This is a genomic window from Ensifer sp. Root31 (assembly GCF_001424825.1).
GTDB lineage: Bacteria > Pseudomonadota > Alphaproteobacteria > Rhizobiales > Rhizobiaceae > Ensifer > Ensifer canadensis.
The window spans coordinates 230,687-277,380 of record NZ_LMCO01000034.1 but is presented as its reverse complement, the minus strand read 5'-3'; the positions used below and the strand labels follow the sequence as shown (position 1 = coordinate 277,380).

Genomic DNA, 46,694 nt, shown 5'->3' with positions numbered 1-46,694 from the left:
GGCATCGACCGCGCCGACATCCCGAGCATTGCCCGCAATGCCTTCGGCCGCTAATCGCGCCTGAGACCATCAAAGATTTCATGAAGCGCCCGCTCGGATCCGAGCGGGCGTTTTTTGTGTTTTGACCGATCGTTGGACGGAGTTGATCGCGTTACATCGCGTCCTTGCCCTTGACCGCATTGTCCATATGCGACTTGCATTTCTCCATGTCATTGGCCGCCATGGCATCCTTGGCCATGCTGAGTTCCTTCGCCGATTCGATCTTCTTGGCGCCATCCGAGATCGTGTTTCATCAACGACGCCTCGTCGCAGACGCCGTCGGCCTGAGAAAAAGCAGGCGTCACCAGACCGAAGACCATTTGGCAGGGAATGTCCGCGTCCTGATGTAGGACTTCTGAGTCTTCGGAACCGGGTTGCCCCCCTCTCCAAGTAGATAGGCCCTACCCGCTCCAGCAGCGCTGAAGACGTCATTGTGTCTGCTGCGGCACCAGTCGTCGCCGAACCTTGGTCTTGTTGGGGGCTGCAAGCGGAACCGAGGGCCGCTTCGTCAGCGCCTCAATTGCCGCCGTCGTCATGTCTGACGCAGCGAAGTCGGCGCCTGGCACTTGCTCCGCACTTGTATCTGCCTTGCGCTGGCCCGCTGCACGGTCGGCAGAAGTGTCCCAAATGACGATGCCGACCCTTGCCCTGATGTTGACCCGCTTGAGGCGGCGGACGACAAATCGGGCGTGCTTGATCGAATCCCGGTTGAGAAAGCAGACGACGATCGCGTCGACGGCTTCGGTCTGGAGCTTGCGGATATTGGCCGGTTCGATCTGGCGAAAACTCAGCGCCGTTGCGGCGGCCCCTTCGGCACGCAGCACCTGGGCGAGCATCGCGGCGGAGACATCGTCGATCTCGCCCCGGCCGCCGACGCACAGGATGGTCATGCCTTCGCCATCCGGAATGGGCTGGCTTGCCGGTTCGCCTTCCGTGTCTGCCTTCTCATCCTCATCGTCCTGACTTTCCTCGATCGCAATGTCTTCGAGGTTGGAGACCAGCGACATGCCGCTTGCAGCCACGCGCAGCCGCTGCTCGTCGCTCATGACACCACGGGCGCGATCCTGTTCCGCCAAAGCCAGGGCGGGCATGGCGACCGCGCCGTAGTAGTCGACGAGGTATTCTTCTTCGAGGATCTCCTCGGCCTGATCGGTCGCTTCGTCCGGATCGCCGGCCAGAAGCCGCTGATAGAGACGCGCATGCGGCGCGAGCACCGGATCGCTGCCGAAAAGTACCTGCAGAAATTCGAATTGCGGTACATGTTTGCCGAGAACAACGAGACAGACCGTCAGCGGCGTCGACAGTATCAGTCCGACAGGCCCCCAGATCCAGGCCCAGAAAATCGCGGAAACGATGATCGCCAGCGGCGACAGACCGGTCTTGGAACCGTAGAGCATCGGCTCGACCACATTGTTGATCACCAGTTCCATCGCCACGAACAGGCTGGCCGTCCACAACAGCATGGACCAGCCGCTGTCGACCGCCACCGACAGAAACAGCGGCAGCACCATGGCGATGACCGGCCCGATATAGGGCACGAAGCGCAGGACGATCGCCAGCAACCCCCACAGCACCGCGTTGGGTATGCCGATAAACCAAAGACCGATGGCGACAGGCAGGCCATAGGCGGTGTTCACGATCAACTGCATCAGCAGGTAATGGCCGACTCGCTTACCGGCATCCTGCAGGCCCTCGGTGGTTCGATGCAGATCGCCGAAACCGGCGAGACGGATGAATCGGTCCCTCAGATCCTCCCGTTCCAGCAGCATGAAGATGACGACCACCACCACAAGACCGGCCATCGCCACCGGGCCGACCAGCGGCGCTATGATGTTGGTGAGAACCTGGATCGGATTGTCGCGAGAATAGATCTCGACCAGCAGCGGATCTCTTTTCGGGCTTTCGACGCTGGTCGGCGTCTCCGTGGTCGGGCGGTCAATTTCGCGGTTGATGCGTTCGACCACGTTTCCGATGCGATCGATGATGCCGCTTTCGGAGCCGGCTTCCTTCAGGTCCTTCACCTTCATGACGATGTTGGATTGATAGGCGGGCAGGTTCTTCGCAAGTTCGGCAACTTGCAGTGCGACGATGAGACTGAAAATGCCGATCAAGGTAAAGGTGATCAACGCGGTAGAGATCACCGCAAACGCCCGTGGCAGGCCGATCCGGCGCAGTGCCGCGACGACAGGCGCAAGTGCGAAGGTCAGGAGCAGCGCGACGGCGATCGGGAGGAAGACGTCGCGCGCGAGGTAAAGCACGGCCGCGGCGCCTACAAGCGTCAGCGACGTGGGCATGGCCGGGCGCACGCCCTGCATCGAGGGCGGCGCACCGAGATCCCGGATTTGATCGATTGCCTTGCCCATGCCTATTTCCCCAAGGATTTATCAGAAGCTATCACGAATGATCGGCCGGCAAATGCGGCGCTGTTTCCACGCCGACCGCTAGACGAACGGAAACAGCGAAGCGTCCGGGTCCGCATGCCCCAGGATGCTCGACGAAATGATCTCGGCGGCGATTTGGCTGAAGGTGATGCCGTTGCCGCCATAGCCCATGGTTGCGAAGGCGTTGCGCATACCGGGAACGCGGCCGATCATCGGCAGACCCTCAGCGGTAACACCGAAGGCGGCGGCCCAACGGTAGTCGGGCTCGCCGATCCTGATCCCGATCAGATCGGAGAGCTTTTCGCGCAGGATGTCGGACTTTCCCTTCAACTTTGCCGGATCCTCGAAGGCATCGTCGCTTTCCTCGTCCTCGCCGCCGACGAGGATGCGGCCGTCGGGCGTCGAGCGAAAATAGAGATACGGGTCGGCGCCCTCCCAGACGAGATAGTCGTCGAGCCATTCCGGCCGTGGATGACGAGGTCTGGTCGCCATCGCCCAGGTCGAGACTATGGCATGTTTCTTGTTCGCGACGGCTTTCAGAAACTCATAGCCCGTGCAGAAGACCACATGGGTCGCTAGGATGATCCGGCCGTCGGACGTCGCAACGGCATTCCGGCCCTCAACCTCCCTGATATCGGTGATCTCGATCGTCTCGACGATGGGGACGCCGTTTGCCTGTGCGTGGCGGAGGAAGCCGGCGGTCAACTGGGCCGGATTGGCCGATGCGGAGACATGCGTCTCGATCGCCGCGGTACGGTCGATACCGAACCTGGCGCGCAGTTTGTCTTGCGGCAGAAGCGTTGCGGCGAGGCTTGCAGCCTCGCGGGCACTCACTTCCGCTTGAAGTGCGCGCGAACCATAGCTTGCGCCCGAGAGATAAAGCGTGTTCTTCCGCTCGAAATGGCAATCGATCTGCAGGGCGTCGACGAGCGATGCGAGATGCTCGACCGCCTTCGCCGAGCGCTGCCAGACGCGCGCGGCGTCAGCGGTTCCGCGCAAGCGGTTCAACCGATGCAGCGGCACGTCGATTTCGTGCTGGATCATGGCGGTGCTGGCCATGCTGCTGCCGCCTATCGGCTTTCGGCGATCGACCATCAGCACTGACAGATTGTGGCCAATCAGAGCATTCGCCATCAGCGCACCGCTGATTCCGGCGCCGACGATCAGCACATCGACATCATGGGTGGTGAGCCGCCTTTGTGTCCTCACCGCATGGCGTGGGGTATCGGCCCAGAGCGGCTCGGACTTCCGAAGTGCCCGTTTTCGGGTCAGTGAATGCAAGTGCCCCTCCAGGTCTGCGCATTCGTGAATGCGCAGGAGCCGATTAAGTTCCTCTGGTTGATTGCGACCGTTGCGGTTGGCGGGTGGCTCAGGCAGTCGCCTGCTCAGGCGGTCGATGCCGCGAGGCGACGCAGGGCAAGATATTCCCAAAGCGCCACGATCAACAGCACTGCGGTCGATGCGGCCTGAACGATGTAGTTGGGGGCAATTGGCACGATGAGGATCGCGACGGCGAGAAGCACGAGCCCGGCGATGTGCGAGACCGGGAACTGGCGGGTCGCGACGGCCTTGATCCAGATGTTGCCGCCGAGGAAAAGCGCCGGGCCGCCGAGCATGGCGAGCGCATGCTTCAGCGAGCTCGATTCTTCGGCGTGAGACAAGCTGAAGTCCTCCCCGACTGCCGTCAGGATGATGCCGGCGACGACAGGCAGGTGGCCGTAGGTGAATAGATTGAGCGCCAGGGTCTCCGGCCGTGATGTCGCTTCGGCTTTGGATGCCGCCCTTTCCTGGCCGTGGTGGAAATAGATCCACCACATGAAGCCGGTGCTGAGGAATGCACTGCAGAACACGGCAAAGGTCATATCATCCGTCATGTGCTCCGTCGCATTGCGGCCGGTGGTCAAGATGGTCTCACCGAGGCAGATGATGACGAAGAGCGCGCAACGTTCCGCCATGTGCGCGCCGGATATATCCAAGGTCTCGTCGGGCGATTTGCCGAGAAAGGGCACGTAGTACCTGAGCGCCGGCGACGCGTATTCGACAAGGAGGGCGAGCGTCCATAGGAGAAGGCGCCCTTCGATCTCCATTAGCCCGCCGGACAGCCAGAAGGCGCTGGAGAGCAGCATCCAGATCGTGATGCGCAGGAAGGTCAGGAACGATCGCCTGTCGGCGTGGCGAAAGGCATAAAGCGTGAAAGCCGACCGACAGATCTGCATACCGCTGTAGATCGCCGCAAAAACCAGTCCTTGGTCGCCAAAGGCTTCGGGCAGGGCGATCGCCAGAAGTACGCCGGCAAACATCAGGCCGAACAGCAGCAGGCGGACCGGCTCCTTTTCGGTATCGAGCAGGTTCGTCACCCATGTCGTGTGGATCCAGACCCACCAGATCGCCAGGATCAGCAGGACGGCCTCGGTCGCGGCCGTGGCACTGAAGTCGGATGCGAGCTTGTGGGCGAGCTGAATGAGCGCGAAGACGAAAACGAGGTCGAAGAACAGTTCGGGAAAACTCGCCCGCGTCTGGTCGGCATCCGCCTTCCTGATCCAGTCACTTTTCTGTTTGCTAGCCATTCAGGTCGCCGATGCTGATCCGATCGAAACTCGAACGGCAACTAGGGCGCTGGCGAATTTCAACAACGGCTGTTTCTTGCTGGGCGCGAGGGACGGGGGTGCTGCGTGGAAGCTCATACCCGCTGCCGACAGTTTGACGGCTTTCCGCTCAGTGCCAGCGATTGCCGGCTCGTTTCTGAACCTTCCTGCGCGGCGTGCGTTTGGCTGGGCGCTGTCATTAAACCGGCGGGCTTCGTTGCGCCTGATCGCAGCCGTGCGATGCGTTTGTAACATATTAAGTTGATTGAATAATTTTCAATTTGTTCTGATGTGAGGCAGGAACCATCGCCAAGCACTCGCGTTGTCCCAGCATCGTTCAATGACTGGATCGAGGAGACAACAATGAAACGAGTAATTGTCGCGACAGCTTTTCTGGCCGCAAGCGCGCTTAGTGCTTACGCCCAGACGCCGACCCCTTCGCCGGAGGCTGAAACGCCAGCAGTGGCCACGCCTGACACCACCAACCCGACCGCACCTGTCGAGGGCGCCAACAGCTTCACCGAAGAGCAGGCGCGCGCACGACTTCAGGAGAACGGCTACACATCCGTGACCGGATTGAAGCTGGACGACAAGGGCATCTGGCAGGCCTCTGCCACCAAGGACGGAAAGCCCGTGACCGTCGCGCTCGATTACCAGGGCAACATCGTCGCCAACTGACGTTGGTCGAGAAACTTCAGCAGACCCATTCAAGGAAAATCGACATGAAAACTGTTTCCGGACTCTTCGATACCTATGAGCAGGCTTCCGAGGCCGTGCGTGCGCTGAAAGCGGCCGGCATTCCCGATGACGACGTCAGCATGGTCGCGAGCAATGCCGAAGGCCGTTACAAGGTTGACGACACAGAAGGTGCGGCCGAAGGGGCTGGCACTGGCGCCGGCCTCGGTGCTGCGGTCGGCGGCGCAAGCGGCCTTCTGACCGGCCTCGGGCTGATGGCGATCCCGGGCGTCGGCCCGGTGGTGGCGGCCGGTTGGCTGGCGGCAACAGCCGCGGGCGCGGCCGCCGGTGCCGTTGCCGGTGGTGCCGTGGGCGGCATTATCGGCGCGCTGACGGATTCCGGCGTGCCGGAAGAAGATGCCCATGTCTACGCCGAGGGCGTTCGCCGCGGCGGCACACTGGTTACTGCACGCGTCGCCGACAGCGATGTCGCCGAGGCCGAGGCGATCCTCACGCGCTCGAATTGGGTCGATGTCAACGCACGCCGCTCAGCCTACCGCGCGGAGGGCTGGAGCAGGTTCGATGAGAACCTCGATCCCTATAGCCCGACGCAGATCGAAGAGCAGCGCGCCCGATACGCCAACCGCTAAACCCGCGGATAGCATAGCAGACGCCGGCCGATCGGCCGGCGTCTGGTTTCGCGCCGGCTCGCGAAGGCCATCCCAAAAAGGTGGGCAACGTCGGCGCGTCGAACCGTCAAGGAGATACGGCAGTGGCAACTCCCGAAGAACTCAAGAAGAAACTCTGGAAGACGTTGAAATCGGACATGACGGTCATGCTTGGCTTGTCCGAAAAAGAGCATGGGCACACGCGCCCGATGACGGCGCAGATCGAGGGCGAGCAGGGTCCGATCTGGTTCTTCACCGTCAGGAGTGCCGTCGTGGCCCAGAATGTCGCCGCGAACACACCGGCCATGTTTGCTTTTGCATCCAAGGATCATGAACTGTTCGCGACCGTTCACGGGCGCCTTCGCCTCGACAATGACCGCACTGTTATCGATCGGCTGTGGAACCAGTATATCGCCGCCTGGTACGAGGGTGGAAAGGACGACCCCGAACTGGCCCTGCTGCGTTTCGAGCCGAGCGAAGCGGAAATCTGGCTCAACGAGACCAGCCTGTTTGCCGGTATCAAGCTGCTCCTGGGCAGCGATCCGAAGGAAGAGTACAGGGAGAAAACCGCGAAAGTGGAGCTCTCCTAGACTGCCTGTCCAAAACAAAACACCTGCAACGGGCAGATACCCACTGCAGGTGTTTTCATGATAGCCGAGCGCATTCCGCCGCGAAGGTTACTTGGCCTCGGTCAGCGTTTCGGTGCCGCTGCCATCCTTGCCGGTGATCGTCCAGGTGCCATCAAGCGAACCGTCTCCGTTGACCTTGTAGACGACAAGGCCAAGGGCATCGCCGAGCACATAGGCTGCGGCGAAGGCATTGCCGTTGAGCATGCAGACGCCGGTCGATTTTACGCCGGCCGTGTCCCATTCGATGACGCAGGTGGTTTCGCTTGCAAGCGTGATTTCGGCCGTGCCGGAATAGCTGGAACCATCCAGGTTCGTGCCTTCGACGATGTATTTTCCGGCGTTGACGGTCTGGGCGTTTCCGGCCGCGGCCGCGGCGAGAAACAGCGCTGCGGTGAGCAACAATCTTTTCATAAGTCCCCCAAGGAAGCCGCGCGCCCCTCGCGCGGTTCGCAATTGTTACGCACAAACCATGACGTTTGAAACGGCGCGCCAGGTCCGCTCGCATTCATTTTTGGTGGGGTCGCGCGCCTTGTGGCTGGGTGCCTGAAAACAGGCTGTGGCGGGCGGGGATGCTACGCGCCGCTTGTCGATGACAGCCTTGCCTGCTCGTCCCAGGCGGAGAGCAACGACATGATCTCGAGTGAATCGGCGAGCCGTGGTGCCGGGCGTGGCGCTTCCTTCAGTCCTGCCTTCAGGCAGTTCTCCACCAGTCGCACCTGATGGCCGAAGGCGTCATGGTCGGAAAGCACGACGATTTCTTCCGGAGCGCGGCCATATTCGCAAAGCTCCAGGCGATTTTCGCCAGCCACCGGCAGCCAGGGATTGGTGAGGAACCGCAAGGCGCCGCGCTCTCCATGGATGGAAAAGGCGAAGGACATGCCGAAGCTGTCGGTGGACTGAAGCGTGGCGAGAACGCCATTGTCGAAACGAGCCGACAGGCTTGCGTCGCAGATATTGCCGTCATGCGACGAGAGATTTCCGAAGGCGCTGGTCGACCGGCTGGAAAAGGCATGCTGCCCGCAGGCCGTCTGGATCACGTAATGTAAAAGCGAGGCCGGGTAGCAGCCGAGATTGAAAATCGTCCCCTTGCCCATCGGGTTCACGAACTTCCAGATATCGGCGGCGTAGAGACCTGAAACCGAGCGGATCACACCGAGCCGGCCGGACTGCAGGATTTCGCCGGCCTTGGCCATCAACGGATGGCAGAGATACATCAAGCCTTCGAGAAAGAAGATACCGCGGTCACGCACGGCCTGCGCCAGCGCCTCTGCCTCGGCCATCGTCGTGGTCAGCGACTTCTCCGACAGAACCGCCTTGCCCCTTTCCGCGGCGCGGATCACCGCCTCATGATGCATGTTGTTGGGCAGGCCGATATAGACGACATCGATATCAGGGTCATCGAGCAGCGTGTCGTAGCCGGAATAGTGCTTTGCGATGCCGTGTCGCCCGGCAAAATCCGAGAGCCGCTGCGGATCGCGCCCGGCCACCGCTTCGATGCGGGACCCGTCGCTCGCAGAGATGGCCCCGGCCATCGTGTCGGAGATGAAGCTCGTTCCAAGAATTCCCCAGCGCAGCATCTGTCAGTTCCCTCAGCGGTGCAGTTCGAGATAGGCGGATGCCACCATGGCGTCGATGTCTACGGGCACCGGCACGACGCACATCGAAGCGTCGAGCGTGTGGCCCGCCACCCGCTCCAGACAGCGGGCCTGGAGAGCAAAGCCGAGATCCATGGATTCGACCGAATTGCCAAGTGCCCTTGGTCCGGCAAGATTGGCCATGTGGCCTGCGCCGAGAATATGGATGCGCCGCCCATCGGCAAGGACGAGCGTCTCGATGCCCTCGTCGGCGTAGGTTTCCACCGCCACCACCGCGTCATCGGCGCGCATGCCGGCAACGTCGATCTCGTGCGGGAAGTGTCCGCCGTTGAGGAGGATCACGCCGTCCTTGAGGACCGCCAGATCGGACGTCCTCAAAATATCTGCGGAGCCCGTGACCGTGACGATGACGTCGGCCGAGCGTATGGCGTCATCGCGCCTGGGCGTCGAGAAGCCGTCGAGATGGGCCTCGAGTGCTGCGACCGGGTCGACATCTACGACGCTGACCGCGCTGTAGGCACTGCGAAAGCAGGCGGCCGTGCCTTGGCCGCAGGCGCCATAGCCGAAAACCGTCACGCGCTTGCCATTGGTCGAGCGGTTGGTGAAGCGCATGTAGCTTTCGAACAGGCTCTGGCCGACCGCATGGCGGTTCTCGGCAAACTGCTTGATGGGGCTGTCGTTGATCACCAGCACCGGCAGGCCGATGGCACCGCGCATCGGCTCCAACCGGGTCCGACCGGAGGTTGTCTCCTCCGTGCCGCCGAGCAGCTTGCGATAGGGCCGCTCGGCCACGCGGGCGAAAAGGTCGCCCCCGTTGTCGAGCAGCAGGTCGGGTTGATGACCTAGAAGGGCGTCGATGAAGCCGGAATGGGCAGTCGCATCGGCCGTCTGCCCACCGATGACGGTGATGCCCTGACGTTTCAGATAATCGACCGTCGCCGGCTGGGTGCTGTTCAGGTTGCCGGTCGCCACGAGCTGCGCGCCGCCGGCCCTGAGCGTCATCAGCAGCGCTATGGTCTTTGGCTCCAGATGGATTGCCGTTCCGATCGTCAAGCCCTTGAACGGGAGGGTTGTTTCAAACTCGGCAGCAATGGCGCGCAGAAGCACGCAGCTTTGCCCGACCCACTCGATACGGGACGGATGGCTGGAGGTGGTCATGGTGAGGGTCCTGGCTGTCTGTCGATGATGCCGGCAAAGATAGTCCGGGCAGCCTGTCCTATGGCAGAGACATTAAACTGCGGCGGAGGGCAGTTTTCCTTCCTGGCGCCGCCCCTCTGCGAGCAGCCAATTCCGCAGGGCAGCAATCGGCTTGCGGTCCCTGTCGGCAATGCGGCAGCAGAACCGATAGCCGGTCGGCCGGCTGACAAAACCAAACGGCGCTTCGAGCGCGCCGGAGGCAAGGTCCGTTTCGATCGAGGCCGCCGGCGCGATGGTGACGCCAAGCCCGCTGCGGGCGGCACTGAGGGCCAGCGTCAGATCGTCCACCTCGATCCGCTTGCGGAAGCGGACCGGAGCATTGCCGCTTTCGCGAAACCAGTCGTCCCAGAGATAGGGCACCGTGCGGGCGACCAGCGCGGTCATGTCCGCGAGATCGGGCGGCGTAAGGCCGGGGGACGGTTGCCCGACGGTGAGCACCGGGCCAAACCGGTCGTCCATGAAGGCGGTCGCGGCTATATCGGGCAGCGGTCGGTATTCACCGCCAACGATCAGGGCATCGATTTCAGGCATGTCAGTCAGCGACTGGTTGACGGCAACCGGGATGATATCGACCTCAAGGCCCGAGACGGCGCTTTGCAGCGTTGCCAGGCGCGGCATAAGCCATGCCGAGGCCATCGGCATCGGCACGCCGAGCCGCAGCCGGACGGTGCTGCCGCTCGACGAGATCTCTTCCGCCGCACGCGAGACGATGGCGAAGGCGACACCGACGGCATCGGCGAGCCGCCGTCCGGCCGGATTGAGGGTCACGCGGCCACCGTCGCGATCGAGCAGGGCAAAGCCGAAATGCTCCTCGAGGCTTGCAAGCTGCTGGCGCACGGCACCGGGCACGACGCCGAGCTCGATTGCGGCTGCGCGCAGGCTGCCGCACCGGGCCAGCGCATCGAAGGCGCGCAGGGCGTTCAGCGGCGGCAACGGACGCTGGGATTTCAGGTTCAGGTCGTCTGTCTGCATCATGCGCCTCGGCCAACGGCCCTTCTCGACCTCGTGCATAGCCTATCCGGGGATCGGCTGTCGAACATTGCGTTTGGGATGAACGAGCCGTCCTGCCCAACGGATTGATGGTCTCAAGGCTCCGCACCGCTGGCGGGAAAAGCCCGGAAAATGATTGTTGTGCCTCGCCTCAGTCTGGACCGTAACTGTTACGTACTTTGCGACGTTGGGGTCTAGCGCCATACATTGGGGCTGCTTCAAATTGTTCCCGATCGAAACAAGAGGTCATCCGATGCGCAGGCTTACTCTCGTGGTCGCGTTTGGCGCGATTGCCTGTCGATGACGCAACTCCAAGTAGCGCAACTGAGACCAAAACAGTCCTGCCACCGGATTGAGGGGAGACTGCCATGAACTTCAAACTGCTTCGCACCATTGCCCTGCAGACGGCGATCCTTGCAGCGGTGCCGAGTTTTGCGCTGGCGCAGTCGGTGCTGTCGAAGGCCGTGCGCACCAGCGAAAGCGCCGAGCCGGCGCTTGCCCATCCCGACCAGGCAACGGCGGCGCAGGCAAAGCTCGACGCGCTGCGCGAGCGCATCGGCAGGCGGCCAAACATCGTCTGGCTCGTGGTCGACGACATGGGCTATGGCGACCCCGGCGCCTTTGGCGGCGGGGCGGCGATCGGGGCGGCAACGCCGAACATGGACCGACTGGCGTCGGAAGGGCTGAAGCTCACTTCGACCTATTCCCAGCCGACCTGCACGCCCACCCGCTCGGCGATCCTCACCGGCCGTCTGCCGGTTCGAACCGGGCTGACGCGGCCGATCCTTGCCGGCGATACGATCACCAAGAACCCCTGGGCCGACGAGATCTCGCTGCCAAAGCTGCTCGGCGATGCCGGATACAAGACGGTCCTTTCAGGCAAGTGGCATGTGGGCGCGGCCGAAGACATGCGCCCGCACGACATCGGCTTTGACGAGTTCTACGGTTTCTACGAGGCCGAAAAGGAAATCAGCCAGAGCGTCGACAAACGCCGATACCCGGACCTTGTCCTCAACCCCGAGCGCCTGGAGATGCTGCGGAAAACCGGCTCGAGCGACAGCCTCGTCCATGGCTTCAAGGGCGGCAAGACATCCGACGTCGTCAAGATCGACAGCATCGAGACGATGGCGGAAGGCGATCGCATGACCAAGGAGTTCAGCGTCGAGAAGATCAAGGAACTCGCCAAGAGCGATGCGCCGTTCTTCCTGGAACATGCCTTCATGAAGGTCCATGCCGACAATTTTGCCTCCAAGGCCTTCGAAGGAAAGAGCGCCAGCAAGTATCCCTACAAGGACGACGTCGTCGAAGTGGACGCCTATATCGGCGAGATCGTCAAGACACTCGACGAGGCGGGGGTGCTGGAGAATACCTTCATTTTCGTCACCTCCGACAACGGACCCCAGCTCGATAGCTGGCCGGATGCCGGATACACGCCTTTCCGCGGCGCCAAGGCCTCGGCTTGGGAAGGCGGGGTGCGCGTGCCCGGCATCGCCTACTGGAAGGGCATGATCAAGCCCGGCCGGCAGAGCGATGACCTGTTCGATCTCATGGATCTCTTCAACACCTCGCTGCATCTGGCCGGCGCTGCCGGCAAGATACCGACCGACCGTTACATCGACGGCATCGACCAGACGTCATTCCTGCTGGCCGACGATGGAAAATCCAATCGTGAGAAGGTGTATATCTGGGCCGAGCACGACCTGATGGCGATGCGGATGTATGAATACAAGATCCACGTGAAGGTGGTCGAAGAGCATGCGCAATGGCTGAACATCGACATGACCACGATCAGCGACGTTGGACTGGCGCCCTGGCTCTTCAATCTCTACATCGATCCGAAGGAACAGTATCCGGTCGGTCACCGGATGAACGCGTTTCTTGCCTCGATGGCGGCCGAGATGAAGGGCCATGCCGGAACATTCAAGAAGTACCCGCCGAAGAACGTTGGCCTTGGGCAGTAGCGCGATCAGATCCCGGTATCAAAGACGGGGCTGACTTGAATCGTTGGCAACAGGGTGCGCAGACAAGAGCGCCTGTCCGCTCGGGAGCGATCCAGAAAGCGTGCGGGCGCTTGTCCTATGTTGTTGTCACACTGATGTGCTTTTTTCCGGGCATGGCTTGCGTTCCATGTCGCCTGAGCATCACTCCATGCTCGCTTATGGAGGCTGGTGGATGTAGCTTAGAAAAATTGAATATTTCGAAGGTTTTTTGCGACAGCATCGCTTTGAGCCAAGTCAACCGCCTGCTCTTTCGTTTATGGGCAGAGGAGACAAGGGAAGAAGAAGACAATGCCTGGATGTCATCGTCATGAGCGTATCGCCTCCTGCATGTTTCCTTAAATCCTATTCGATTTAAGGATAAAAACATGCAGCAATTCAAAGTGCTACAGCGACCTTTGCGCGTCTATAAGACGCGCGGCGCTGTAGTCGTGCCGCCGCGGATGCACCTGTGAGTAACGAGATGCGGTTTTCCCGCGATCAGCTCACTCTCATTCTTGCCGCCTTGCCCGACCCGGCGTTCATCCTGACGCGCAGCGGCCGTTATGCGGCCCTGTTCGGTGGGGCGGACCACCGCTACTATCACGATGGCAGCAGTCTTGTCGGTCAGAGCGTTTTTGACGTTCTTGCCTATGACAAGGCGCTGTGGTTTGCGCTGGAAATCCAAAAGGCGCTCGGATCCCGGTCATTGCACATCGTCGAATACAGCCTTGCCGGAAGCGATGTTAAGGGTCTTGAAGATGCTGGGCCCGATCATCCGATCTGGTTTGAAGGCCGGGTCCAGGCGCTCGATTTTCCTGTCGACGGCGAGGACGCCGTGGTCTGGGTTGCGAGCAACATCACCGAAAAGAATGCCATTGAGCATCAGTTGCGCCAACAAAGCGAAACCGACCCTCTGACCGGCCTCTACAATCGCCGAAAGCTGCTCGACGTGCTTGCGATCGAGTTCGATCTGGCCACGCGCACCCGCCGTCCGACATGCGTGCTGATGTTCGACGTCGACAATTTCAAGGCGGTCAATGACGAACTGGGGCATTCCGTTGGCGACGAGCTGCTGGCGACGATTGCCACCGGCTGCCGGCGGGCACTGCGGTCGGACGACGTGCTGGCACGTCTCGGCGGCGACGAGTTCGTGGTGCTGATGCCGGTGACGACGCTCGGCGAGGGCGAGCCGATCGCAGACAAGCTGCGTCAGCAAATCTCGCTGGAACTGCAGAACAGGCTGGAGCTTTTTTCTACGATCAGTGGCGGTCTCACCGAAATTTCCCGGGCGGATGCGACGATCGGCGATATCTTGCGACGGGCCGACGAGGGCCTTTATCAATCCAAGCGCAACGGTCGAAATCAGATCACGGTCGTTTGACGCCGTTGCGATCGGTATCGCCCGTGCCCGTTCTCGCTCTTTTTACGACGCGCAACCTGTCTAGAGGGACTAAGGTTCCACCGTATGACGGATGTATGGCCTCCTTGATGCCCGCTTTGGTGCGTTGACCCGTGTCGTGCCTGCATCGATCCTGTTGTTCTGAGTAGGAGTTGGGGGCAGCGATGTGTGAGGCGTGGCAGCGATCATTGATCGAAGAAGACGAGCTCGTCAAAAAGGCGGCGACAACCATACCAAGGCTGTTGGATCATCCCGGCATTACGCTCGACCAGCTATCCCGGTTGCACCTGAATATTGACGAGTGCGTCGAGCGAATGGATGTGCTGATCGAGACGCTTGAGGCGAACGGCATCGACCGATCCTGGATCCAGATGGCGACAACGATCAGAAACAGCTGGGAGATGCTTGCGGAAGACGCGGCAAAGAAGGGGCTCGTCGTCAGTGGCGATACCATGCGAAAGACAATGGGGGGCTAGCCGCCAATCCGTAGACGGCAATATGGCGGGGCCTGCAGCAAGCCCGTTGCCAAACACCCCGGCACTGGCCCACGCTTCGCGGCGATGATCCTTGAGGTCTTCGCACTGATTGTCGATTGATGCGTCGTGCGAAGCCACAGCGTCCTGTTCGAACTGGCCGGACGCCAGCGAACAACCATCGGATTTCACGCGCTGCGGCCAATAATGACCTCCCGCCGAGATCAATCGTCACATGTCGTGCTCTGCACGTGACCGGCGCGCGTCTGGCTGGATGCGCGTTTCGCTTCACGTGGCGGCGCTGCGGCCATCAAAGACCAAGCTGCTGGGGCGGCTAAATTTTCATGCTACAGGATTGCCACAAACGCCAATGGCGCAAGGCTTTGACGATGCCCTTGGTTTTTGCGATAGCCATCTCGCGTCTCTAAAACCGGCCGTCTGCAGGCCGTCCGTGGCGCCTGCCGCGCCCAACCGTAGTGGCGTGCACGATGGCGGCGATTGAGACACACCCTCGTTCTTCTCTGGGAAAAGTTCGCCGCTGACCGAATTTTAAACTTGACTATTATAGACATGTTTCCAATTTTACGCCCGTTCGCGCAAAGCAGTCGCCGCGGACGAACCCGCTCCCGGCCAGGATCCTATGACGACCGAGACCCAATCCGAAACGCGCGTCGATATCTTTATTGCCCATCGTCCGGCGCTCATCGCCTATGCGGTCCGCCTGCTAGGCTCGCGCGACGCTGCCGAAGATATCGTCCAGGATGCGTTTGTCCGGTTTCTGCCTTCCAGCACCCGGACGGTTTCAAAAGGCCAGCTCCTCGCCTATCTCTACCGCACGGTCAGGAACCTCTCGCTCGATGTGCTGAGGCGCCGGAAGGTGGCCGCGATCGGCCACCAGGACGATGTGCCGTTCTGGTCGGTTCCTGCCGACGTGCCGACGCCGGAACAATCGACCTTGCTGTGCGACGACGTTCGCCGGATTTCGCAGATCCTCTCGGAATTGCCTGTCGAGGCGCGGGTCGCCGTCGAGATGCACCGCTTCGGCGGCTACACGCTTGAAGAAGTGGCATCGCATCTGGGCATATCGACAGCCAGCGCCCATCGTTACGTCACGGCAGCGATGATGAAGATTGCCACGGCACTTCTGGTCAACGCGACTTAAAGTGGTCGCTCCCTGAGAAAAAAAAGCGCGTCATTCGTCTTTGTCAAATGAGGGAATGTTCGGGTAGAAGTGCCTCGGAAGAGGCCCAGACCGGCGTAGGATATATTGACCCAGGATCAGGAAATCGCAGCCGCTACACTGGAAGAAGCCATGGACTGGTTTCTGCGGCTGAAGGGTGAGCCGAATTGTCCCGAGCTCACCGCCGACTTCCAGCGGTGGTTGCATCGCTCTGATGATCATCAGCGGGCCTGGCAATATGCGTTGAGGACCTGGCAGTTGATGGGAGAAGCGGCTCCGGCCCATGAACATCTGTGGGCAGGCGCGGCGCGCGCCAACGTCATTTCGATCACCAGGCGTCGTTGGCGCCGCCCGGTCATGAGCGCAGTCGCTGCCATTGCCGCGACCCTATTCCTCGTCCTTGCCGGCCCGTCGCTGCTGATCCGACTTCAGGCGGATCACATCACCGCCACCGGCCAGAATGCCAGAGTGACGCTGGAGGATGGAACGCTCATCGAGCTTGGCGGCGACAGTGCCATCAAGACGGAGATGACCGCCGCCGGGCGCCACGTCACGTTGCTTTCCGGTGAGGCGTTTTTCGATGTCGCGCATAATCCGGCGCGGCCCTTTACGGTGGAGGCCGGAGGCGTCACGGTTCTGGTCGTCGGTACCGCCTTCGACGTTCGGCTTGCGGGAGGGGAAACGACCGTCGAGCTGGAAAGAGGCGTCGTTCAGGTCTCGGTCGAGGACGCCAGGGAAACGTCGGACTTCAGGCTGCTTCCGGGCGAGATGGCTGTCGTGAATGCGAGCGACGGCGCGGTTACCCGCAACACCATCCAGCCCGATCAGGTCGCCGCCTGGCGCAGCGGCCGGATCTTCGTCAAGGATGCGTCCATCAGTGCGGTCGCCGAGCAGCTTCAACGTTACCACTCGGCGTGGATAGCGGTGCCGGACCGAAAGCTCGCGGGTCTTAAGGTCACCGGTCTGTATGATCTTCATGATCCGGACGGTGCGCTGAAGGCGCTGGTCGAACCCTATGGCGGCCGCGTCCGCACCTTTTCGACCTATGGTCGCGTCCTGACGCAATACTGAAAATCCTGACAATAAAATTCAATTTTTCTGAGAAAAGAAACTGAGGTCCTCGTCTTTGTTGAAAAGCGCTCGGCAACGGAGCGCAATTCAAGGAGATGAGACTACGATGTGCATATCGCAAGGCCGCAAGGGATCCCGTCGTTTGAATTGGGGCGACGACGGCGGGCGTCCGATGGGACGGCTGATGGCAACGACGGCAATGGCGATTTGCCTGGCCTCGTCGCTGAACTGGCCGAGCCCGGCATTTGCGCAGGATGCACTGGCACAAGTGAGTGCCGCTCGCAACTTCAACGTGCCGGCACAACCGCTTGCCGACGCGCTCAACGTCTTTGGCCGGCAATCGGGCCTGCAGGTGACGCTTGCCGCTTCGGTGTCCCGTGGCGTCATGTCCAAGGCGGTCGTCGGTTCCTACGCGCCGGAGGAGGCGCTTGCACGGCTGCTTTCCGGCACGGGCATCGAGTATCGCATCTCCGGCGGGCGAACGGCCGTGATCGGGACAGGGGCGGCCGGTGGCGGCGCGGCAGTGGCGCCGGCCGACGGCTCTACGGCGCTTGATCCGATTTCGGTATTCGGGGACGCCACCGGCGTCGGTGAAATCGTCATCAGCCAGAAGGAGCTCGAACTTCTCAACCCGGCGAATATCGCCGACGTCTTCCGCGGCGAGCCAGGGATCGAGGTTGGTAGCTCGCTGCCGATGTCGCAGAAGGTCTATGTTCACGGCATCGAGGAAAACAATCTCGCCGTTACCATGGATGGCGGCCGCCAGAACAACAAGGTCTTCCATCACAACGCAACCAACCTCATCGATCCGAGCCTGCTGAAGGCTGTGCGCGTCGATGCCGGCATCGCGCCTGCGGATGTAGGACCAGGCGCGCTCGGCGGCGCCATTGCCTATGAAACGAAGGATGCCCGCGACCTGCTCGACGGCGACGGCTATGGCGGCTTCGTCAGCTCCAACTACAACTTCAACAGCAAAACCTTCCAGACCGGAATCTCCGCCTACGGCATGCAGGAAGGGCTCGAATTTCTCGGCTACTTCAATTTTGCCAAGGGGGACGAGTTCAAATCCGGCAACGGCAGCATCGTCGAGGGAACGCGCACCGATCTCCTGAGCGGGCTCGGCAAGGTGGCATACGAGTTCGAGAGTGGTGATCGTTTCGAGATCAGCCATGAACGCGTCTACGACGACGCCCCGCGCCCGTTCCGCGCCAATACCGGCTTCATCTCGGGCCGCCCGCCGTGGGAACCGCGCGTGCGCGACTATACGTTCGACCGGCAGAACACGGTCTTCTCCTATACCGACAGCACGCCTGAGGATTGGTGGGATCCAACCGTGGTGTTGGCCTACAGCTCGACGCGGCTAGAGATCCCGATCTTTCCTCGCCCGGTGCCGCCAAGCACGATATCGGTCCCCTATCCCGGAGCCGGCGAAACCGGCAGCTTCAACGGCAAGTTCGAAAACAAGTTCAGCTTCGATCTCGGCAGCATCACCGCCGGCGTCGATTTCTACAACGACAAGGCCGAACTCGAAGATCGCTTCGATGCCTCGACCGAGCGCGCGCGAAATGTCGGCATCTATGCGCAGGCGCGGCTCGAACCCTGGGAACGCACCCGGCTTTCCTTCGGTGCGCGCGGCGACCAGCAATGGTTCACCGGCACCACAAATGAGAAGTGGGACAATGCCGGTTTCAGCGGCAACGTCTCCGGCGAATATGATCTGATCGAGGACCTGCTGACGGCCAAAGCCGGCTACTCCCACGTCTGGGCCGGCGTCCCGCTTGCCGAAAACTTCATCATGAACCCGAACTGGAACTATGGAACCGGCCCGGAGCCAATAACGGCCGACAATTATGCCTTCGGCCTTGTCGCCAAGCATGACGGTTTCACCGTGGAAGGCAGCCTCTTCTACACAGATATCGACGACGCACGCACAGCCAAATACGCGGTCGCAAGGGCCATCGAGAATCATGATGTGCGCTCGAAGGGCTTCGAGCTCGGTGCCGGATACGACTGGGGCGACGGTTACTTCAAGGTCAAATACGCCAATATCGATGTCTCGATCGACGGCAAGCCGGCCGACTCCGACACCGGTATCTATCTGGCGGCCCCGGCCGGTCAGTTCATCACGCTCCTGGCCGCGCACAGCTTCATCGATTGGGGTGTCACCATCGGCGGCGATGTCGAGATCGCACTCGACAATGACGATGTTGCCGCCGGCACCCCGCCTCTTGAGGGCTACAAGGTGTTCAACACCTTCGTCGAGTATCAGCCGCCGAGCCACAGCAATCTGACCCTGCGCGCCGAGATCAACAACATCTTCGACGAGACCTACTCAGAGCGCGCCACCTACGGTCAGGAATTCGGCACCGTCACGCCACTCTATGAACCCGGCCGCTCCTTCATCCTGAGTGCCAAGGCGACATTCTGAGACGACATCGAAGGAAGAGGCATCATCGATGCCTCTTCCACCTTGCCGGCGAGTTGCCCACCGCATGTTTCCTCAAATCGTATTCGATTTAAGGATAAAAACATGCAGCCATTCAAAGTGCTACAGCGACCTTTGCGCGTCTAATAAGACGCGCGGCGCTGTAGCCAGATGCCTATAGTTTTCGTGCTGAAATCTTGCTGTTACATTATAATTTACTGAAATCGATGCTCATTTCCGCCCAGGCATGCTCGAACTTCGATCTCGCGATCAGCCAGGGAGGCATCGCTCTGGAAGCCGTCAGCCGCGCCAACAGCCGACCCTCGGCATTCTCTACCGCGACGATGACGCCATGATAGTCATCCTCCTCAGCAATTTCGTCCGCCACCAGGCGGCCGTGTTCGACGGCCTGGCTATCGCTGGCAAGCAGGGTGCCGACTTTGTCGCGGCTGGTGACGCCTGCCAGGTGGATGTGAAAAAGATAGCGTTGCATGATCTTGCTCAAACCATACGGCGATTGACGACAAACACTCGCGCCGCTGCGGGTATGGTTGTAGTAACACGCCTCTTCTCTGTTTGCGCGTGACCGACGCGTGACACGCCTTTGCGTGCAATTCGATCTCTGGCCGACGGGCAATCGCAGAGTGGTGATCGCCGACTGTGCTTGGGGGAAAAGCGGGCTGCTGCCGAATGCGGAAACGCCTGCACCGGCGTGGCAAAGCGCGCATTCGTCAGGGCAAGACTTCGATTTCGTCAGCCGGAAATCTGGTTGAGGAACACCAGTTGCAGAGGGCGGGTGAGCAGGTCGTCCGCCGTCGCTGCGAATGCCAGGAAGTGCGGCGTCTGAAAGTGCGCGTCGAGGGCGGCCCCGTCTGTGAACGCTTCTCGCATGTAGAACGTGCCCGGCTCTTCCTGCATTTCGAACAGGACGTAGTCGAGGCAGCCGGGCTCGTTGCGGGTCGGCTCGATCAGCGCGAGCAGCCCGTCACGCAATGCGTCGCGTTTGCCGGGTTCTGCGGTCAGTATTGCCAAGGAAATCACCTTCTCGGCGGAATGTGTCATCATTGCAATCCTTGTGGATAGGGACGCCTGGCGGCGCGAGAGGCTCGGTTGGCGGGATGGCGTCGGGTCTGGAGCAGGCGGCAAGTACGGTCGTCGAGGCAGCCTCCTCCCCATGACCTCTTTTGATCTTTTTGCGCACACACGCCGGCCGTGGCCGCCCCGATGGGGCGGCTTCGCAGCAGGCATCATGCTTTTGCGAAAGAGGAAGGCGGCGCTTCGCCCGCTCGTCTAAAAACCGGAGAGCACGATCTTGCCCTTGGCCCTACCGGACTCGATTACCGCGTGCGCGCGCTTCAGGTTGGCCGCATTGATCGTCCCGAAATGCTCGTTGAGCGTGGACTTGATCTTGCCTGCGTCGACCAGATCCGACACTCTGTTCAAGAGGACATTCTGTTTCTCGATATCGGCGGTCGCAAACAGCGAGCGTGTGAACATCAGCTCCCAATGCAGCGAGATGCTTTTGCGCTTGAGTGGAAGCGCGTCGAGTTGCTTGGGGTCGTCGATCAGGCCGAAACGTCCCTGGGGCGCGATCAGTTCGACGATCTGATCAAGGTGATCGCCGGTATTGGTCGTCGAGAACACGAAGCCCGGCTGGCCAAGCCCGAGGGCTTCGATTTGTGCAGCAAGCGGCTGCCGGTGATCGACAACGTGATGGGCGCCGAGCGATTTTACCCATTCTACCGTTTCGGGGCGAGACGCAGTGGCGATGACAGTGAGGTCCGTCAGCGCTCGTGCGATCTGTATCGCGATCGAGCCGACGCCACCGGCGCCGCCGATGATGACGATCGCATTTGCAGCGCCTGCGACCGGGCGGGTGACGTCAAGACGATCGAACAGCATTTCCCATGCGGTGATCGAAGTCAGCGGCAGGGCGGCGGCGGCAGAAAAATCCACCGACCTCGGCTTTCTGCCAACGATACGCTCGTCGACCAGATGAAATTCGGCGTTGGTGCCGGAGCGGTTGATGGCGCCTGCATAGAAGACTTCGTCGCCCGGCTTGAAGAAGGACGCATTCGGCCCGACGGCGCTGACCACACCAGCGGCATCCCAGCCGAGCACCTTCCACTGTCCGGGTTCGGGCTTCACTCCGCGGCGGATCTTCGTGTCGACCGGATTGACCGAGATCGCCTTGACTTCGACGAGGATGTCCCGGCCCTCGGGTTCCGGGCGCTGCAGTTCGATATCGACCAGCGACGTTTCGGCTTCGATCGGTTGGGAGATTTGGTAGGCTACGGCTCGCATTGAATGCTCCATCGGTTGAACCCGGCCAAGATGCGCACTATGCTGCAATATCGCAAGAACGCACATAAAAAGCCCATAGTGTCGAAAAGGATACCATTGGATGGGACGCACACGCCACGATCGTTTCGACTGCAGTCCGGGATGTGCCGTCGAAGCGACGCTCAGCCTGATCGACGGCAAGTGGAAGGGTGTCGTTCTCTACCACCTGATGTCGGGCACCATGCGCTTCAACGAAATCCGCCGGAAGCTGCCGAACGTTACCCAGCGCATGCTGACGAACCAGTTGCGCGAGTTGGAGGCCGACGGCCTGATCACGCGCAAGGTGTTCGCCCAGGTTCCGCCCAGGGTCGACTATGATCTCTCGGAACGTGGCCGCACGCTGGAGCCGGTCATCCTTGCGCTCAAGACCTGGGGGGACGCCAACATGCCGTCGACCGGGAGTGTTGCGGCCTGATTGCCGCAACGGGAGGGCCATACTCACAGGTTTCCACGGTGTCCCACGCGACGACCCTATGCAGTGACAAGCACCCACATCATGCCGGCGAGTGCCGAAGCCAACAATGTCGCGATCACCGAGGTGTTGAAGCGGAAGATCGCCAGCGCCGCCGCAAGCGTCAGCAAGAGTGACGGCAACACCAGCGAGCTCAGGACAGGCACATCGAGCGCAAGGCTGCCGACGCTCCACGGGACGACCTGCGAAAACAACGTGTGAAGGCCGAACCAGACCGCAAGGTTGAGGATGACGCCGACGACCGCAGCAGTGATGGCCGACATGGCGCCGGTCAGGGCGACATTGCCCCTCAGCTTCTCGATGAAGGGCGCCCCGAGGAAAATCCAGAGGAAGCAGGGCACGAAGGTCACCCACGTCGTCAGCATTGCGCCCAGCGTCGCTGCCGTCATCGGAGAAAGCGTGCCGGGGTCGCGATAGGCGCCCATGAAGCCGACGAACTGGACGACCATGATCAGGGGGCCAGGGGTTGTTTCCGCCATGCCGAGGCCATCGAGCATCTCGCCTGGTTTGAGCCAGCCGTAATATTGCACGGCCTCCTGCGCGACATAGGCGAGCACAGCATAAGCGCCCCCGAAGGTGACGACCGCCATCTTGCTGAAGAACCATCCGATTTCGGTGAAGACACTGTCCGGCCCGACGAGCGCAAACAGCAGCGCCAGTGGCGCGAGCCATAGGGCGAGAAACACCGCGGACACCTTCATCGACCAGGCGAGGTTGGGGCGGGCGTGGATCGGTGTTTGTTCACCCAGGGCCGAATCCTCGTCCTTGAGGATTGGCCCGGTTGTTTTGCCGTGGCCGCCGCCGATGCGAAAGAGCGGCGAGCCCAGGCGTCCGCCGATGTAGCCGGCAATGCCGGCCGTCAGGATGATCAGCGGGAATGGGACGCGGAAGAAGAAAATCGCGACAAAGGCTATCGCCGCGATACCGATCATCAGCCTGTTTTTCAGCGCCCGGCTGCCGATGCGGAAAACCGCCTGGATGACGACGGCAAGCACGGCCGCCTTCAACCCGAAGAACAGTCCTTCGATCACGCTGACATTGCCAAAGGCGGCATAGACGTAGCTCAAGGCCAGGATGGCAAGGAAGCCCGGAACCACGAACAATATGCCGGCGATGAGGCCCCCGGCGGTGCGATGCATCAGCCAGCCGATGTAGATTGCCAGCTGCTGCGCCTCCGGACCGGGCAACAGCATGCAGTAATTGAGCGCATGCAGGAAACGGTGCTCGCCGATCCAGCGTTTCTCGTCGACGAGGATGCGATGCATCACCGCGATCTGGCCCGCCGGGCCGCCGAAGCTCAGGGCTGCGATCCGAACCCAGACCCAGAACGCTTCCGCAAGCGAGATGCCGTGGCCATGGGGCGCCGACGCCTTGCTGGCGTCGGCGGTGTGAACGACATCGGTCATTTCATGCACCCTTTTTCGGCGTGGGCCAGTTGTGCGTTTCACCGGTCGCATCGCGGCACCAGCGGTAGAAGGCATCGTAGAGCAGCATGCCTGCTTGCAACTGCTCATGATCGTCTGCATACATGCGGGAGAGCCCGAGCGAAACCGCAAGCAGGCCGGCGGCCTCTGGAGCGAGATCGAGGCGCGAGGTGTCTGCGCCCCGCACGATGGTTGCCAGCTGCAGCATCGGCTCCGTTGCCAATCCGAATTCCTCGACCATCACGTCGAAGGTGCAGAGGTCGCCCCGATGACTCCAACGGATCGGGGCGTCGATGTCAAAGGGCGTGGCGTCGAAGCGGTCCGCGACAGCTTCGACTTCGGCGGGTGCCACGAACAGGAAGACGGCGTTTGGATCGACGAAGCGCCGAATAAGCCAGGGGCAGGCGATGCGGTCGATCTTCGGGCGCGCGCGCGTGACCCAGAGCGTGTGTCGGTCCGTCTGACGTTTCGGCAGGGCCGAGACGGGCACGGCCGGATAGCCGGCTTCGACCCAGGCCTCAAAGCCGCCTTCCAGGACATCGGCCGGAATTCCCGCGTGCCGCAGCCAGGCGGCGACCCCGTGGCTCAGCTTCTTGCCGCGCTGGCAGATGATGACGGCGGATCGTCCCGCGAAGTCGTTGCCCCAGTTCTCAACGAGCCGGTAGTCGCGCCGGAGCGATCCGGGGATCAAGCGCGGATCGGCATCGAAATCCTCGCCGATCCTGACATCGATCAGCGCGGGACATTTGGGAGTACCAATGAGGCGGGCAAGTTTGTCCGGGGAAATTTCAAGAGGTGACGGCATAACGCGTCCTCCGTCTGAGCGGTTGAATGGACGCGATACTTCGGCTGTCGCCTCGTGGGGTGATCGCGACCCCATGGTGATATTTTTCCGCTGTTTCGCGCAGGCTGTCAAGCAGTTGTACGGTGCACCGGGGGGGGGGGATTGACGACCGCCGTGTCATCCGCGGCCGCGTGCAGGCGCCTTTATCTCAGCCTGTTGCTGAACCGGCCCTCCCTCTAGAGCATTTCCAGGAAAAGTGCGAAGCGGTTTTCCGTCAGGAAATGCGTAAAAACAAAGAGATATAGCGTTTCTACGACTCCGCTTAAACCGGAAACGCTCTAGGGACTGCCTTGCTCGATTGTGGCCGGGCGCGCTTGTTCGCCGTCCTCCGCGGAAACATGCTTGGCCTCGGTATCGCTCGTCGTTGCCGGTGCGTGCACCCCGCCTGTGGTCGAAAGACCGGCAAGCCGATGGCCGCGCTCGCGCAACGATTGAAACACGACATAGAGGGCAGGGATGATGAAGATCCCGATCAGCGAGGCCGCAAGCATGCCACCCGCGACCCCCGTGCCGACGGCCCGCCGGCTCAGCATGCCTGCCCCTTGCGCCGTGACCAGAGGGACGAGGCCGACGATGAAGGCGAAGCTCGTCATCATCACCGCGCGGAAGCGGGCGCGTGCGCCTTCGACCGCGGCCTCGACGATGCCAGCACCCTTCTCGCGATGGAATTTGGCGAATTCGACGATCAGGATCGCGTTCTTGGAGGCGAGTGCGATCAGCACGACGAGGCCGATCTGGGCGTAGATGTCGAACGACAGGCCCGCCACGAGAACCGAGACCAGGGCGCCCGCGACGCCGACGGCCACCGACAGCAACACAGGGACCGGGATCGTCCAGCTTTCGTAGAGCGCGACGAGGAACAGATAGGCAAACAGCACCGCAAGCGCGAGGATAGCCGTCGTCTGTCCCGCCGCTTCAAGCTCCTGCAAGGCTGTGCCGGTCCACTCGTAGCTGTAGCCCGCTGGCAGGGTCGTTGCCGACAGGGCTTCCATCGCGGCGAGCGCCTCGCCAGACGATACGCCAGGGGCGGGCTGCCCATTGAGCGTGATCGAGCGATAGTTGTTGTACCGCACGATCGACTGCGGGCCGATGACGTATTCGACGCGCGCGACCGAGGCGACCGGGACCATGCCACCGGACGCGTTGCGGACGTGCAGACGCGAGATGTCGTCGACCGAACTGCGGTCGGCTTCGGCCGCCTGCAGATTGACCTTCCAGCTTCGTCCGAAGAGGTTGAAGTCGTTGACGTAATAGGACCCGAGCGTTCCCTGCAGGGTGTTGAAAAGGTCGCTCACGGATACGCCGAGCGCCTGCAGGCGATCCCGATCGAGATCGAGATAGAGCTGCGGCGAGCTTGCGGAATAGGTGGTGAAGGTGGGGCCAAGCAGCGGATTTTGATTGGCGGCGACGATCAGGCCGCCGGCGGTTGCAGCGAGCTCTGCGGGCGGGCGGCCCTGCAGGTCGAGCAGCTGGTATTCGAAGCCCGACCCCGTGCCGAGGCCCATGATCGGCGGCAGGTTGAACGCGAAGATCTGCGCGCCGCGGACGGCCGTGCCCTTGGCCATGGTCGTTGCGATCGCCGCATCGACGGAACTGGCCGCGCTGGTCCGCTCGGCGAACGGCTTCATCGTGACGATGGCAAAGGCGCTGTTCGATTTGGCCAGGCCATCGAGGAAGCTGTAGCCGGTAACCGTAATGACGTCGGCGACACCATCGATGCCGCCGAGCATCTTTTCGACGTCGCGCACAACCGCATCCGTGCGGTTGTAGGACGCGCCCTCCGGCAGCCGTATTTCGGTGAAGTAGGCGCCCTGGTCTTCGCTTGGCAGAAAGCCGGTCGGCACGACACGGAAAAGCCAGCCGCTGGCGCCGATTGCGACGGCCAGGAGCAGGATGCCGAGGATCGCCCGACGGGCGATATGCCCGGCGACAAGGACATAGCCATCGCGGCCGTTATCGATCCGCCGCGAGAGCCAGCCGAGGACGCCGCGCTTCGGCCCGTGATGCGGCTTCAGCAGGATGGAGCAGAGTGCAGGGCTCAAGGTCAGCGCATTGATGGCGGAGATCACCATCGACACGGATACGGCCACGGCAAACTGCTGGAACAGTTGCCCGCTCAATCCCGGAATGAATGCGACGGGAACGAATACCGACAGCAAGACGAGCGTAATGGCAACGATCGCTCCGGTGATCTCGCCCATGGCGAGACGCGCCGCCTCGGGCGCCTGCATGCCTGGGTTCTCCTCCATCACGCGCTCGATGTTCTCGACCACCACGATCGCGTCGTCGACGACGATGCCGATCGCCAGAACCATCGCCAACAGCGACACCGTGTTGAGCGAAAAGCCCATGGCAAGGATGATCGCGAAGGTGCCGATCAGCGCGACGGGCACGGCGACGAGCGGGATCAATGTCGCCCTGACATTGCCGAGGAACAGGAAGACGACAATGATGACGAGTACGAACGCTTCCAGCAGCGTATGCACAACATTCTCGACGCTCGCCTCGACGAACTGGGTCGTGTCGTAGGAGACGGAATAGGTCAGTCCCTCAGGAAACGACTGGGAAAGGCGCTCCATCGCCTGTTTGACGCCTTCGGCGGCCGCAAGCGCATTGGCTCCCGGTGCCTGGTAGGTGCCGATCATCGCAACCGGCTTGCCGTTGAAGCGGGCGCTCGAGTCGGAGCTCGCGGCACCCAGTTCGACTTTGGCAATATCGCGGATGCGCACGAAGGACCCGTCCGGCTCGGCCCTCAGGACCACGTTCTCGAACTGGGCGGGGTCGGTCAGACGTCCCTGGGTCTGCAGGTTGAGCTGAAACAGCGGATCGTCGGTAATCGGCTGCGCGCCGATCCGGCCGATTGCCGCCTGGACGTTCTGCGCCTTCAGCGCGTTGATCACATCGGTCGGCGTCAGACTGAGATTGGTCAGGCGGTCGATGTCCAGCACGATGCGCATGGCATAGTCTTTGGCGCCGAACAGCGAGGCATCCCCGACGCCCGGAACCCGCTTGACCGTGTCCATCAGGTTGATCGTGGCGTAGTTGGACAGAAACAGCGAATCGAAACTGTCGTCCTTGCCGTAGATGGTGATCACCTGCATCAGGGCAGATGATTTCTTGCGCACGCTGACGCCGGTCTGCTTGACCTCCGCCGGTAGCCCGGCCTCGGCAAGCGACACGCGGTTCTGCACGTTGACGGTGGCGATATCGGGGTCCGTGCCGACGGCAAATGTGACGGTGAGCGTGTAGGAACCGTCAGCGCCGCTCGTCGACTTCATGTAGAGCATGTCGTCGACGCCGACGATCTTGCTCTCGATCGGTTGGGCGACGGTGGTTTCGACCACCTCGGCGCCGGCGCCAGGGTAGCTTGCGGTGACGCTCACCTGTGGCGGCACGATGTCGGGAAACTGCGCGATCGGCAGCCGGGTGAGCGCGATCAGGCCCGCCAGCGTGAGGACGATCGAGATGACGGCAGCAAAACGCGGGCGATCGATGAAGATTTCGGAGATCATGCTCAGCCACCCGTCGCCGCTGCTGCGTCAACGACGATGCCCGGTCTGACCTTGCCGACACCTTCGGTGATGACGTTTTCGCCTTCCTTGAGCCCCTTGCTCACCACGGAAAGGCCGCGCGCGGAGCGGGAAACGTCGATGCGGCGCAGCTCGACCTTGGAGGCAGCATCGACCACCATGACGAAGGCGCCCTGCTGGTCGCGCTGGACCGCCTGCTCAGGTACCGCCAGAACGTCCTGCTTGTCGGACTGCTCAAGGATGACGCGCACGAGGGTGCCGTCGAGCAGCAGGGAGTTCGGGTTGTCGAACTGCGCGCGCACCGTCACGGTGTCGGTTCCTTGCGCGACGTTGCTGGCGATGAAGTCGATGGTGCCTTTCAGCGGATATTCGGTACCGTTGGGCAAGGTCAGCGCGACATTGGCGCCGCCGGGCATCTCGCCCTTCTGCACCCGCTCCCGGTAGGTCAGGAGCAGCGAGGTGGACACCGGAAAGACGACATAGATCGGATCGAGCCGCGTCAACGTGACAAGCGGCCCGGTATCCGGGCCGACCAGTGCGCCGACATCGGCGGTCGTCAGGCCTAGCACGCCGTCGAAGGGGGCGGTGATCCTGGTATAGGAGAGGTTGAGGTCGGCGCTCTGCTTGCTGCCCTTGAGCCGTACGAGTTCCGCCTCCGCCTTCTTGACTTCGGCGTTAGCGGTATCGACCTTGGCCTGGGAGATCGTATTGCTTGTGATCAGCTGCTTGGCACGGTCTCGTTCGAGTACGGCAAGATCGCGCTGGGCCTCGGCCGCCTGGATCGAACCCTCTATTTCCTGTACCGCCGCCCGATAGGCGCCGTCCTCGACCTGATAGAGCATGGTCCCGGCCGTTACCGTCTGCCCTTCCTTGAAATCGACCGCCTCCAGGAAACCGGCGACGCGTGCGCGGATGTCGACCTTCTGGGTCGCGACGACGCGGCCCGTCAGATCGACGCTTTCACGCAGGTCGACGATCCTGGCGGGCGCCACGACCACGGCCGGCGCCTGCTGCGCGTGAGCGGGCGACAAACTGAATGTGATTGCCAGAAGGAAGGAAAAGACAGAGAAGGCGACTTTCGGCACGGTCATGTCACGTCCTTTCAGCAACAAGGCCAGGTTCAGTCCCACGTGGTCTGCTCAACCGCACACTAGTCAGGAAAGCTCTGCCTTTGAAGAGTAAATCGCCTTTCTGTAACTGTTACGTCGGCTTTCGACGCAAGGTAGCGCGATGCGCAAACCGTGAGCGCCGCCTGGCAGCATGTGGCGTTTGATGCCGAAGATCGACGAGGCGGCGCCGCAATCTGCCGGGATTGTCAATCCCCAGGGTGCGAACGCTGCGAACGCATCCCTAGGGTGCGACGCATCCCGCGGCGCGCACGCCCGGCGCATGCCTGACGCTTATGCGCGCGGCATGCCGGCCGGCTCCAGAAACTTGCGAAGTGCTGCGATCCGGAAGATCGCGTTTGCCGCGCCATAGCCGCGGTATCCGCGCCGCTCGACGATCTCGAAGAAGAACCCGCCAGAGAAGGTCGGGCTGTAGAGTTGGAAATACTCGCCGCGCTCGTCCTTGTCGTAGAGGATGTTGTGCGCCTTCAGCCGCTCGGTGAAATGCGGATCGAGCCCGAAGCGGGCTTCGAGGTCGTCGTAATAATTGGGCGAGATCGCCAGCGAGACAAAGCCGCCCGCCGCAAGCACGTCTGCAGTCCTGAAGATATCGTCTGTCTTGAAGGCCAGATGCTGGATGCCGGAGCCGAACGTATCGGCGATGAAACGACCGGCAAGCGTGTTGCGGTTCTCGGCGCCATTCATTGTGATGCGCAGGGATCCGGCGGCGTTCTCTACCACCTGGCTGCGCACGATGCCCGAGGGGTCGATGATGTCGACAAGCGGGGTCTTATGGGCTTCCAGCAGCGAGGTATAGAAGAGCAGCCACGTCAGCAGTTCGTCGTAGTGCATCGTCTGGGCGATGTGGTCGATCGATGACAACCCGGCCGAGGTCGCGCTGAGGTCGTCGACCGGATCGAACTCGACGTCCCATATGCTGCCGAGGTCACTGTGGCGATCGAGGAAGTAGACGATGCCGCCGCCGACCCCGTGAACGGCTGGCATCTCGATCTCGCCCTCGTCCACCGGCTGGGCGAAGGTCTCGGCGCCGAGCGCCAGCGCCCGCCGGTGCGTGGCCCGGGCATCGTCGACGAGCAGGCCCATCGCATAGGCCGAAGTGCCGTGAACCAGGTAAGAAGAGTTGGCAAAGCCGCGGCTTTCCGTGTTGATCACCAGCCTGATATCGCCCTGCTGAAAGACGGTGACGCTTTTCGTCTTGTGACGAGCGGCCTTGCAGAAGCCGAGTGTGCGGATCAGCGCCTCGAATTGCGGTGCTTCGCTTTCGTCGATGGTGAATTCGATGAAGGCAATGCCCTCGACGCCTGATCGAGGCGGCATTTCGGGAATGGGCAGGGCAATGTCCGGCTCAGTCCGCCGCACTTGGTCGCCGAGATAGAGCAGCGAACGCTGGCCGTCGACCGAGATCGCCGTCGCCGAGCCGCCGCGAAACTGATCGTTGAAGATCTCGAGCGACAGATAGCCGTCATAGCCGGTGGCGGCCACCGCCCGCATGAACTCGAGAACGGGCAGGTCGCCTTCACCCGGCATGTTGCGGAAATGCCGGCTCCAATAGAGCAGGTCCATATCGATCAGCGGCGCGTCCGCCAGCTGGATGATGAAGATCTTCTCCTTGGGTATGGAGCGGATGGAGTTGACGTCGATCTTGCGCGCCAGCGTGTGAAAACTATCGAGAATGAGGCCGACATTGGCATGGTCGGCCCGGCGCACCACCTCCCAGGCATCGCGGTGGTCGTTGATGTGGCGTCCCCAGGCGAGCGCTTCGTATCCGACCCGCAAGTCCCGCCTGGCCGCCCTTTCCCCCAGTTCGCGAAAATCGGCGGCAGCCCGGTCAAGACCGCCGAGTGCGGCGGAAGAGACGTTGGAGCAGACGAGCACCAGGTCGGTTCCCATCTCCTGCATCACGTCGAATTTGCGTTCCGCACGGTCGAACGTCCTGCTTCTGAGCGGCTCCGGCATGCCCTCGAAATCGCGGAACGGCTGGAACAGAGAAATCTCCAGGCCATGGTCGCGCACCATCTGGCCGACCTGGCGCGGACTTTCATCGAAAACCAGAAAATCGTTCTCGAAGATCTCGACGCCGTCGAAGCCGGCATTTGCTATCGCCTCCAGCTTGCTGCGCAGGTCGCCGCTCAGAGAGACGGTCGCGATCGAGGTTTTCATGCGTGTCTCCTTCGATGCCCTGTCGTCAGGCGGTCAGGGCCTTGAAATGGGCAAGCATGCGGGCCGCATCCGGCTCACACCCGGTAAACAGACGAAAGGCGCCGACCGCCTGAAACACCGCCATGCCGCCGCCGTCGAGCGTCTTGCAGCCGCACCGCCTGGCCTCAGTCAGCAGTTCGGTTTCCAGCGGGAAATAGACGACTTCCGCCACCCAATGATGTGGTTCGAGCAGTTCGGCTGGAAGTGGCAGGCCGGGATATTTCGCCATCCCGGTTGGCGTAGCATGGAGCAAACCGTCCGCTGCTCTCATAGCGGATGGAAGGTCGGTGCCGGCAACAATGTGTGCTTGTGGAAACAGCGGCGACATGCTGGATACCAGTGCTTCTGCGCGCTCGATCTCCCGGTCGAACACCGTCAGTGAAGTTAGCCCCATCGATAGGATCGCGTAGGCTGTCGCAACGCCGGCGCCGCCGGCGCCGAGTTGCACCGCGTGCGACAGCGCTACTCCGGGCAGACCGCGGCGAAAGCCTTCGGCAAATCCCCACCAGTCGGTGTTGTGGCCGATGCGGCGACCCGCCTTGAGCACGACGGTGTTCACAGCACCGAGATCTCGGGCCTCGTCGGACAGCTCGTCGAGAAAGGGAATGACCAGTTGCTTGCACGGGTGCGTGATGTTCAATCCGCAAAGGCCCCGCTGTTCGGCCTCCCGCAGCAACTGCGGCAGGTCGTCCGGGCTCGCGCCGCGCTGCGTCAGGTCGATCAGCTCGTACTCATAGGTAAGGCCCTGTGCCGCACCTTCGCGCATATGCATGGCCGGTGTGAGCGAGGCTTGAATGCCGGCGCCGATCAATCCGGCTTTCAACGGTTTCAGAAGGGTCTCAGTCATCTCGACGGCTTTCATCAATCGGTTGGTTGCCGACCCGCATAAAAGCGGGCCGGCGGCAGGCTTACTGGCCGCGAAGCGTCTGAAGCTCCTTGAACAGGGCTGCGACAGTGTCGGGACCGATTTCGGCGCTGAACTTCTCGATCATCGGCTTGACTGCGTCGCGCAGCTTCTGGGTTTCCTCCGGCGAAAGCTCACTGACTTCCATGCCGGTCGCCTTGATGTCGGCGATCGCTTTGGCGTCGAACTCGCGCGAGACCTGGCGCTGATAGTCGCGGGCCTCGGTGGCCGAGGTCTGCAACACTACCTTCTCCTCGTCGTTGAGACCGTCCCAGAATTTCTTGCTGATCAGCACGATCTGCGGATTGTACTGGTGACGGGTCACCGTCATGTACTTCTGCACCTCATAGAACTTGGCGTTGAGAATGTTTGCGGCCGGATTTTCCTGGCCGTCGACCGTCCCGGTCTCGAGCGCGGTATAGAGCTCGGTATAGGGCAGCGGCACGGCATTGGCGCCGAGATTGTTGAAGAGCTCGATCGGGATCGGCGACTGGATCGTGCGGATCTTCAGGCCCTTGATGTCCTCGATCTTGGTGACCGGGTGCTCCCAATAGCCCAGCCCAACGAGCCCGGTGTCCGGCAAAAGATCGGCAAGGCCGGTGCCGAAGGGGCCGTCCATCACCTTGTCGGCCTCTTCGCCATTGTTGAACAGGAAGGGCAGATCGACGGCGCCGAACTGCTTGACGTTGCTTGCCAGGATGCCGGCGTTCAGAACCGTCATTTCGATCACGCCGCCCTGCAGCGCCGATACGGTCTGCACGTCGCCGCCGAGCACGCCGCCCGGAAACAGCTTGACCTCGATCTTGCCGCCGCTCTTGTCCTTCACCAGTTCGGCGAACTTCTCCATGCCCATCACCTGGGGATGGCCCTTGTTGTTGGCGGCGGCGAACTTGAGCTGGTGCTCGCGAATCTCGGCCAGCGCCGGGCTCGCTGCGATCAGCGCTACCGGCACGGCGAGCCCGAGCGCGATTTTCATCAGTCTGTTGAACATGTTTTCCTCCCATACTTGGCCGGGTTCTCCCTCCGGCCGGTTGAACTTTGCATGTGTTTTTTGTGCCTATCGCGCAAACCAGGAAACCGGCGCGGTCACCAGTTGCGGGAACAAGACGAGCAGGAACAGGACGATCAGCTCGGCGATCAGGAACGGCATGACCCCCCTCATGAGGTCTTCCATCTTCAGCTTGGAAACGCCGCAGATGACGTTGAGCACCGTGCCCACCGGCGGTGTGATCAGGCCGATCGAGTTGTTGATGATGAACAGCACGCCGAAATAGACCGGATCGATGCCCGCCTGCTTGATGATCGGCATCAGCACCGGCGTCATGATCAGGATGGTCGGGGTCATGTCCATGGCGGTGCCGACCACGACGACGAGCACCATGATCGCTAGGAGCAGGAGCGTCTGGTTGTCCATCAGCGGCTCGACCAGGGCGGCGAGGTCGCCGGGCACGTCGGCAACCGTGATCAGCCAAGCCGAAACGGCCGAGCAGGCAACGAGGAACATGACGATGGAGGTGATCTTCGCCGCAGCCACGAAGACCTGGAACAGCTTGGCCGGCGGCAGCTCGCGATAGATCACCATCGACACGAACAGTGAGTAGACGGCGGCGACGACGCCGGCCTCCGTCGGGGTGAACACGCCGAACTTCAAGCCGACGATGATGATAACAGGCAGGAAGAGCGCCCAGAGGCTGTCGATGAAGGTCTTCATCCTGACGGCGCCGCTCTGGCGCGGCGGCAGTTGATGCTGCTCCTTGCGCGACACGATCAACCAGGTCACGCAGAGGGCGGCTGCAATCATCAGGCCGGGGAAAATGCCGGCCAGGAAAAGCTTGGTGATCGAGACACCGCCGACGACGCCGTAGAGGATGAAGCCGATCGACGGCGGAATGATCGGGCCGATGATCGACGCGGAGGCGAGCAGGCCTCCGGCGCGGGCCGGATCGTGGCCGGATTTCAGCATCATCGGCAACAGAAGTGCGCCGAGCGCTGCCGCATCGGCAACGGCCGAGCCGGAAAGGCTCGCCATGATGCAGGCGGCAAAGATGGCGACGAAGCCGAGCCCGCCGCGGATATGGCCGACCAAGGCCATGGCAAGATCGACGATGCGCCGCGACAGGCCGCCGGTGTTCATCACCTCGCCGGCGAGCATGAAGAAGGGCACGGCCATGAGCGGGAAACTGTCGGCGCCGTTCAGCACGTTTTGGGCAACGATCTGGGCGTCGTAGAGGCCGAGATACATCATCAGCGCGACACCGCTGATGATCAGGGCGAAGGCAATCGGCACACCAAGGGCCATCGGACCAAGCAGAGCGCCGAGGAAAATGGTAACGGTCATCGTCGTCTCCTCAGGGCTTTGCGATGGGTTGGGCGAGCGAAGGCGTCGGGTGGTCGTCGAGGACGGCCTGATCCTCGCTGTCACGCACGAACTCGGCCGTGGCCACATCGATGCGACCCGTGAGCACGCAGAACGCGTCCCAGAGGATGATCAGAAAGGCGGGAATGCCGAAGGCGAGGCCGGCGCCGTAGAAGAAGCCCATGGAAATGCCGGTGGCCGGTGCTGCGACATGCAGATTGATCAGTGTCTGCGTCCAGCTGCCGCTGATCATCAGCCATGTTGCGCCCAGCATCAGTGCGTGACCGCAGAGAATGGCGACCTTCGCGCCGAGCGGCGGCAAGCGGCGCAGCAGCGAGTCGACGCCGAGATGGGCATGTTCCCGCATGGCAATGACGGCGCCGAGAAAGGTCAGCCAGATGAAGAAGATGCGCGACAGTTCTTCGGAATAGGTGATGCCCGTGTTGAAGGCGTAACGCAGCACGACATTTCCGAAGACCAGCACCACCATGCCCGCAAGTAGAAGCGCGATGGCGACCTTCAGCATCAGGAAGCAGAATTCGATTATCCTCACCATTTCGCTCCTCCCAGGCGATCAACCGCGACTTGCGGTCTGTGACGTCCGTCATCGATCAGGACATCCAGGCGCGCAAGGCTGGCATGCCGATCTCTCCTCCAAGCGACCAGGATGCCGTTTCAAAATGTACTAACTAGTTCGAATGTCAAGCGGCATGTCTTGAAAGAAACCGGCAAGCCCAATAAGACTTTGGGCAGGACGCGGAGTGGAGCCGCGGTCAATGCGTGACGGCCACGGCCGTTTCTCGTTGAAAATCAAGGGTGAGGAAGTAATTGGGCATGGCGGCGCGAGCAGAGAACGGACGCAAGAACGATCCACAGCGCACGAAGGAGGACATCCTCATCGTCGCGACGGACGAGTTCGCGACCCATGGTCTCGCAGGCGCCCGAGTCGACGCGATCGCCGAAAAGACCCGAACCTCCAAGCGGATGATCTACTACTATTTCGAAAGCAAGGAGGGGCTCTATCTCTCCGTACTCGAGCGGTCCTACCGCAAGATCCGGACGCTGGAGGCCGATCTGCAACTGTCGAGCCTCGCGCCCGAGGCTGCGTTGCGCACCCTGATTTCAACCACCTTCGACCACGATCAGGCCAACCCGGAATTCGTGCGGCTGGTCAGCATCGAAAACATCCATCACGCCGCCCATATGATGCGCTCGGAAGCGATCCGCGATCTCAACGTCTCGGTTATTGAAACCATTGCCGGCATTCTGGAACGCGGTGTTGCCGAAGGTGTGTTCCAGCGCAAGGCAGATCCGATCGACGTGCACATGTTGATCAGCGCGTTCTGCTTCTTCCGTGTCTCGAACCGCTACACGTTCGGCACGATCTTCCGCCGTGACCTTTGCGAGCCGGAGACGATGCAACGGCACAAGGGGCTGATCGCCGATGCCGTGTTAAGCTACCTCAAAACTCAGGAATAGCCCGACAAAACATGTTCAGGCGTTGCGCAGGTGCTCTGTCGGCAACGCGGTCGTATATTTGATCTGGCTGAGCGCGAAGCTCGATCGGATGCTAGAGACGCCAGGGATTGTCGTCAGAAAGTCGACGACGAGCGCCTGATATTTCATCAGATCCTCGACGACGACGCGCAGCATGTAATCCGACTCGCCCGTCATCAGGTAACATTCGACGATCTCCGGCTTGGTCTTGATGGCAGTGCTGAAGACATCGAGCGAGGCGCGGTCCTGCTGCTTGAGCGAGACGTGCACGAACACGTTGACCGCAAGGCCAAGGGCGAAGGCGTCGACGAGCGCGACCGAGCCCTTGATGACCCCACTCTCCTTGAGTTCGTTGACCCGCCGCCAACAGGGAGAGGCGGACAGTCCGGTTGCATCGGCGAGCTCGGCCGTGCTGATCTCGGCGTTCTGCTGCAAGAGATCGAGAATACGGATGGTCGCGGCGTCAAAGCTTGGCGTCTTCTTCGGCATGAAATTTCCTAAAATGGCGTTTCGGCGGTCAGTATTGCCGGTATCGGCAAAAATTCCAACAAAGATAGATCGGATATTTCGCGTCGCTGGGTGTAGCGTTTCCGGGTTCTGGGAGGAGCCGACATGGAAGAGCAGATTCTTTCGACCGCCACGCTGAAATGCCTGAAGGATCTTGAGCGACAGGTCCTCTGGCACGCATGCTGGATGATCCACAACGCCAATCACATCCGGGAAAAAGGCGAGGTGAAAGTCGGCGGGCACCAGGCGTCGTCCGCCTCGATCACCTCGATCATGACGGCGCTGTACTTCCACATCCTTCGGCCGGAGGATCGCGTTGCCGTCAAGCCGCATGCCGCGCCTGTCTTCCACGCCATTCAGTACCTGATGGGCAACCAGACGCGCGAGAAGCTGCAGAATTTCCGCGGCTTCGGCGGCGCGCAATCCTACCCCAGCCGCACCAAGGATGTCGACGATGTCGATTTTTCGACCGGCTCTGTCGGTCTGGGTGTCGGTATCACCGCCTTCGCCTCGATCATCCAGGATTACATCGCCTCGAAGCCCTGGGCGCAAAAGCGCAGCGACGGTCGCATGATCGCGCTCGTCGGCGATGCCGAGCTTGACGAAGGCAATATCTATGAGTGCCTGCAGGAGGGCTGGAAGCACGATCTGCGCAACACCTGGTGGGTGATCGATTACAACCGTCAGAGCCTCGATGGTGTCGTTCGCGAAGGTCTGTGGCAGCGGATCGAGGCCATCTTCACCGCTTTCGGCTGGGACGTGAAGGTCGTCAAATATGGCGCCTTGCAGCAATCGGCGTTCAAGGAACCCGGTGGCGAGACGCTGCGCGCCTGGATCGACCGTTGCCCCAACCAGCTCTATTCGGCCTTGACCTTCCAGGGCGGCGGCGCCTGGCGCAAGCGGCTGCAGGACGAGATCGGCGATCAGGGGAATGTCAGCAAGCTTTTGGCTTCGCGCAGCGATGACGAGCTTTCCGAGCTGATGAGCAATCTCGGCGGCCATTGCATCCAGACGCTTGCTGAGACCTTTGCCAGTATCGACCATGACCGTCCGACCGTCTTCCTTGCCTATACGATCAAGGGCTGGGGAACGCCGCTGGCGGGGCACAAGGACAACCATGCCGGCCTGATGACCAAGGCACAGATGCAGGACTTCCAGCAGAAGATCGGCGTCAGGGTCGGCGCGGAATGGGAGGAGTTTGCGGCAGTCGCCGATGCCGGAGCTGCGAAGACCTTTTTGAAGAGCGTGTCGTTCTTTGCCCAGGGTACCCGGCGGTTCAAGTCTGAACCGGTGCAATCGGCCGGGCCGGTTTTGCTCGATGACCGCGAACTTTCCACCCAGGCGGGGTTCGGCAAGATCCTCGATGCCCTGGCGCAGCGCGACGATGCGCTTGCCGCCCGCATCGTGACGATGGCGCCTGACGTGACAGTCTCGACAAATCTCGGCCCCTGGGTCAACCGGCGTGGCCTTTTCGCCCGCGACATGCAGGCCGACACGTTCCGCGACGAGAAGGTTCCCTCGGCGCAGAAATGGGCCTTCGGCCCTGGCGGTCAGCATATCGAGCTCGGGATTGCCGAGATGAACCTGTTCCTGCTTCTGGGGGCTGCCGGCCTTTCCCATTCGGTGTTCGGTGAACGCCTGCTTCCGATCGGCACCGTCTACGATCCGTTCGTGGCGCGCGGGCTCGATGCGTTGAACTACGCCTGCTACCAGGATGCACGGTTCATGATCGTCGGCACGCCGTCAGGCGTCACACTGGCGCCGGAAGGCGGCGCTCACCAATCGATCGGCTCGCAGCTGATCGGCATGAGCCAGGATGGGCTTGCCAGTTTTGAGCCTGCCTATCTCGACGAACTCTCGGTGATCATGGATTGGTCCTTCGACTATATGCAGCGCGATGGCGATGCCGTGCACGACGAACGGACGTGGCTGCGCGATACGACTGGCGGTTCCGTCTATCTCCGGCTGACGACCCGTCCGCTCGAACAGATGCAGCGCCGCGAGGATGCGGCCTTCCGCCAGGGCGTGATCGACGGTGCCTACTGGCTGCGCGAGCCGCGACCGAACACCCAGCTGGTGCTGGCCTATCAAGGTTGCGTCGCCCCCGAGGTGCTGATGGCGGCGGGGCGACTTGCGGAACGTCACCGCGATGTCGCTGTGCTGGCGGTGACGTCCGCCGACCGGCTCAACGCCGGCTGGACTGCGGCACAGCGTGCCCGTCGTCATGGCCACCACAGCGCCGAAAGTCACATCGAGGCGCTGCTGGCGCCGCTATCCGATAGCTGCGAGATCATTGCCGTGACGGATGGTCATCCCGCCACGCTCGGCTGGTTTGGATCGGTGCATGGCCACCGAACCGTCTCACTCGGCGTCGAGCATTTCGGGCAGACGGGCACGATCGCCGACCTCTATGCGCATTTCGGCATCGATACGGACTCGATCATCGAGGCGGCGGAGTCGATCGCTCTCGGTCGCAATCGCCGCAAGTTCAGGCAGGCGGGATAGGCTCGTGACGCGCTAAGTGGACGTGCGACATGCCCCTTTTTGCCACGGCCGCGGCCTCGCCGAAGCGCTTGCGCGCTTCTCGCGCAAGGTCGGCGTCGATGATGCCGCAAGCGAAGAACTGCGGTCGCCCTTGGCAGCCATGGCGCAGGAGCAGCGTGAATTCGCCGACCGGCCGGCCAGGGCGGCGGTCTAGACGTCGTTGATCGGCGCCGGTTTCGACACGGGAACGGTCGCTGGCAATTTCGGCAGCCAGACCCGCCTCGCCATCACATCGTTCCAGCGCGCCCGCGGCCTCGTGCAGACCGGTTTCGTCAATCAGGAAACGGCCGCAGCACTTGGTTTGGCGACGACGGCGCCAAAGCAGGAGATCCTCTCGCTTGCGACAGCCCGCCGATATGACGCGGCCGACCTCGATGGCCTGGAGGATGCGCGGGTGGTGGAAATGGTGCGCTGTCTCTCCCCGCTCGCCCTGACCTATGGCCGTTTCGACGGCCATCTCTATGCTGCCGCCTACAGGGCCGAACATGTCGCCTGGGAGGATGCAAGCAACACGGCCGTCCGCTGCGGCGGCTATCTCGCGACAATCGGCTCTGCCGAGGAGAACGCTTTCGTCGCATCTCTCGTCAATGGAGACGGACATTTCTTCGACAGTGCTTTCGAGGGTGGCGAGCACCGGCGCGTCGGCCCCTGGCTGAGCCTTGTCAAGGACGATGCTTCTCGCCCATGGCGATGGGCAAGCGGTGCTCCGCTCGACTACACCAGATGGTTTCGCCAGGTTCCGAAGGTTGGCGGGGCCGGTATCCTCTATGTGGCTTATCGCGCCAACCAGCTGCCGCTGACGGCCACGATCGAAACATGGGGCGCTCGCGATCGGGCGCTGCCGACACCGGGCTTCATCGCCGAGTTCGACTAAAGCATTTCCAGGAAAAGTGCGAAGCGGTTTTCCGTCAGGAAATGCGTAAAGACAAAGCGATAGAGCGTTTGTGCGGTCCCGTCTAAATCCGAAACGCTCTGGGCCCCAAGGTTCCTCGGGCGCGCTTAGCGCGCTGCTGTAAATTCCCGGGCAATCTGCGCCAAAGTCAGCTTGCCAAACTCGTCGTTGAGCACCGTTTCCGCCGCCAAGAACGCCTTTGACAGATGCGCGTTGACGGCCCGCTCAACGGGGCATCCTGCATGATCGGCGGCCAGCCCCAGCGAAAAGACGGATTTGTCGTTGAGCGCCTTGTGGACATCGAGAACGGATATTTCTTCCGCGCCGCGGGTCAGCAGCCAGCCGCCACCAGGCCCGCCTTCCGAGCCGACGATACCATGCCGTTTGAGTGCCGCCATCGTGCGACGGACCACCACCGGGTTGGTGGAGAGCATCAAGCCGATCGTCTGCGACGTTTCGGTGCCGCCGAGCAGATGCATGTGAACGAGCACATGCAGCATTCTTGAAAGGCGGTTGTCCTGTGGCATCGACCACTCCTATGTGTAACTTAATTTGTTATGAATTATTGACCTGTCGATGTTCGTAACATATTGTGTTGCGCATAGGAATGAAGCGGACAAGGGCACGGTTTTTGATTTCTGTAGCGATATCGTTTCGTTCGAAGCCCGATCGCGGAACTGTTTGGAGAAGAGAATGCAGGAGCGCCTCGTAGACGCGAATGGAATTCGTTTGAACTTCCTGGAGGCGGGCGAAGGGCCGGCGGTCTTGTTGTGCCATGGCTTTCCAGAAACCGCTTATGCATGGCGACATCAGGTTGCGGCCCTCGCCGCCGCCGGATTTCATGCCATCGCGCCGGATATGCGCGGCTATGGCAAGAGCAGCCGCCCTGACGAGGTCGATCAATACACGCTCTTCCATCTCGCCGGCGACATGGTCGGGCTGCTCGATACGCTCGGCGTCGAGAACGCGATCATTGTCGGCAATGACTGGGGCGCGAGCGTCGCCTGGCAGGCGGTGCTGCTGCGACCTGACCGCTTCACCGGCGTCGTGGCCATCGGCGTGCCGATGATGTCGCAACCGCCAGCTCCACCGACGCAGATTTTCCCGAAAACCGCGGATGCACTGTTCTATGCGCTCTATTTTCAAGAGCCAGGTGTCGCCGAAGCCGAGTTCGAGCGGGATGTGGCGTTGACGCTGCGCAAACTGATGTTTGCCGCGTCCGGCGAGGCCGGACCGCGCGACGACGACAGGACGCCAAATCCCTTCGGCATGGTGTCGAAACGCGACGGTCTGCTGGCCAGCCTTCCTGTCCCCGCAAAGCTTCCGGACTGGATCGGCGATGCAGAGTTCGAGAATTTCGTGCACGCTTTCCGGCAAAGCGGCTTTTCCGGAGGGCTGAACTACTACCGCAATCTTGATCGGAATTGGGCACTGCAATCCTGCCTGAAGGGAAAGCTCGTCGACGTTCCGGCAGTATATCTGATGGGGGAGCGCGATACCGGATTGGCCATTCCCGGCATGCGCGCGATCATCGCCGAGATGCCGCGACTGGTGCCAAAGCTGGTGGATACCATCTTCCTACCCGACTGTGGGCACTGGGTGCCGCAGGAGCGGCCCGATGATGTCAGCACTGCCATCATACGGTTCGCTCAGGGCTTGTAACGGAACCAAGAGCCAGCCGTTACCCTCGCCTGTCAGTGCGGCGTCGCCGACAAATCCTAAGCCGGTAGAAGCGCGCCGAAAAAGGCACGGCATCGAAGCTGCCTTGGTCGGCAATCTGGGCGGGAAACACAGGGAAACCGCATCAGCGCCCGTACTTCCGCATGACCTCGAGAAGTGGTTCATGTCTGATGGCTTCGATCTTGAACCGGTCATGCGCGGTGCCGCCTGAATCTTCCGCTGCGATCATGGCGTTGACCACCGCCTCTTCGACGGTGTCGACCGTTGCCAGATAGACGGGATCGAGCATTTCGTCATTGACGATCTCAAGCGCGAGGCGCGGCGGAGCGCGGTGCGCCATCGGCTGCGGGTTGGCGGTCGAAAACGCCAGGAAGATGTCGCCGGAATTGTTGCCGCCGGGCGTGCCGTTGCGGCCGATGCCGATCGAGGCGCGACGGGCGAGGCGTTGCAGCTGGTGCGGGGCCATCGGCAGATCGGTGGCGATCACGACAATGATCGACCCGCGCTCCTGCATCTGGCTCTGCGGCGTGCCATCGCGCATGTGCTCGCCGACCGGTACGCCGCAGATTGTCAGCCAGTCCCGCTGGCCATGGTTTGCCTGCACCAGCGTGCCGATCGTGTAATCACGCCCGCCAAACTCGACGACCCGAGAGGCGGTGCCGGTGCCGCCCTTGAACCCATAGGCGATCATGCCGGTTCCGCCGCCGCAATTCCCCTCCTTAACAGGTCCGCCGCTGGCAGCGTCGAGTGCTGCCCGGACCTCGGCTTCGCCGATGGGCTGGCCGTTGATGTCGTTCAACACGCCGTCATAGGTCTCTGCGACCACCGGCATGATCCAGAGAAAATTGTCGCTGTCATAGGTGGAGGCATAGCGCTCCAGCATCCACTTGATCGTGGCGTGATGGGTCATGCCGACCGCATGGGTGTTGGTGATCATCACCGGGCCGAGGAAGAAGCCGCCATCCTCGATCCAGTGAGTGCCGGTCATTTCGCCGTTGCCGTTGAAGCGATGCACGCCCGCATAAACCGGGATGGGCACGGCCGAGCCAGCATGTGGCAGGATGGCGGTGACCCCGGTTCTGACCGGGCGCTTGCGCCCCGGGCGCGGCACGTCTTCTGAGATTGTGTGGAAGCCGACGGCGATCCCTGCGACATCGGTGATGGCGTTGAAGGGGCCGGTCCGGCCCTTGAATGGCAAGCCGAGGTCCCGGGCGCGTGTTTGAGAGACGGTTTTGCGTTTGTTGTCCATGATCATTTCTGCCGGGAGCGGAGGTAGAGGCCGAGAGAGGCGACGACGAAGGAGAAGGTCAGCATCATCACCGCGATCGCATTGATCTCCGGCTTGATGCCGCGGCGAAGCATGGCGAAGATGAACATCGGCAGCGTCGTCACATCGACGCCGGCGATGAAATAGGTGATCACCAGATCGTCCATCGAGATGATGAAGGCGAGCAGCGCGCCGCCGACGATGCCGGGCAGGAGCTGTGGCAGCACCACCCGTCGAAAGGTCGTCCATTCGTCGGCGCCGAGGTCGGCCGAGGCGTTTTCGAGTGTTCTGTCCATGCCGGCCAGCCGCGCTGAGACAACGATGAAGACATAGGAAATCAGGAAGGTGCACTGGCCGATGACGATCGTCGTCAGGCCGAGGCTGATCCCCGAATTGACGAAGAAGATCAAAAGCGCGATGCCGAGCACGATGTCGGGCATCAGCATCGGCATGAACATGATCACCCGGTAGAAACGCTGACCGAGAAAGTCGAAACGGTAGAGGCCGATCGCGATGGCCGTGCCGAAGACGGTGGCGATCAGTGTCGTGGAGGTGGCGATGACGAGGCTGTTCCACACCGCCTGAATAAGCTGGCCGGTCGATTCGATATAGAGCGCATTCTCGGAGATCGTCGTCTTGAAGCCGAGCACCTGGGCGTACCATTCGGTGGTGAAGCCGGTCCAGGTCATCATGTTGACCGGGTTGGCGTTGAACGAATAAACGGCGATCACCACCAGCGGGATGTAGATGAAGGCGAAGAAGAGAGCGGTGTAGGCGAGCAGGCTTCCGCGGAAGAGGGATTGAGCGATCTTCATGGGGGACCTCAGCGAGCAAGTGCTGCGTCGGTGCCGCGGCGGCTAGACGCGAGCACATAGACGAGCAGCAGCACCAGCATCACGCTCATGACCATCATCGCCAGCGCCGAGCCGAACGGCCAGTTGCGGGCGGCCAGGAACTGCTGCTCGATGAGATTGCCGAGCATCATCACCTTGGCGCCGCCGAGAATGGCCGGGACGACGAAATTGCCGAGCGCCGGAATGAAGACGATGATCGCGCCGCCGGCAATGCCGGGAGCCGTCAGCGGTAGGATAATGCGCCAGAATGTGCGGATAGGCCCGGCGCCGAGATCGAGCGAGGCACGCACCAGCGTCCAGTCCAGCTTCTCGACGCTGGCATAAACAGGCATGAACATGAACGGGATGAAGACATAGACCATGCCGAGGATGATCGCGCCGTCCGTATAGATCAGGTCCAGCGGCCGGGCGATCAGTCCCGTCGACAGCAGCATCTCGTTGACGAGGCCGGTCTGGCGCAGGATCAGCACCCAGACGAACAGCCGCACGATCAGGCTGGTGAAGAAGGGCAGGGTGATGAGGAACAGGCAGAAATTCTTCCATCGCTCCGACAGGCGGGCGATGCAGAAGGCCGCGGGATAGCAGACCAGCAAAGCGGCAATAACGGTGAGTGCGGCGATCTTCACCGAGCGGATGAAGATGGCGATATAGACGGGATCGAAATCCTCGAACATCGGATCGGCAAAGCCGAGGATGCGGCCGAAATTGTGCGGGTAGAAGGTCCATTCCACGCCACCGTAGAGGCCTGGCGCCAGAAAGCTCGTGACCATCATGATGGCGAGCGGACCGAGGAAGAAGACGGCGAGGAACAGGGAAACGGGACCGAGCAGGACGGCGAGCTGGACGCGGCGGCGAATGGCGATCGACATGTCACGCCTCCGCGCAAGGGTGAATGAGGTGTACGGCTGCCGGGTCATAGGCGAGCCGGGCGCGGCGCGTCCGCTCGATGTCGCCGATCAGGCTGCGACGGCCGGCGGGGATCTCGGCGACGATCTTTCTGCCCGCCTGTGTGCGGCCGAACAGCTCGAACGTCGAGCCGACGAAGACGATGGCTTCCAGGTCGATGTGGAGACAGGGAAAGGGCTCGGCTTCATCGGCGAGGAAGAACTGCTCAGGCCGGATCAGCGCCGTCGCTGCACCCGATGCCGCTGACGGCGTTCGCCGATGGCGGATTTCCGTACCGTCGCTGGTCATCAACCGGTCGCCATCGATCCTGCCTTCGAAGAGATTGCTTGCACCGATGAACGTCGCGACGAAACTGTTGACCGGGCGGTCATAGATCGCGCGGGGCGTATCGAGCTGCTGGATGCGCCCACCCGAAAGAACGGCGACGCGATCCGACATGGTGAGCGCTTCCTGCTGGTCGTGCGTCACGAAGATGAAGGAGATGCCGAGCTCGTGCTGCAGTGTCTTCAGCTCTATCTGCATGGCCTGGCGCAGGTTCTTGTCGAGGGCCGAAAGCGGCTCGTCGAGCAAAAGCAGTTTGGGACGCGCGATGATGGCACGCGCAAGCGCGACCCGTTGCTGCTGGCCGCCGGAAAGCTGGCGCGGGCGCCGGCCCTCCATGCCCTCAAGGCCCACCATCTTCAGGGCGGCTGCCACCTGCTCGCGCCGCCTGGCCTTGGCGACGCCGGCGACCTCAAGCGCATAGGCGGTGTTTTCACCGACCGTCATGTGCGGGAAGAGCGCGTAGTTCTGGAAGACCGTGTTGACGGGGCGGCGATAGGGTGGCCTGTCGGTCATGTCCTCCGCGTCGATCAGGATGCGTCCGCCGTCGAGCTCGACGAAGCCGCTGATCGCCTGCAGCAACGTGGTCTTGCCGCAGCCGGATGGTCCGAGAAGCGTGAGGAACTCGTTGCGCCGCACCTGAAGATCGATGGCATCAAGCGCTGTCACGCTCCCGCCTTCCGGAGTGGCGAAGGCTTTGCTCGCCCCCTCCAGCCGGACAATGGAATCCTGCATCTGTCATTCCCCAAAATGTTATTTAAATAACGCTTGTGCGTTTTGGATATATGGATACCATTTACTCATCGGTGTCAACGGCCGCAGAAGCCGGAGCCGGCAAGGACCAGGGAACGGTCCGATCCTGGGGGCGCAAGTCCCCACGAACCATCAGAGGAGACTATCTATGACGAAAGCAAGCCGCGTCGTCCGGGCGACCAGGGCCAAACTCTTCGGCCCCGCACGGGCCGCCGCATTCTCGCTGTCCGCCTTGATCGCCATGACCGGCCTCGGCCATGCCGCCGAGCTCAACATCTACAACTGGGGCGAATACATCAATCCGGCGGTCCTGAAGAAGTTCGAGGAGGAGACCCAGATCAAGGTCAACCTCTCCACCTATTCCTCCAACGAGGAGATGCTGGCGAAGATCCAGGGCGGCGCGACCGGCTATGACGTCGTCTTTCCGTCGGTGCACATGCAGGACATCATGTCCAAGCTCGACCTTCTGGAGAAAACCGACATCAATGCCTATGAAGGTTTCAAGAACATCGACCCGGCGTTCCTGAGGGCTAAGAGCGACCCCAAGGGCGAGTTTTGCCTGCCCTACGCCTTCGGAACCGTCGGCATCGTCTACAACCGCAAGGTCCTGGGCAAGGACGTCGTCGGCTGGAAGGACCTGATTGCGACCGTCAAGGAAAAGGGGCTGAAGTTCACTCTGCTCGACGACATGCGCGAGGTTCTGGCCGTGGGCTTGATCCTCAACGGCCACAAGGTCAACTCGACCGACCCCGCCGAGCTGCAGCAGGCGGCCGATACGATCATCGCGATGAAACCTGACGTCGCTGCCTTCACCTACGATACCCGGCCGATGGTGCAGTCCGGCGACGTCGCCGCCGGTCATTTCTTCGTCGGCGCGATGGTCGACGTCTTTGCCAACCAGAAGGACCTTGGCTACGTGATCCCCGAGGAAGGCGCGACCATGTACCAGGAGGATATCTGCGTCCTGAAGACCGCGCCGAACAAGGAT

At 61.8% G+C, this 46,694-nt stretch carries 41 protein-coding genes (1 of these 41 cut by a window edge); 16 read left to right on the top strand and 25 right to left on the bottom strand.

Annotated elements, in window-relative coordinates:
- Positions 1-467: 467 nt before the first annotated feature.
- The 3 genes from ASD00_RS25820 to ASD00_RS25810 form a co-directional block, all read right to left on the bottom strand.
- Positions 468-2,402 (bottom strand): AI-2E family transporter, encoded by a 1,935-nt coding sequence (locus ASD00_RS25820; protein WP_082523733.1) that lies wholly within the window; start codon positions 2,400-2,402, stop codon positions 468-470.
- Positions 2,403-2,480: 78 nt separating this feature from the next.
- The gene (locus tag ASD00_RS25815) at positions 2,481-3,701 is read right to left on the bottom strand and encodes an FAD-dependent oxidoreductase (protein ID WP_057209991.1); all 1,221 of its coding nucleotides are present in this window, start codon (positions 3,699-3,701) and stop codon (positions 2,481-2,483) included.
- 104 nt (positions 3,702-3,805) lie between these two features.
- Positions 3,806-4,987 (bottom strand): low temperature requirement protein A, encoded by a 1,182-nt coding sequence (locus tag ASD00_RS25810; RefSeq protein ID WP_057209988.1) that lies wholly within the window; start codon positions 4,985-4,987, stop codon positions 3,806-3,808.
- Between the two features lie 381 nt (positions 4,988-5,368).
- On the opposite strand from ASD00_RS25810, the gene ASD00_RS25800 reads away from it, so the two are divergent.
- The 3 genes from ASD00_RS25800 (at position 5,369) to ASD00_RS25790 (ending at position 6,938) form a co-directional block, all read left to right on the top strand.
- Complete coding sequence (locus ASD00_RS25800; RefSeq protein ID WP_025429407.1) at positions 5,369-5,683, top strand: PepSY domain-containing protein; 315 nt, start codon at positions 5,369-5,371, stop codon at positions 5,681-5,683.
- A gap of 44 nt (positions 5,684-5,727) precedes the next feature.
- A complete protein-coding gene (locus ASD00_RS25795; RefSeq protein WP_057209984.1) occupies positions 5,728-6,330 on the top strand; it encodes a general stress protein in 603 nt (200 codons plus the stop codon).
- Between the two features lie 122 nt (positions 6,331-6,452).
- Positions 6,453-6,938 carry a pyridoxamine 5'-phosphate oxidase family protein gene (locus tag ASD00_RS25790; RefSeq protein ID WP_025429405.1) on the top strand — a complete coding sequence of 162 codons (486 nt, stop codon included), beginning with the start codon at positions 6,453-6,455 and terminating at the stop codon, positions 6,936-6,938.
- An 87-nt stretch (positions 6,939-7,025) separates the two neighbouring features.
- Here the strand turns inward: ASD00_RS25790 and ASD00_RS25785 are convergent, their stop codons facing one another.
- The 4 genes from ASD00_RS25785 to ASD00_RS25770 all read right to left on the bottom strand — a co-directional run bounded on the left by ASD00_RS25785 (position 7,026) and on the right by ASD00_RS25770 (position 10,780).
- Positions 7,026-7,388 carry a hypothetical protein gene (locus ASD00_RS25785; RefSeq protein ID WP_057209982.1) on the bottom strand — a complete coding sequence of 121 codons (363 nt, stop codon included), beginning with the start codon at positions 7,386-7,388 and terminating at the stop codon, positions 7,026-7,028.
- 161 nt (positions 7,389-7,549) lie between these two features.
- The gene (locus tag ASD00_RS25780) at positions 7,550-8,554 is read right to left on the bottom strand and encodes a Gfo/Idh/MocA family oxidoreductase (RefSeq protein WP_057209981.1); all 1,005 of its coding nucleotides are present in this window, start codon (positions 8,552-8,554) and stop codon (positions 7,550-7,552) included.
- 12 nt (positions 8,555-8,566) lie between these two features.
- A complete protein-coding gene (locus ASD00_RS25775) occupies positions 8,567-9,730 on the bottom strand; it encodes an adenosylhomocysteinase (protein WP_057209979.1) in 1,164 nt (387 codons plus the stop codon).
- A gap of 72 nt (positions 9,731-9,802) precedes the next feature.
- Positions 9,803-10,780 (bottom strand): LysR substrate-binding domain-containing protein, encoded by a 978-nt coding sequence (locus ASD00_RS25770; protein WP_244496129.1) that lies wholly within the window; start codon positions 10,778-10,780, stop codon positions 9,803-9,805.
- Between the two features lie 347 nt (positions 10,781-11,127).
- Here ASD00_RS25770 and ASD00_RS25765 point away from each other — a divergent pair, with 347 nt between their 5' ends.
- The 6 genes from ASD00_RS25765 (at position 11,128) to ASD00_RS25740 (ending at position 19,289) form a co-directional block, all read left to right on the top strand.
- Positions 11,128-12,720: an arylsulfatase gene (locus tag ASD00_RS25765; RefSeq protein ID WP_057209977.1), complete on the top strand. Its 1,593-nt coding sequence runs from the start codon at positions 11,128-11,130 to the stop codon at positions 12,718-12,720.
- A gap of 487 nt (positions 12,721-13,207) precedes the next feature.
- Positions 13,208-14,119 (top strand): GGDEF domain-containing protein, encoded by a 912-nt coding sequence (locus tag ASD00_RS25760; RefSeq protein ID WP_244496128.1) that lies wholly within the window; start codon positions 13,208-13,210, stop codon positions 14,117-14,119.
- A gap of 206 nt (positions 14,120-14,325) precedes the next feature.
- Positions 14,326-14,613 (top strand): hypothetical protein, encoded by a 288-nt coding sequence (locus ASD00_RS25755; RefSeq protein WP_156585785.1) that lies wholly within the window; start codon positions 14,326-14,328, stop codon positions 14,611-14,613.
- Between the two features lie 637 nt (positions 14,614-15,250).
- Entirely contained in the window at positions 15,251-15,772 is a 522-nt protein-coding gene (locus ASD00_RS25750) for a sigma-70 family RNA polymerase sigma factor (RefSeq protein ID WP_057209973.1), read from the top strand.
- Between the two features lie 150 nt (positions 15,773-15,922).
- Positions 15,923-16,861: a FecR family protein gene (locus ASD00_RS25745; RefSeq protein WP_057209970.1), complete on the top strand. Its 939-nt coding sequence runs from the start codon at positions 15,923-15,925 to the stop codon at positions 16,859-16,861.
- Positions 16,862-17,045: 184 nt separating this feature from the next.
- On the top strand, positions 17,046-19,289 hold the full coding sequence (locus ASD00_RS25740) for a TonB-dependent receptor (protein ID WP_082523737.1): 2,244 nt from the start codon (positions 17,046-17,048) through the stop codon (positions 19,287-19,289).
- 205 nt (positions 19,290-19,494) lie between these two features.
- On the opposite strand, the gene ASD00_RS25735 is transcribed toward ASD00_RS25740, so the two are convergent.
- The 3 genes from ASD00_RS25735 to ASD00_RS25725 form a co-directional block, all read right to left on the bottom strand.
- Positions 19,495-19,779 carry a hypothetical protein gene (locus ASD00_RS25735; protein ID WP_057209967.1) on the bottom strand — a complete coding sequence of 95 codons (285 nt, stop codon included), beginning with the start codon at positions 19,777-19,779 and terminating at the stop codon, positions 19,495-19,497.
- A 260-nt stretch (positions 19,780-20,039) separates the two neighbouring features.
- Positions 20,040-20,348, bottom strand: a complete 309-nt coding sequence (locus ASD00_RS25730) for a putative quinol monooxygenase (protein WP_057210123.1) — start codon at positions 20,346-20,348, stop codon at positions 20,040-20,042.
- A 228-nt stretch (positions 20,349-20,576) separates the two neighbouring features.
- Complete coding sequence (locus tag ASD00_RS25725) at positions 20,577-21,590, bottom strand: zinc-binding alcohol dehydrogenase family protein (protein WP_057209965.1); 1,014 nt, start codon at positions 21,588-21,590, stop codon at positions 20,577-20,579.
- Between the two features lie 100 nt (positions 21,591-21,690).
- Here ASD00_RS25725 and ASD00_RS25720 point away from each other — a divergent pair, with 100 nt between their 5' ends.
- Positions 21,691-22,044, top strand: a complete 354-nt coding sequence (locus ASD00_RS25720) for a winged helix-turn-helix transcriptional regulator (RefSeq protein WP_025429392.1) — start codon at positions 21,691-21,693, stop codon at positions 22,042-22,044.
- Between the two features lie 56 nt (positions 22,045-22,100).
- Here the strand turns inward: ASD00_RS25720 and chrA are convergent, their stop codons facing one another.
- From chrA to ASD00_RS25675, 9 genes are all read right to left on the bottom strand, one after another.
- On the bottom strand, positions 22,101-23,507 hold the full coding sequence (gene chrA, locus ASD00_RS25715) for a chromate efflux transporter (RefSeq protein ID WP_057209963.1): 1,407 nt from the start codon (positions 23,505-23,507) through the stop codon (positions 22,101-22,103).
- 1 nt (position 23,508) lies between these two features.
- Complete coding sequence (locus ASD00_RS25710) at positions 23,509-24,330, bottom strand: sulfurtransferase/chromate resistance protein (RefSeq protein ID WP_057209961.1); 822 nt, start codon at positions 24,328-24,330, stop codon at positions 23,509-23,511.
- Positions 24,331-24,647: 317 nt separating this feature from the next.
- The gene (locus ASD00_RS25705; RefSeq protein WP_057209960.1) at positions 24,648-27,881 is read right to left on the bottom strand and encodes a multidrug efflux RND transporter permease subunit; all 3,234 of its coding nucleotides are present in this window, start codon (positions 27,879-27,881) and stop codon (positions 24,648-24,650) included.
- 2 nt (positions 27,882-27,883) lie between these two features.
- The gene (locus ASD00_RS25700; protein ID WP_025429388.1) at positions 27,884-28,990 is read right to left on the bottom strand and encodes an efflux RND transporter periplasmic adaptor subunit; all 1,107 of its coding nucleotides are present in this window, start codon (positions 28,988-28,990) and stop codon (positions 27,884-27,886) included.
- A 309-nt stretch (positions 28,991-29,299) separates the two neighbouring features.
- Positions 29,300-31,186, bottom strand: coding sequence for a sugar phosphate isomerase/epimerase and 4-hydroxyphenylpyruvate domain-containing protein (locus tag ASD00_RS25695; protein ID WP_057209958.1), 1,887 nt, complete (start codon positions 31,184-31,186; stop codon positions 29,300-29,302).
- A 25-nt stretch (positions 31,187-31,211) separates the two neighbouring features.
- Entirely contained in the window at positions 31,212-32,072 is an 861-nt protein-coding gene (locus tag ASD00_RS25690) for a shikimate dehydrogenase (protein WP_057210121.1), read from the bottom strand.
- A 61-nt stretch (positions 32,073-32,133) separates the two neighbouring features.
- Positions 32,134-33,120: a TRAP transporter substrate-binding protein gene (locus ASD00_RS25685; protein WP_057209957.1), complete on the bottom strand. Its 987-nt coding sequence runs from the start codon at positions 33,118-33,120 to the stop codon at positions 32,134-32,136.
- Between the two features lie 66 nt (positions 33,121-33,186).
- Positions 33,187-34,467, bottom strand: a complete 1,281-nt coding sequence (locus ASD00_RS25680; RefSeq protein WP_057209955.1) for a TRAP transporter large permease subunit — start codon at positions 34,465-34,467, stop codon at positions 33,187-33,189.
- 10 nt (positions 34,468-34,477) lie between these two features.
- A complete protein-coding gene (locus ASD00_RS25675) occupies positions 34,478-35,041 on the bottom strand; it encodes a TRAP transporter small permease (RefSeq protein ID WP_057209953.1) in 564 nt (187 codons plus the stop codon).
- Positions 35,042-35,319: 278 nt separating this feature from the next.
- Here ASD00_RS25675 and ASD00_RS25670 point away from each other — a divergent pair, with 278 nt between their 5' ends.
- The gene (locus tag ASD00_RS25670) at positions 35,320-35,964 is read left to right on the top strand and encodes a TetR/AcrR family transcriptional regulator (RefSeq protein WP_025429381.1); all 645 of its coding nucleotides are present in this window, start codon (positions 35,320-35,322) and stop codon (positions 35,962-35,964) included.
- Between the two features lie 15 nt (positions 35,965-35,979).
- Here the strand turns inward: ASD00_RS25670 and ASD00_RS25665 are convergent, their stop codons facing one another.
- Positions 35,980-36,471, bottom strand: a complete 492-nt coding sequence (locus ASD00_RS25665; RefSeq protein WP_025429380.1) for an Lrp/AsnC family transcriptional regulator — start codon at positions 36,469-36,471, stop codon at positions 35,980-35,982.
- A gap of 123 nt (positions 36,472-36,594) precedes the next feature.
- On the opposite strand from ASD00_RS25665, the gene ASD00_RS25660 reads away from it, so the two are divergent.
- From ASD00_RS25660 to ASD00_RS25655, 3 genes are read left to right on the top strand one after another with little or no spacing between them, the layout of a single operon-like run.
- The gene (locus tag ASD00_RS25660; RefSeq protein ID WP_057209952.1) at positions 36,595-38,994 is read left to right on the top strand and encodes a transketolase; all 2,400 of its coding nucleotides are present in this window, start codon (positions 36,595-36,597) and stop codon (positions 38,992-38,994) included.
- Positions 38,995-39,010: 16 nt separating this feature from the next.
- The gene (locus tag ASD00_RS40365; RefSeq protein ID WP_156407911.1) at positions 39,011-39,187 is read left to right on the top strand and encodes a hypothetical protein; all 177 of its coding nucleotides are present in this window, start codon (positions 39,011-39,013) and stop codon (positions 39,185-39,187) included.
- 6 nt (positions 39,188-39,193) lie between these two features.
- Positions 39,194-39,907 (top strand): peptidoglycan-binding protein, encoded by a 714-nt coding sequence (locus ASD00_RS25655; protein WP_057209950.1) that lies wholly within the window; start codon positions 39,194-39,196, stop codon positions 39,905-39,907.
- A gap of 125 nt (positions 39,908-40,032) precedes the next feature.
- On the opposite strand, the gene ASD00_RS25650 is transcribed toward ASD00_RS25655, so the two are convergent.
- Positions 40,033-40,452 carry an Rrf2 family transcriptional regulator gene (locus tag ASD00_RS25650; RefSeq protein WP_057209948.1) on the bottom strand — a complete coding sequence of 140 codons (420 nt, stop codon included), beginning with the start codon at positions 40,450-40,452 and terminating at the stop codon, positions 40,033-40,035.
- A 166-nt stretch (positions 40,453-40,618) separates the two neighbouring features.
- On the opposite strand from ASD00_RS25650, the gene ASD00_RS25645 reads away from it, so the two are divergent.
- Positions 40,619-41,587, top strand: coding sequence for an alpha/beta hydrolase (locus tag ASD00_RS25645; RefSeq protein WP_057209947.1), 969 nt, complete (start codon positions 40,619-40,621; stop codon positions 41,585-41,587).
- A gap of 142 nt (positions 41,588-41,729) precedes the next feature.
- Here ASD00_RS25645 and ASD00_RS25640 read toward each other — a convergent pair whose 3' ends face one another.
- Genes ASD00_RS25640 through ASD00_RS25625 form a run of 4 tightly spaced genes read right to left on the bottom strand, consistent with a single transcriptional unit; the run spans position 41,730 to position 45,688 of the window.
- Complete coding sequence (locus ASD00_RS25640; RefSeq protein WP_057209945.1) at positions 41,730-42,854, bottom strand: P1 family peptidase; 1,125 nt, start codon at positions 42,852-42,854, stop codon at positions 41,730-41,732.
- A gap of 2 nt (positions 42,855-42,856) precedes the next feature.
- Positions 42,857-43,687, bottom strand: coding sequence for an ABC transporter permease (locus ASD00_RS25635; RefSeq protein ID WP_057209943.1), 831 nt, complete (start codon positions 43,685-43,687; stop codon positions 42,857-42,859).
- Positions 43,688-43,695: 8 nt separating this feature from the next.
- Positions 43,696-44,595 carry an ABC transporter permease gene (locus ASD00_RS25630; RefSeq protein ID WP_057209942.1) on the bottom strand — a complete coding sequence of 300 codons (900 nt, stop codon included), beginning with the start codon at positions 44,593-44,595 and terminating at the stop codon, positions 43,696-43,698.
- 1 nt (position 44,596) lies between these two features.
- Entirely contained in the window at positions 44,597-45,688 is a 1,092-nt protein-coding gene (locus ASD00_RS25625) for an ABC transporter ATP-binding protein (protein ID WP_057209940.1), read from the bottom strand.
- 166 nt (positions 45,689-45,854) lie between these two features.
- Between ASD00_RS25625 and ASD00_RS25620 the strand changes: the two genes are divergently transcribed.
- On the top strand, positions 45,855-46,694 hold the 5' portion of the coding sequence (locus tag ASD00_RS25620) for a spermidine/putrescine ABC transporter substrate-binding protein (RefSeq protein ID WP_082523732.1). 240 nt of this gene lie beyond the right edge of the window; only the first 840 of its 1,080 coding nucleotides appear in the window; it begins with the start codon at positions 45,855-45,857; its stop codon lies off the right edge, out of view.

Excerpts from the sequence above, each read along its gene's own strand:
- ASD00_RS25820 (WP_082523733.1), bottom strand. The coding sequence starts at position 2,402 with ATGGGCAAGGCAATCGATCAAATCCGGGATCTCGGTGCGCCGCCCTCG.
- ASD00_RS25810 (WP_057209988.1), bottom strand. The coding sequence starts at position 4,987 with ATGGCTAGCAAACAGAAAAGTGACTGGATCAGGAAGGCGGATGCCGAC.
- ASD00_RS25800 (WP_025429407.1), top strand. The coding sequence starts at position 5,369 with ATGAAACGAGTAATTGTCGCGACAGCTTTTCTGGCCGCAAGCGCGCTT.
- ASD00_RS25795 (WP_057209984.1), top strand. The coding sequence starts at position 5,728 with ATGAAAACTGTTTCCGGACTCTTCGATACCTATGAGCAGGCTTCCGAG.
- ASD00_RS25785 (WP_057209982.1), bottom strand. The coding sequence starts at position 7,388 with ATGAAAAGATTGTTGCTCACCGCAGCGCTGTTTCTCGCCGCGGCCGCG.
- ASD00_RS25780 (WP_057209981.1), bottom strand. The coding sequence starts at position 8,554 with ATGCTGCGCTGGGGAATTCTTGGAACGAGCTTCATCTCCGACACGATG.
- ASD00_RS25775 (WP_057209979.1), bottom strand. The coding sequence starts at position 9,730 with ATGACCACCTCCAGCCATCCGTCCCGTATCGAGTGGGTCGGGCAAAGC.
- ASD00_RS25770 (WP_244496129.1), bottom strand. The coding sequence starts at position 10,780 with ATGCACGAGGTCGAGAAGGGCCGTTGGCCGAGGCGCATGATGCAGACA.
- ASD00_RS25765 (WP_057209977.1), top strand. The coding sequence starts at position 11,128 with ATGAACTTCAAACTGCTTCGCACCATTGCCCTGCAGACGGCGATCCTT.
- ASD00_RS25750 (WP_057209973.1), top strand. The coding sequence starts at position 15,251 with ATGACGACCGAGACCCAATCCGAAACGCGCGTCGATATCTTTATTGCC.
- ASD00_RS25745 (WP_057209970.1), top strand. The coding sequence starts at position 15,923 with ATGGACTGGTTTCTGCGGCTGAAGGGTGAGCCGAATTGTCCCGAGCTC.
- ASD00_RS25740 (WP_082523737.1), top strand. The coding sequence starts at position 17,046 with ATGGCAACGACGGCAATGGCGATTTGCCTGGCCTCGTCGCTGAACTGG.
- ASD00_RS25735 (WP_057209967.1), bottom strand. The coding sequence starts at position 19,779 with ATGCAACGCTATCTTTTTCACATCCACCTGGCAGGCGTCACCAGCCGC.
- ASD00_RS25730 (WP_057210123.1), bottom strand. The coding sequence starts at position 20,348 with ATGACACATTCCGCCGAGAAGGTGATTTCCTTGGCAATACTGACCGCA.
- ASD00_RS25725 (WP_057209965.1), bottom strand. The coding sequence starts at position 21,590 with ATGCGAGCCGTAGCCTACCAAATCTCCCAACCGATCGAAGCCGAAACG.
- ASD00_RS25720 (WP_025429392.1), top strand. The coding sequence starts at position 21,691 with ATGGGACGCACACGCCACGATCGTTTCGACTGCAGTCCGGGATGTGCC.
- chrA (WP_057209963.1), bottom strand. The coding sequence starts at position 23,507 with ATGACCGATGTCGTTCACACCGCCGACGCCAGCAAGGCGTCGGCGCCC.
- ASD00_RS25710 (WP_057209961.1), bottom strand. The coding sequence starts at position 24,330 with ATGCCGTCACCTCTTGAAATTTCCCCGGACAAACTTGCCCGCCTCATT.
- ASD00_RS25705 (WP_057209960.1), bottom strand. The coding sequence starts at position 27,881 with ATGATCTCCGAAATCTTCATCGATCGCCCGCGTTTTGCTGCCGTCATC.
- ASD00_RS25700 (WP_025429388.1), bottom strand. The coding sequence starts at position 28,990 with ATGACCGTGCCGAAAGTCGCCTTCTCTGTCTTTTCCTTCCTTCTGGCA.
- ASD00_RS25695 (WP_057209958.1), bottom strand. The coding sequence starts at position 31,186 with ATGAAAACCTCGATCGCGACCGTCTCTCTGAGCGGCGACCTGCGCAGC.
- ASD00_RS25690 (WP_057210121.1), bottom strand. The coding sequence starts at position 32,072 with ATGACTGAGACCCTTCTGAAACCGTTGAAAGCCGGATTGATCGGCGCC.
- ASD00_RS25685 (WP_057209957.1), bottom strand. The coding sequence starts at position 33,120 with ATGTTCAACAGACTGATGAAAATCGCGCTCGGGCTCGCCGTGCCGGTA.
- ASD00_RS25680 (WP_057209955.1), bottom strand. The coding sequence starts at position 34,467 with ATGACCGTTACCATTTTCCTCGGCGCTCTGCTTGGTCCGATGGCCCTT.
- ASD00_RS25675 (WP_057209953.1), bottom strand. The coding sequence starts at position 35,041 with ATGGTGAGGATAATCGAATTCTGCTTCCTGATGCTGAAGGTCGCCATC.
- ASD00_RS25670 (WP_025429381.1), top strand. The coding sequence starts at position 35,320 with ATGGCGGCGCGAGCAGAGAACGGACGCAAGAACGATCCACAGCGCACG.
- ASD00_RS25665 (WP_025429380.1), bottom strand. The coding sequence starts at position 36,471 with ATGCCGAAGAAGACGCCAAGCTTTGACGCCGCGACCATCCGTATTCTC.
- ASD00_RS25660 (WP_057209952.1), top strand. The coding sequence starts at position 36,595 with ATGGAAGAGCAGATTCTTTCGACCGCCACGCTGAAATGCCTGAAGGAT.
- ASD00_RS25650 (WP_057209948.1), bottom strand. The coding sequence starts at position 40,452 with ATGCCACAGGACAACCGCCTTTCAAGAATGCTGCATGTGCTCGTTCAC.
- ASD00_RS25645 (WP_057209947.1), top strand. The coding sequence starts at position 40,619 with ATGCAGGAGCGCCTCGTAGACGCGAATGGAATTCGTTTGAACTTCCTG.
- ASD00_RS25640 (WP_057209945.1), bottom strand. The coding sequence starts at position 42,854 with ATGGACAACAAACGCAAAACCGTCTCTCAAACACGCGCCCGGGACCTC.
- ASD00_RS25635 (WP_057209943.1), bottom strand. The coding sequence starts at position 43,687 with ATGAAGATCGCTCAATCCCTCTTCCGCGGAAGCCTGCTCGCCTACACC.
- ASD00_RS25630 (WP_057209942.1), bottom strand. The coding sequence starts at position 44,595 with ATGTCGATCGCCATTCGCCGCCGCGTCCAGCTCGCCGTCCTGCTCGGT.
- ASD00_RS25625 (WP_057209940.1), bottom strand. The coding sequence starts at position 45,688 with ATGCAGGATTCCATTGTCCGGCTGGAGGGGGCGAGCAAAGCCTTCGCC.